This is a genomic window from Clostridium paraputrificum AGR2156, from assembly GCF_000424025.1.
GTDB classification, from domain to species: domain Bacteria; phylum Bacillota; class Clostridia; order Clostridiales; family Clostridiaceae; genus Clostridium; species Clostridium paraputrificum.
Genome location: NZ_KE384122.1, coordinates 195,017 through 252,687, shown reverse-complemented (window position 1 = coordinate 252,687; position 57,671 = coordinate 195,017). Strand labels below are relative to the sequence as shown.

Below are 57,671 nucleotides of genomic sequence, written 5' to 3'. Positions count from 1 at the left end.
TTCATCTACTTCTCCTGCCTTATTATTAAACTAAAGAGGTGCTACAAGATTATCAATAATTTTGTAACACCCCTTTATTATTCTTGACCCTTATCTAAAACTTTCTTTAACTTTTCTAAACCAAGTATTAGTGCTCCTCCTAATAAAAAGAATAAAATACTAAACTCCCCAAATCCCATTGGAGCTTCAGGAATTTCTAAGGTAGTTGGTCCCATAACAACTGCATATAATGACCCAATCATTAACCCAATAATTGTATATATTACCTTCGATCTATGGTTTGCTAATAAATATCTAAGAAGCCTTATAATACTTACTATACCTGTAATTACTCCTAGCCCAAAAACTATAACTATTGGTAAATAGCTAAAATCAAATTTAATAACACTTTTTACAGCTGTCATAATTGGAGCATATATTCCAAATATTAATAATAGTGTTGAACCTGATATACCAGGTAATATCATAGCACAAATTGCTATAGCTCCAACTACAAATACATACGCTATTAACCCAATATTTAAATTGTCTAATGAAAGATTTGTACCAGTTCCACCACTTGTTGCTGGATTAAAATATGTTATCGCAGCAACTACTAAAATACCTATTACTGCAAAAATTATATTCTTGTACTTACCTACTATTTCTGACTTTTCCTCTCTAAATATTAATGGTAGAGAGAAAATTATAAACCCTAAAAATAAAGAACTTATTTTATAAATATGTGTTGTAAACACTGATGATATAAATAGCACTGCTAGTACCATACCTACAGCCCATCCGATACCTATCTTTATTAAGAACTTTAATGACTCTAATTTTTCTTCCTTATTACTTTTTGTTGAAACTAAAGAATTTAATGAATTAATAAACTTATCATAAAATCCTAATATAAATGCTATAGTACCACCTGAAACCCCTGGAACACTATCAGCTAGTGCCATACAAAAGCCTCTTATAAAATTAATAATGAACACCTTTTAATTCCTCCGTTACTACTATTTTTACATATTTTAAAATTTGTCACTAGCTTTAATTATATTGTCAAAATTTAAAAATTACAATTCATATTTGAAATCTTAAAAAAGTTTTAATATAACAAAGCTCACATTTATAATCTGCAAGCTGTGTTATTAGTTTTTATTTTATAAGTTTTTATAGTATTTTATTAACTCTTCTTTAGTTTTTATCCCCTTGGCTTGTGGTATCATTAACTCACCTTTATCTCTTCCATTAAGACGTCCATTAACTAAATATTCTTTTCCTACTAACTTTTGTCCCCATTCAATTACCTTATCAACAGTTGGAGTTTTAACATCACACAGTTCAGCAAAGGCTTTAATTATGCAAAGGCCAAACTGAATATCTTCAACAAAATATCTAGAATTTTTGTCTGGAATAAACCCTCCTTCTACCTTTACCATTGGTGAATCTATTCCTTGAAATCCTGGAGCTGTATTTATTTTTTTAGACAATTCTTCAGCTATAGATATTCCATATCTCTTCTTTATTTTTTCCATATCTTCTTCATAAAACTCATTATTATAATTTAATGAATTAAAAATTTCTGTTAATTCATCATCTAAATCTAATAATGTTTGAGAAGCTAAAGTCCCCCACTCTTCATAAAAATATGGATTTCTTGGATATACCTTTTCTCCTTCAACATAATCATTAAATAATTCATATAATCTTGATGGATGCATTGTTGGATTTGATGGTGATAATGTTATAGCTAAGTAATTATTTAAAGGTAAACATGGAATATCAATAAAGCTTGTCATAATCTCACATACCTTTTCAGAATACTTGCTTGGTATAACTCTTAACTTCATAAATTCATTTTTTTGCTTTAATAGAACACACTCACCGTACTTTTCTAATCTAATAATTGAAGGTACTCTTTGACTTCCAAAGAAAATACAATCTTTCTCTAGTAATTCATCTATTAAATATTCCTTACCTCCAAATCCTGGTATAACTCCAACTACAGTTCCTTCCTTTAAATATGGAATTATTTTTTTCAGTGTTTCTTCTATCATAAAAGATGGATATGTTATTAATACATAATCTGCATTTTTAACTGCCTCTTCATAACTTGATGTTATGGAATGTACCTTAACATTATGTCTTAAATTTTTTTCCTCTTCTACTAAAGTTATTTCTTCCTTAAAAACTTCTGGCTTAGATGTATGAAGCCATACCTTATTTCCTTCTTTCATTGATATATAAGTAGCTAAATATGTACCTATATTTCCCGATCCAACAATACAAATATTCATAAAATCATCCTTCCTAATATTGTGAATATATCTTAATAACAAATAATAATAAAAAAGGAACTCTATAAGAGCCCCTTTTTATATCATTAAAATTTTCTAATTAAAACTCCTCTAACATATCTAACAATTCATTAAATCTATGAATTGTAGCTTCAAGGGGCTCTGATGTTGTCATATCAACTCCTGCATCCTTTAAAATATCTATTGGATACTTGCTTCCACCAGCTTTTAAAAATCCTTTATATTTTTCTACTGCATTTTCTTTGCCTTCTAAAATAGCATTTGCAAATGCTGATGCTGCTGCATATCCAGTAGCATATTGATATACATAGAAGTCTGAATAGAAATGAGGTATTCTTGCCCATTCCATATCTATATCTTCATCAACTACCATATCTGGTCCAAAGTAATTAGCATTTAACTCATGCCATTTTGCTGAATAATCTGCAGCTGTTAAAGCTTCCCCTGCATTTAATGCATTATGTGTATATAGTTCAAATTCTGCAAACATTAATTGTCTAAATACAGTAGTTCTAATTTGTTCTAATTCTTGGTTTATTAAATAAAGCTTCTTTTTCTTGTCTTGTTCTTTTTCAATTAAATAATGAATTAGAAGTGCTTCATTTGTTGTTGATGCAACTTCTGCACAGAATAAAGTATACCCGGCATAGTAATATGGTTGAGTTTTTCTTGAATAATATGAATGTAATGAGTGTCCCATTTCATGTACAAGAGTTGAAACATCATTTAATTCGTTATGGTAATTTAGTAGTACATATGGCATGGTGTCATATCCACCCCAAGAATAAGCTCCACCTCTTTTACCCTTATTTTCATATTTATCAATCCAACCACTATTAATACCTTCATTAAATAGATTTAAATATTCTTCTCCAAGTGGTTTAAGACCTTCATTAGCAAGCTTAACACCTTCATCAAATGATATCTTCTCTTTCTCTACTTCAATTATTGGTACATATAAATCATACATATGCATTTGTTCTAAACCTAAAAGTTTTTTCTTTATCTTTACATATCTATGAAGAGAACTTAAATTATCATTAATAGTCTTAATTGCATTCTCATAAACTGACACTGGAATATCATTAGGAGAAAGTGATGCTTCAATTGGTGATTCATACTTTCTTACCCTTGCACTAAAGTTAAAACTCTTAACTGATGAAGTTAATGTAGTAGCTAACGTGTTATCAAACTTCTTATATTCACCAAACAATCTTTTAAATGCAGCTTCTCTAACACTTCTATCCTTACTCTTTATAAAACTTGAGTAATTTCCTTCTGTAAGCTCTACTTCATCTCCATCTTCATCCTTTATGTTTCCAAAAGTCATATCTGCATTAGTAAGCATATTATGTATGCTTGATGGTGCATCTAAACAATCAGATGCTAATGCAAGTAATTCTTCCATTTCCTTAGTTAATATATGTGGCTTTTCCTTTAAAATATCCATTAACATAAACTCATAAAGCTTGAATCTTTCATCATTCTTTATAAGATCTTTAATAAATTCATCTGGTAATGCAAGTATCTCTGGCACAAAGAAAGCTCCATAACTTGCAAACTCAGCCATAAAAGCATCAATTTTATTCATATATGATTGATACTTTTGGTTTGAAGTATCTTCATCTGATTTCATATGGGCATAAACATATAATGTTTCTCCAAGTCTTGATACTTTTTCATTTAGCTCTAGATATTTAAGAATTTCTTCTTTATCATTTAATTTTCCAGCAAACTCTCTTAGCTTTGGACTTTCCTTCTTTAAGATATTAAAATCCTTTTCCCAAGCATCCTCATTTGCATAAATTTTTTCTAATTTCCACTTATCTTCTAAGTTTATCTCTTCTCTTTTCTTTACAACTTTATTATCTTCCATATTTTCGCCTTAAATTAAAGGCTCCCTCCCTTCATATATTACCTTTTATATGTATTCTTCTTCCTTGCCTTCTATGGCTAAAAATACTTTTTCCATTTCTTCATTGATTAATTCTACAACTTTATCTAATACATCTTTCATTTCTAAATGTTCTTCCTTATAAGGGAACTTAAGAATAAACGTTGGATTATATTCATCTAATTCCTCTTCTATTCTAAAACCTTCTTCTTCAAATCTTTTTATATTAAAAAGATCATATATTGCTGAGTATTCCCATTCCTCAACATCTTTATTTGTATCAAAATATAAATTCACCTCATTATCTAGAACAAATAGCTTTTTAACATATAAAGCACCTTCATTAACTTCAAAGCTTCCAAGCTCTTTAGTTATAAATCCTGTTTTCTTGTCTTTCTCCATTAAAACTAAACTTGAAAAATCCATATAATTTCTTCCTTTCAATTTTGCTTACATTATATTATCTTCCTTTATTATAGAGTTTATTAGTCAAATTAGGCAATAGTACCAATAAAAATATGATAAAAATCCAACTTTTTTAAAAGATACTCAAAATAATTGTTAAATATTGAAAAACATTTCTTATTTCATCATTTGTAAAAATATGGTAATATTTTCTTATCCAACAATTAGGAGGGTTATTTATGGAAAGACAACAAAAAGCAAGAAAAAATAATATATCAAGAGTAGCTAGATTAAAAAAACAAAGAAGAAAAAGAAGAATATCCTTATTAATATGTGGTGTATTAGTTATTGGAGTTGGATTCTTTATAGGTTATAAACTTTACATAAAAAATAAATGTAAAGACCTTGGATATGCCGTTGAACACTATCTTACTTCAAAGAAAGCAGATGACGGACTGCTGAGAGTACAAAATATGACTTTGGTTTTCTCTGATGATACTACAGCAATAGTCAAAGCTTATGGTCTTTCAAAAGAAGAACCACATGAAAAAAGTGCTGTTGAAGGTATGTTTAGGAAGGACTCTCTAGATTCTTGGGATTTAGAGAGCACAACCCCATTAAATACTCTTAGTTAGTATTTGCAAATAGTTCGCAAATAGGTGTATAATAGGGTTAGTTAATCCAATTTATGCGTATTTATAGACCAATAATGCATAATATATAGCATATTGGTCTATTATTTTGTTAAGAAAGGATATTATGGGAGCTGATAACTTGATAAAAATTAATAATTTGAGTTTTGCTTACAACAAGAATACTCCTCCGTTATTAAAGAATGTAAACCTAGATATTCCTAAAGGTGTATATCTTTCTATAGTAGGAGAAAACGGGAGCTGCAAAACTACACTAATAAAACTAATACTAGGACTACTAACCCCTATATCTGGGTCAATAACTGTAGATACAGATAATATTGCATATGTACCTCAAAGATTAGATGGATTTAATTCACAATTTCCCATTTCAATTTATGAAATATTAAAAATACACGCAAAATCATTAAAACTAGATCCTAAATCATCTTCTATTGATGTTTTAGAAAAGGTTAATATGCTAAAGTTTAAGGAAAACTTAATTGGTAACCTATCAGGTGGACAACAGCAAAGAGTTTTTATAGCAAGAGCTCTTATAGGTAATCCAGATTTAATAATCTTAGATGAGCCTTCTACAGGTGTTGATGTTAAAAATCAACAAGAAATCTACTCTCTTTTAAGTAAAATAAATAAAGAACAAGGGACAACTATAATTTCAATTGAACATAATATGGACATAGCTTTAAAATATTCTACACATATATTAACAATAAACAATGGAAAGTTAACACTTCAATCTAATAAAGATTTTAGGGAAAACTATACACTTCCGGGGGCTTAATTATGTTTGAATTTAATTTCATGAGAAATGCCTTTATGGCGGGAGTAGTTGTTTCAGTTTTATGTCCAATCATAGGTTTATTTATAGTACTTAGACGTAATTCAATGATAGGTGACACCCTATCACATTCATCCTTTGCTGGAGTTGCTATTGGGCTAGTTTTTGGCGTAAATCCAATTATATCAGCATTTTTATTCACTACTATTTGTGCAGTTATAATTGAATTCCTAAGAGGATATTATAAAAAATATGCTGAACTAGTTATGTCAATAGTCTTAACCTTAAGTTTAGGTATAGCAATAATTTTAATTAGCACAGGAAAAGCAAATGCTAATGTTAATTCATATTTATTTGGTAGTATACTAACTGTTTCAAAAAGTGATTTACTTATTATAGCTACAGCCGGTATTATTTGTCTATTAATACTTAGAGTGATTTATAATAAACTTATTTACATTACCTTTGATGAAGAAGGTGCAAAAACTGCTGGTATTAACGTTAAGTTTATTAATTACTTATTTACTATTCTAGTAGGTGCAACAATTTCTCTTTCTATAAGAATAATGGGTATACTAGTTATTTCATCAATTATTGTTGTGCCAGTTGCTACATCTATGCAACTAAAAAAGAATTTTAATAAAACTTTAACTCTATCAGTATTATTTGGATTAGTTGATATACTGCTTGGATTAGTTTTCTCCTATTATTTCAACAGTGCACCTGGAGGTACTATTGCATTAACATCAGTAATAGTTTTAGTAATTACCTTAATATTAAAAAGAAATGATAATTAAAAAAATAAGGCTACTTTGAAGTAGTCTTTTTCTATTCCAATTTATGTAAAAATATGTTATATTCTTATTGAGGTGAATATATATGAATGACTACTTTAACGAAGACTTTTTAACAGATCAAGAAGTAAAAAAATCCAAGAAAAAAATTCTTATTGGTACACTAGTATCTTTATGTATATTAATATCACTTATCATATTTGCATTATATGAATTAATATCAACTACCTCTAAAATGTTTCCTCAAAATGAAGAGTTATTATCAGAATCCTTTTCCCCTGATAATAAATATAAAGTTGAGGCCTATTTAGTTGATAATGGAGCTACAACAGATTTTAGTGTAAAGTGTATTTTATTTGTAGATAATAAAAAATCTAAAACTATATATAGTGATTATCATATTAGAGATGCTAATATAGAATGGATTGATAATGATATAGTTTCTATAAACTCTCATATAATCGACTTACCTGACGGAAAATATGATTGGACCATTGATAAAACAGGAACTAATTAACAGTTTCTGTTTTTTTAATTCGCTATATTTTTTTAACATGAAATTGTATTAATACCTTTTATTTCTATTAATTAGAATTTTATATTTTGCTATACAGCAAAAGAAACCGCCTTTGCGGTTTCATACTTACTTATGCCTTTTACATTCCTCGCATACACCTTTCATAATTAAGTTATGCTCTGTTAATGTAAATCCTGTTTCGCTTTGAACTAACTCTTCTATTTGTTTCATAGGACATGGAACTTCAATCTCTTTATGACAAACACTACATTGAAGTAAATGCTTATGTTCATCTCCTTTAATTCTATATGAAAATCTTCCATCATTTAATGAAAACTTGTCTATAATTCCCTTTTCCTCAAAGGCTTCTACCCCTCTATAAACAGTACTTAAGTTAATATCTACACCAAATTTCTTACATTCTTCTAATATATTTTCTACACTTAAGCTTCTATCTGCCTCATATAAAACTTTTAAAATTGCTATTCTACCTTTAGTAACCTTTAGTTCCTTACTCTTTAAAAAGCCATCAAAATTCATCATCTCACCTACGATTCAAGAATAATTAGTATATTTATTATATTATATCATATGAATATATTTTTTTATTTAAAAAAATATCATCTTTATAGCAAATAATATTAATGCTATACCACCTAAGAAGTTTGCATACTTTGAAATAAAGCTTATTTTTCTTAAATATCTACATGAGAAAAATGCAATTGTACAAAAAAATAATGTTATTAATCCAATAAGAACAGAGTCTATAAGTAGTACAAGCAAGCTTCCTAACTGATGGAATGTAGTAAAACCAATTATCAAAGCGTCAATACTTACCGAGATACCAAGTATCACTACCATACTATTTTTTACCAAAAGAGAATTTTCCTTTTCTTTAACTCCATCCATTATCATTAGTATACCAATAGCACCTACAATAATTCCTCCAAGTACAGAAGGAATAGGCAATATATATGTATCAAAATAATATCCCATTCCTCCTCCTATCAAAGTGAATAAAAATTGAAAAAAACCAAAAGACAATATATATCCTATTTTCTTTTTCCTAGTTATTATTGAGTTAACTCCTATTCCTATACTAATACCAAAGGCATCCATAGCTAAAGCTATTCCTATTACAAAAACTCCAAAAACACTCATTTCTTCAACTCCATAATTTTATCTATACATTCTATAAATAGTTTCACACATAACTTATTATGCAAAAAATTTTAAAAAGTCTTTATTATTACTACTTTTTATTGTATAGTATTAAATAGAGTAGATGTTTTATCAAATAGTATATCACATTTAAAGGTATTAGTATAAATTTATAGATATAAGGAGAGTTAATATGCCAAATTGTATTATAGCCCAATCAGGTGGACCTACCTCTGTAATTAATTCTAGTGTTGTTGGATTAATTAGAGCTAACGAAGAATTCAAGATATTCGATAAAGTTTATGGTGGATTAAACGGAATTGAAGGAATTTTAAATAAAAACATTATTGATTTATCCCAAATATCTTCTGAAGATATAGATACATTTAGACTTACTCCATCTTCTGGATTAGGTTCTTGTAGATATAAGATGAAAAACATAGAGGAATCTACTGAGGAATACGACAGACTTTTAGATATTTTAAAGAGTTTAGATATAAAAGCCTTTTTTTATGTTGGCGGAAATGATTCTATGGATACTACAGCTAAACTTGGAAAATACGCTAAAGAAAATGGACTAGATATAAACTTTATAGGTATTCCTAAAACAATAGATAATGATTTAATGTATACCGACCATACTCCTGGATTTGGTAGTGCAGCAAACTTTATTTCTACAGCTGTTTTAGAAACATATTTAGATTCTTCTGTATACATAAATAATGGTATATTTATAGTTGAAACTATGGGTAGAGATACTGGATGGCTAGCAGCTTCTGCTTGTACAGCTAGATATAACGGTAAACCTGTAGCAGATTTTATTTATCTTCCAGAAAAAGCTTTTAATGTTGAAGACTTCTTATGTGATGTAAGAGCGAAGTTTAAGGAACAAAATCAAGTATTTATAGTTGCTTCTGAAGGTCTAAAAACAGAGGATGGAAGATTTTTATCAGAAATGAACGTAATTTCTCAAGATAATTTTGGTCACTCTCAACTTGGTGGAGTTGGACAACACTTAAGACAATTAATACTTGATGCTGGAATAACAACAAGAGTTAAAGCTTTAGAATTAGGAGTTCTACAAAGATGTGCAATGCACTGTGCATCTCAAATAGATATTGATGAAGCATTTAATGCTGGATATGAAGCTTTAAAATATGCTGCTGATGGACATAATGGGTACATGGTAGCAATAAAGAGAGAAAGCAATTCTCCTTACTCAACTTCTTTCTTTTTAGTAGAAGCAAATAAAATAGCTAACAATGTTAAATACTTCCCTAAAGAATGGATAAATGAAAAAGGTAATGGAGTAACAGAAGAAGCTTATGAGTACTTTATGCCTTTATTAAATGGTGTTCCTACTTTATACAGAACTAACAATGTTCCACAGTATAAAGTTTTTACTAAATAAATACCACATATAATTTGAAGAGGATTTATCAATCCTCTTCTTCTTTTTCTTTATAAATATATAAAAACACCGGCAAGTAATATGCCGAAATTATAGCCCATATAATTTGAATACATAATTTAATTATACTTTTTAAGGGGAGTATCCAAAAGATTACAGAAATCATCAAAAAAAAGCTTAGAGTTACAAATTTACTTAAATCTGTAGCCACTAGTTTCCTACCACAGTTAGGACATATGATCTCATTAACTTTTTCTTGTTCTAATATCTGGGTGATACTAATATCATACGAACACCTCTCACATTTCCTTGTCATAACCCTCCCCCAAAAAAGTTTTAGTTTCTATTTTTTCATAGAAATATCTTCTACTGCATTTAAAAAATAATCAACTTCACTAATATCATTATATATTCCAAAACTTGCTCTTATCATTCCTGGCATTCCTTTATTATTCATTAACATCAAAGTATCTTTTTCACTTATATTCATTAGTCTTCTACAATAAGGATGCGCACAGAACCAACCTTGTCTTACTGATATACCATAATGTTTTGCTAGTTTCTCTGCAACCTTTTGATGATATATGGAATCTATATTAAATACCCCAATACCCAGTCGATCTTCCCTATTTACTATATCCCCATAGGTCTTAACTCTTGGTATAGAGCACAATCCACATATCAACTTATCTCTTAGCTGAATTTCATGGTTCTTTATATTATCAAAACCAATCTTATCAAGTTCTTCTAACGCTTTTGTAATTGCTACTACTCCAAAATAATTTGGAGACCCTGCTTCATCTTTTTCTGGGGGAGATAAATATTCTATAGAATTATCTAATACTATATTTACAGTCCCTCCGCCTTCATTATCTGGAACTTTTTCTTCAAACTCATCCTTCAATCCAACAATTACACCAGAACCAAATGGTGCATATAATTTATGACCTGAAAAAACTAAAAAATCGATACTTTCATCTTTCTCTTTTCCACTCATATCCACCCTAATATGAGGAACTAATTGTGCTCCATCAACTATTATTTTTGCTTTATATTTATGGACAATTTGTGCAATTTTATGAATATCATTTATATATCCTGTTACGTTTGAAGCTCCAGTTACTGTAACATACTTTACTCTACCCTTATATTTTATAAGCTTTTCTTCTAACTCATTAATTTTCAACCTACCACGTTCATCTACTTCAATGTAGTCTACCTTACACTGTCTTCTCCATGGTAAATCGTTAGAGTGATGCTCCATTCTTGTAGATATAACAACATCATTTTTATCTTTAATTAAAACTCTTGCCAAAGTATTAATACCATCTGTTGCATTACTTACATATATTACCGTATACCTTTCTTTATCTTTTATATTAAAAAAATCCAATAGGTATTCTCTAGTTTTGCTATATATCCTAGTTGTAACCTCAGCTTTTTGTCCTGCACCTCTGCCTATGGACCCATAATACTCACTTAAATTAATAATAGAATCTAAAACACATTTAAATGGCGGAGTTGTCGCTGCATTATCAAAATTTACCGCCCTAATCTTAACCCCTCCTAAGATTTCCACCTTAGCGTCTACTCCCATTAATATATCATGAAAGTTAACCACTTTTTCATTCATATGCATCTCCTCCACTATATCTTATTCAAAAATCTATATTTAGGTTCTCTGTTCTATGAAAGGTTACAAACTCATAATATTTAAGGTAACAAGTGACTTTTTAAGTCATATAATTATATTAAACATTCTTTTGGAGGTAAGAAATGAAACCTGATGAAAAATATATGCCATCCAGTTATAGAAAATCAGACGATGACCTAAACTTTATACCTTTTACTTCACCTTCCCCACTAATTGGATGGACTCCTCAGAATTTGTTTGATGGCTCATCAGTTAATAATATTCCTAATAGTATGATTATGACACCTCAAATGAATTCTCAGTTAAATCTTCCTAAATTGGGAGTTAATCCAAATATGAACCAGCAAACACAGCAACCTAATTTATATCCTAATCAGAATAATATGGGATATAATACTCCTATTAACACATGGCAATTACCTAGTCAAGCAATAGATACCAATCCTAGCAGCATGGGCTATGGTGAACCACTATCTGCTAACTTCAATGCTAATAATACTTACAATCCAAATATTCCTAGTAATCAAGGAATTAATACTAATCCAAGTAGCATGGGCTATGGTGAACCACTATCTGCTAATTACAACAATAATCAATCTAAAAACAATACCAATACTCCTAGTAACCAAGGAATTAATACTAACCCAAGTGGCATGGGCTATAATAATCCACCATATAATAGCACTGACAACAGTACTATGAATAATACAAACACATCAAATCAAGGTACTAGTACTAATAGCTATGCTGGTGGATTACCTTCTTCAAACTATAATGCTAATAATATGAACACCATGAATTCACAAAGTCAAGGTACTGGTACTAACCCAAGTTATACTAATAATTCAGGCTATACACCAAATCTTATTAATAGCCCTAACTCTCCTCAAAACAAGGATTTAAGTATTCAGTATCCTGGTGATACTAGTTCAGATACTTTGTATTCTTACAATAACGCAAACCTAAATACTACTAATACATCAAATACTACACCTAATACATCTACTAATAATATTAATAACAATACCACCACTAACGCTAACGTTAAAAATCCAGCTGAGTTACTAAGAAGCTTGAATTTAGACGTTGATGAAGATATTGATTTAATTAGATGTTGTAAAGATGATGATATTAATAAGCTATATAAAGAAATTGAAAATGACTGTCCAGGAATATTATCTTTACTTGAAGCCTATAATATTCCCTCACCAATAGCTAAATTAATAGTAAGACGTATTATAAAAATAACAATGCGTTATTGTAAAAAGTAGGTGAAAGGTTATGATTATGTTTAATGAATTTCTTCCTAGAATAACCTCTACAATTAGATTGTTGCACGCTGCACCTGGTGCAAATAATATTGATATTTATAGCAATGGTAACCCAATTGCTATGAATATAGGTTTCAGCAATATAACTCAATATTACAATATTAATCCTGGAAATAACGAAATTCAAATATATAAAGCAGGTACCTATGACAATCCTATATATACTGAAACCATAGATATAGAGCCTAATTCAACATCAACACTTTGCGTTGTATTACTCGAAAGTACATTGCAATTATTAAAACTAAAAGATGGTACTCCAACAAGTTCGGCTAATGAATCTTATTTAAGGTTCATTAATTTATCACCTGATTCACCTCTACTAACATTATCTTTACCAAATGGTGATACTCTATTCAATGGTGTTGAATATTTAGAGACAACAGGATATTATCTACTATCTCCTGGCATATATAATCTTAAAGTTGAAGCTACTGATGCTACAGTATTAAGTAAATTTATAAGTGAAATCACATTAACAGGTGGTTTCTTTCATACCTTATTTATAATAGGATTATTTGATGGTACTCCAAGAATTGGTTCTTTATTTAAACAGGATGGTACTAAAAAATAGCAAAAAAAGAAGTTCGCTTTGCGAACTTCTTTTTTACTAATCCTCCCCAAATATTAAGCTCTTAAGCCATGCAAAAAAGCCCTTCTTTTCTTCCTTAACTTCCTTTTTTTCTTCTTTTGCTTTATCTTCTATCTTTACTTCATCTGTCTTCATAATGAACTTAACACTTCCATCCATCTCTTCTCCCTTACCTGTAAATGAAGAAAATTCTTTTGAAGCTTTAACCAATTCATCCTTTGCTGCAATTACATCATCTATTGAAGATATAGTATTATTACCTTCTGTATATAACTTATTTATTCCATCATCATGGAAAGTCTTCATTCCATCACTTAATTCTTTACTTCCTGTAGATAATTCACTTATTCCTTTTTCTAGTGATGGTAGTGCAGAAATTAAATTTCTTGCTTGAAATACATTACCACTCCTTAATGCATCATTAGTAATTCTTAATATATCCTCACTATTTTTTAAATCATTTTGCATAGACATTAATTGTGAAGATAAGCTTCTAATTTTTTCAACATCGCTAGGCTTTGTATCTTTTAATAGTCCCTCTAATTCTGAAATCAATTCACTAGAGCTTTCTATATCAGCTTTAAACTTAACCAGATTATTTTTTAATTCAGTATTATTACTTAATCCACTTACTAATGCAGTTATATTTTCAATATTAGACTTATTGGTTTCCAAATCCTTTGCTAAATTATTTATATTATTTAATGTTTCTCCTATTGCAGACAAATCTTCATCCGATAAGCTCATTATTCCCTCCCCGAAGGACTTAATTAGTCCTTGAGTTGTTGGGTCATTAATATCATTAAAGAATTTACCTAGAGCATTAACATTCTCTTGATTTGAAAGTACATTACTTGCAGTATCTATTAATGGTTTCATATTCTCCATAGACTTTACTCCCTGAACAAGAGACGGTAGTGTTGAATTATATTCATTAATTTTTGCCCCATCTTGTGCTAAAGCATTAGAACTTACAGAAGATATATTTAAACTATCAATATAGTTAATTAATGATTTTGCAGCTTCTGTACTACTTTGAGAATATACAGCATTAATCATATACTTTAATTCCTCTTTCTTTTGGGCAAATCCTGTTTCTCCACCTTGTGATGCAGCGGCTGCTAGCTGAGCTTTTAGGATCATATAAGATGATGCATATGCTGTCATATCTCCTTGCAAGCTTTCTAATTTGCTAGAACTATCTATAAGTGATGATGCTGTTTTTAAATTCTTATTTAACCCATAAAGGTAATTTGATGTTCCACCTGCGCTCTTTATCTCTCTACTTATCTCTTCTATAATAGGAGATGTAGCTGTTTTAGCAACATTAACATCTACTAGTAATCCTTGTACAGCCTTTATATTTGTAGGATTTACTTGAGATAAAAGTTGTTGTAACTTTATCTTTGTAGTTTTGTCAATGCTATCATATCCATCTTTTGTCTTAATTATATCTGACATTAATCTAGTAAAATTATTATCCTTTTCTAAATCTTCTATCATATTTAAAGTGGATGATAATAGTTCCTTATTTTCTTTAGTTGCAAGCCTTTGATAGTCTTCCATTAAGGTCATAGCTTTATTAACATTTTCAGCATCTAACATAGAAATCAACACATTTGCTTGATGAAAATCTATATCTTTAGCAAAATATGCATCCTTTATTAATTTTCTAGCTCTTTCAGTCTTATCTTCATTAGTTATTAAAGACATCTTCTCTTGTAAGCTTTGAGTTTTCAACAAATTACTAGCTGAAATAAGTTTTGTCTTTGCTAGGTCTATTCCATCTTTTAACTTTCCAGTTCCATCTAATAACTTATCACTACCATCCTTTAATTGATTCAAGGAATCTTTTAACTCATCAATAGAGTTAGCCTTGTCTAGTGCGCTTAAATCTGGTAGTTCAGGTGTTGCAGTTATCATTATTGGACCCATTTCAAAATTATCTACATCTGCTTCTACAACTAATTTATCCTTTAAATCTACTCCAATATCTAGATTATCTATTCCTAGACTTTCTTGTAAACCTGGAAATGCAACAAAGCCAATTATATTATTATTTCCTTCAGAAATTGTTACACCACCATCACTTTTAACATTCTTAAACTTATCTACTGGCAATATAATAGAAGATGCTGTTGTAAAAGGTGTATATATCTTTCTAGTTTTACCATTTATGCTTGTCTCTTTATAAATCTTATTCTTTATTTCTAGTTCAATTTTAACCCTACCTGTTTTTCCTGCTAAATCTTCTGCTTTAATTTCTTCTCCATCTAATGAATACTTTATACTTACATCTAAGGGTAACTCTTTGTCAGTTTTTCCTTGATAATATATATCACTGCCCTCTACCTTCCAAGTTAAATTTTCACCATCTTTAACTGGTTCATCATCAGTCTTTACATTTTTTATATCACTTAAAGAAGATTTATCTTTAACTTCTAAATTTGACTCGCTTGAATGTATCCAATTAGATACTGTACTCTTTTCTAATTTTCCATCTGAACTTAAATTTACAAATACAGACTCATCCTTTTTTATTTCTACTGCTGGTACTACTGTTGTACTCATTATTGTTGCTGCCACTACTAATGCAACAACCTTCTTAGACATTGCTTTTCTCATATTTAATTCCTCCCTACATAGCAACTTTCTTTGGCTCTATAGAGTCAAGTTTATTAATTTTCCAACCTTTTGTTGTCTTATTAATAATGCCTTCACTTACTAATAACAGTGCAGGTAAAACAAATATTATAACCATCATACTAATAATTGCTCCCCTAGCCATTAAGAAGCATAAGCTCTTAATTAATGCCATATCAGATACTAATGCTACACCACCTGTAGCTCCAAAAAATGTTAATCCACTTGTTACTATAGACTTCGCTGACTCTTGGACTGCTATTCTCATTGCTTCTTTCTTTTCATATCCATTTCTGATTTCTTCCCTAAATCTAGAAGTTAATAAAATAGCATAGTCAACTGTAGCCCCTAATTGAATAGTTCCTATTACTATACTGGCTACAAATGGAATAACTGTTCCTGTGTAGTATGGAATACCCATATTTATAAATATTGCAAATTCTATTGCAGAAACTAGTAAAACTGGTATTGACACTGATTTAAATACAATTAAAATAATTACAAATATAGCTGCTATAGATGCAACTGATACATTCTTAAAATCTTGATCTGCAATTGTAGTTAAATCTTTAGTTAATGCACCTTCTCCTGTTACCATTGCATCTTTATCATAGCTCTTAACTATATCTGTCATCTCTATAATTTGATTGTTAAGTTCGTCTGATGCAGATTTATACTCTGAATTAACTAACAAAAGATTATATCCACCTTGTTTAAATATTTCTTTTATATCTCTTGGAATAAAATCTTCTGGAACATTAGGTCCAATAAATTTATCATAGGATAATACTGTAGTTACACCTTCTAAATTTTCTATTCTATCTGTCATCTCTTTCATCTTATAACTCTTAATATCATCTTTAACTATTATAAAATGTGTAGATGTCATATTAAAATTATCCTTCATCTTGTTAAGAGCAACTATTGAAGACATATCAGGTTTTAATGTTTCATCTAGGTTATAATATACCTTTGCATTTGCTTGTCCAAAAAATGCTGGAAGCATTATTACAAGAAATGCTACTATAAATGCTTTATAATGCTTTGTTACTAAGGTTGATACCTTTTTAAACTCTGGAATTATTGTTTTATGCTTGAATTTATGAATTGCTTTATCGAAAACCAAAACAAATGCAGGTAATATTGTAATTGCACATATTACACCAATTACAACCCCTTTTGCCATAACAAGACCTATATCTTTACCCAATGCTAAGTCCATTGTACAAAGAGCTAAGAATCCAGCTATTGTTGTAAGGGAACTTCCTGATATAGAAGTCATTGTTGCTTTTATAGCTTGAGTCATGGCCTCCTCTTTAGTACTCCACTTACCTCTTTCTTCATCATATCTATGCATCAAGAATATAGAGTAATCCATAGTTACCCCTAATTGAAGTACTGCTGCTAGTGCTTTAGTTATATAAGATATTTCACCTAGAAATAAGTTAGTGCCTAAATTATATACAATACCTATCCCTATTGAAACTAAGAATATAATTGGTACAACTGTAGATTCCATTGAAATTAATAAAACTACAATTGATAATGCCACTGCAATTAAAACGTAAAATGGAGCTTCATGTTCGGCAAGCTCTTTTGTATCCTCCATAATTGCAGACATTCCACTAAGAAAACATTGCTTATTTAATATTTTCTTTACTTTAGAAATACCATTTATAGTTGAATCGGATCCTGGTGCCCCATCAAATTTTATAACAAACATTGTTGAATCTTCATTATAAAGTTGATTTTTTATCTCATCAGGTAAAATATCCTTAGGGATACTTTCATCTAACACATCTGTTAAGCCTAACGTTGTAGTAACACCATCCACCTCTTCAATTTTATCTTTTAAAATGTTAATATCTTTATTCTCCATTCCTTCTACTATTACAATACCTATTGACGCATCGGAATAAGTTTTGTCCAAGATGTCCTCTCCCTTTGTTGAATCTAAGTTCTGAGGTAAATAACTTAATAAGTCATAATTTACTCTTGTATTTATGAAACCTATCACTGATGGGATTAATAAAAGTAATGAAACTACTATGACTGATTTAGCATGATCTGCAATAAACTTACTAATTCTATTCACCCTTAACATCCCCTTTGTTTTTAGTAACTTATCATAGCTAAAACTTTCTTAAAGAGAATTGGCTTAATTTCATCTATAGTTGTAGGTTCTTCTAAAATTATAGAGCTATAACAAACACTACCTACTAACTCAAATATCATGAACAATGTCAATTCCGCTTCATCTAAATTCATATTTTTTTCAACTAGATTTCCTATAAAGATTTCTACTATCCCCTCCATTTCCTTATATTGCTCTGGATTTCTTAATGCTCTTCTGAATAGTCCCCAGGAGAAATTTTTATTAATTAGCTTTAGCATAAGTTTATTTTCTTTAAAGTAATTAATAACATAGTCAATAAAAAATAATGTTCTGTCTTCAAACCTATCTAATTTTTGTTCTTCAGTTTTTTCTACTGCTTCTTTTATAACTTGAGAACTTTTTTGAAGTATAAGCCTATTGATTATGTCATACTTATCTTTAAAGTATAGATAAAATGTTCCTTTTGCTACCCCAGCTCTCTTAACTATGTCATCTATTGCTGTATTCTGTGTGCCTTTTGTAGTAAACAGTTCATATGCAGCAGAAAATAGTTCTGTTTCTTTTTTTCTTTTCTTTTCCCCTACTTTACTGCTTCCACTTTTATCCCTCGTCATTTCTTCCTCCTTTATGACTATCAGTCATTTTATATTTCTATTATATTCCTTTCTGACTAATAGTCAATTTATATTTTACTATATTTTCTTTTTGTTTAAAAAGTTTGCTTTTTGTTTAAAATTGCTATGATTTAAGTTCAATAGTATAATTAATTAGGATGTTAAGGTTAATTAATTTACTTATGTAAACTTTATTATTCTATACTAGTTTACCCAATATAATTCCGGAGGAAAAGGTTATGATTGTTTTAAGTTGTAAAAATATTAGCAAAAGCTATGGAATAGATGAAATATTAAAGGATGTTACTCTATCAATTAATGAAGGGGATAGGGTTGGTATCATTGGTGCAAATGGAGAGGGTAAATCTACTCTATTTAAAATTCTTTCTAAACAACTATCATTTGATGATGGTGAAATATTTATAGATAAGAATAAAACTTTAGGTTACTTAGCTCAACACCTAGATTTAGATACAAAAAAGACAATATATAATGAAATGCTTTTAGTTTTCTCTGACTTAATAAGATTAGAAGAAAAACTTCTAGATTTAGAAAACAAAATGAATGAGCCCTATGATGAAAGCAAAGCAGATTATCATAACAAGATAATTAATGACTATAATACTTCACAAGAACTATACTCACATAGGGGTGGCTATACTTACAAAGGAGAAATAAATAAGGTATTAAAAGGTTTAGGTTTCTCTGAAGAAGACTTTGATAAAGAAATTTCAAAGTTAAGTGGCGGTCAAAAAACCAGAGTTGCATTATGTAAATTATTATTACTTTCACCAGATATATTACTTTTAGATGAGCCTACTAACCACTTAGATTTAGAAGCAATTGAATGGCTTGAAGAGTATTTAAAATCTTATAAAGGTACTATTTTAGTTATTTCCCATGATAGATTTTTCCTTGATTCTGTAACTAATAGAACTTTCCAAGTAATTAATGGTCATGTTAACTGCTACAATACTTCTTATACAAAGTTTTTAGAACTTAGAGAAAAAGATTATGAATCACAGCTAAAGGCATATAATCTTCAACAAGCTGAAATAAAAAGACAAGAAGCAATAATTGAGAAGTTTAGATCTTTTAATAGAGAAAAGAGTATTAGAGCTGCTGAAAGTAGAGAAAAAGCCCTCGATAGAATGGAGAAAATAGATGCTCCAGATGAAGAAAAGGGACCAGCAAAAATTAAATTTGAAACCTCAGTTAAAAGTGGATATGATGTTTTACATGCTGAAAATTTAAGTAAGAGTTTTGGTGATAAACATTTATTCTCTAATCTTTCTTTAGATTTAAAGAGAGGAGAAAAAATCGCCTTAATTGGTGAAAATGGTAGAGGTAAGACTACTTTCTTCAACATTCTTATGGATAAAATAAAACCAGATAGCGGTGTTAAAGTATTAGGCACTAACGTAAACATAGGATATTATGATCAAGAACAATCTAACTTATGTGAAGATAAAACTATAATTGATGAAGTATGGGATGACTTCCCTGAATTAACAACATCACAAGTTAGAGGGGCATTAGCAACCTTCCTATTTACTGGTGAGGATGTATTTAAAACTATTAATAAACTTAGCGGTGGTGAGAAATGTAGAATCAACTTGCTTAAGTTAATGCTTTCAAGATCCAACTTATTATTACTAGATGAACCTACTAACCATCTAGATATTTTATCTAGAGAGGCTTTAGAAGAAGCTATATTAAGCTATGATGGTACATTAATAGTAATTTCCCATGATAGATATTTCTTAAATAAAGTTATAAACAGAATTGTGGAACTTCAAGAAGAAGGAACTACTGAATATTTAGGAAACTATAGTTACTATGTTGAAAAGAAGCTTAATCCATTAAGATTTGAAGCTTATGAAGAACTAGCAAATGGTAAAACTAAAACTCAACTAAAAGAAGAAAAAAGGAAAAAACGCGAAATAGAAAAAGAAGAAAAGGCAAAGAAACTACAAATTAAAAAGTTAGAAGATGAAATAAGTAAAAATGAAGAATTACTTCTAGCCCTTCAAGAAGATTTATGTAAAGAAGAAATATACTCTAATCCTTCAGAAAGTGAAAGAGTAAATAAAGAAATAAAAATCCTTGAAGAAAAAATAGAAGACCTTTATATTAAATGGGAAGAAGTTAATTAATAAAAAAGATAATATAGATAATAAAGATTAAAAGAGAAATTGCCTACTGCAATTTCTCTTTTAATATAAAAAACTCTGCAAATGCAGAGTTTTGTCCTCAAACTTATTATCTATCTTATCCTATTTATCTTTATTATAATTACTTAGATCCTGTACTTCCAAATCCACCACGATCAGAATTTCCAAAGGACTCTACTTCATCAAACTCTATCTCAGGCATTACTTCCATTATTCTAAACTGTGCTATTTTATCCCCTTTTCTTATCCAAGTACCCTTTACTTCTACTCCATCTATAAGCTCTATATTTTTTCCTTCTAAACAATAAACAGGCATGTGCCATTGATCATTATCACCTATATATGTATCATCAACTACCCCTACTGAATTAGTTTGAATTATTCCCCAAGTTTTAAATGTTGAACTTCTTGGAGCAAGATGCGCTTCCCACCCTCTTGGTAATTCTAATGCAAACCCTAATGGAATCATAGCTCTTTCATTAACTTTTACGAATATATCCTTATTAGCGTACACATCAATCCAGTTACCTTTTGCTATTTTTTTTAACTTAGTTGCCTCTTCAAAATACTTTATTCTTATTTTCATAATTTCTCTTTCATTCCTTACTCTTTAGACTATTTTACTACCATTATAACAATAATAGACATATATTTCTACAAAATAAAAAAGGCCTATTCTCTAAAGCCTTTTTTATACGAGGAAAGTATAAAATTTTAATTAGATATAAATCAAAGATATTATTATATTTTCAAATTATAAAATATAAAATCAAGGATAATAATTTTATAATTTCCTTACCTTTAGTACCAGTGAGGTGGATATTTATTTTGATGTGACTTGAAGCGCAGCGATGGAACAAGGAAAATAAATATACTCCATATCTTTTTCATTTATGAATTAATTATCTTCTACATTGTCTTTTATTCTTAATCTTATTAATTACATAAATACAACTTTCTGTTGTACATTCATCAATAGTAACCTCATTCCAATTTATATATTGAGGTTTTTCAAAGTATCTCTTATCAATTAATTCTATAACCCTATATGCTCCCTCAGGAACATTGCAAAATACAACTTTACCATCACAATCAGTAACATTTGAATCTACTAATTTGGGGCATACTCCATTAAGTTTATAAAGATTAACTTTTACGCCCTTTATTTTTGTTCCTTCTTTACTATGCAAAGCTGAAATTACTGTTATAACGCCCTTTACTTCTTTTCTGCATTTATCTTTCTTATCCTTTACTGCACATCCACAATTATTATTTTCATTCCACTCGTCTTCGCAGTTTAGCCATTTTTGCCTTTCATAATGTTCATAATAATCACTGGTATTTACGTCATACGGCTCTTCACTTACATATTCTTCCTCCTTGCATTCATTGCAAATATGATTATCTTCTGCATTATCAAATTCCTTTTCTGTAACATTTATGTCTGCATCACTATAATAACATTTCATCTCTTCTGCTTCTATCTTGCTATTAATACAACTATCATCATTTTCTCCAAAAATATAGCTTTCTGACCCACAAGTATGTGTTTCACATCTGCCATCTGGATATGATATATCAAAATTTACTACTATATCTTCAGTTTTCCCTTCTTGTTTTGCTTCGGCCTTTTCCTGTAAATACTCCTTCATAAACCTCTCTATAATAGGATCATCATCTTTCATGTTAGTACAATAAACTCTTTTCACCTTTTCTTCGCTCACAAAAAAAACCTCCTTAGTTTTCTTATATTAATAAAATATGAGAAACTAAAGAGATATGTGATTATTTTACCTGTCAAATACTAGTGTCTTATCCTCTGTAAAGCTTTTAACTATTTTGTCAAATCCTAAAGGCTTACTAAAATAATATCCTTGAATTATATCACAACCAATTTTTTCTAAATAATGAAGTTGATTTTTAATTTCTACACCCTCTGCAACAACTTCTAGATTAAGCATATGTGCTAATTCAATAACTTTTTCAATAATAAATTCACTTTTTAAGTCGATTCCTATATCTGATACAAAGCTTTTATCTATTTTTACTTTATCTATAGGTAACCTTTTTAAATAATTTAAAGATGAATATCCTGTACCAAAGTCATCCAAAGCTATAGTTACGCCTAAATCTTTTATCTTTCTTAACATTTCTATATTGCGCTCTGCTGATTTCATTATAACACTTTCAGTAACTTCAAATTCAATGTTTGCAGGGTCTATATCATACTCATCAATCTTTTCCTTTATATATTCTAAAAGTTCAACATCTCGTATTTGTACTTGTGAAAGATTTATTGCCACTTTAAATTTATCATCTATAATACTAGTTAAATATTTACATTTTTTAAATGCATTATCTATAAGATATTTACCTATATTAATTATAGCTCCTGAACTTTCTGATGCACGTATAAACTCATCTGGATACACATAACCTAGTTCACTACTTTTCCATCGTGCTAAACATTCAAATCCTTCTATCTTCTTAGATTTGCACCAATACTTAGGTTGTAAATCAAAATATATTTCACCATTATCTAAGGCACTTCTTAAACAACGTTTTACAGCTAATTCCCTGTTAATTTCATCTGAAACTTCCTTATTAAATACGCAAAATCTATTTTTTCCATTAGCTTTTGCTTTATACATTGCAATATCAGCTTTCTTTAATAATGCTTGTACAGTTTCCCCATCAGTTCTGTAAAAACTAACTCCTATACTTACTGTACAATATATTTCTTTACCTGACACTTTAAGTGGTCTATTAAATGTATCTAATATATCTTTTAGTAATTTTACTACTTCTTCTTTTGCTTCTACATCCCCTATTGCTATTATAAATTCATCTCCACCAAATCTTGCTAATAAACATTTTTCATTAATAACACTATTTAATGTATTACAAAAGCTATTTAAAAGCTTATCTCCTGCATCATGCCCAAAAGTATCATTAACATATTTAAAATTATCTAAATCTAAAAAAACTATTGCAAAATCCTTTTCCTCTCTCTTAACCTGAGTTAGCATTTTTTTAGATTTCTCTATAAAATATCTTCTATTTGGTATTCCAGTAACTTCATCATAGTTACTCATATAATATATCTTCATTTCTTTTTCTTTTCTATCAGTTATATTACTAATAGAACCATATATGTATAATCCATCATCCTCTAATATTCTCTTCCCTTTTTGTTTTATCCATAGAGTTTCGCCTTTTTTACCTTCAACCCTAAACTCTACTGAAAAATATTCTTTCTCTTCTCTCAAAAATTCTTCATACTTTTGTATATAAATCCATCTATCCTTGGGTAAAATAAAATTTACCCAACTCTCATTTGAGATTTTACATTGATCTTCATTATTATTAAACAATATACCTTCTCTATCATTTATAATATATTCTCCTGTATCAACCTTTAAATAAAACATTATATCTTGACTACCTTCTAAGGCCCTTCTATAATTTCTCTCACTCATCCTTAGTAATTCATCTTGCTTTTTCTTTTCTGTTATATCAATAAAAATACCATTTAACTCATATTTATTATCTTTTATTTTTCCTTTTCCTGAACATTCTATATATAGTTGTTGCCCCTCTATATCTACAGTCTTAAATTCTAATATGAATTCATCCTCAATTTTTTTATCTATTATTTCTGTAAAAAAGCTTTTTATATATTCTTTATAACTATTATCTATAAACTCATATAACCTATCAAATGAATCAATATTATTTTCAGTTTTAAATACCTTTTTGTATCTACTAGATATAAAAAGTAAATTATAGTCATCAAACCATTCCCATACTGCTCCATTTAAGGCACCTAATGCTTTTTCATATTTTCCATGTTCTATAGATAACTTAAGAAAATAAATTTTTCTATAAATCACAAACTGATAACACAATATTCCTAAAAATATAAGATTAAAAATTGTATTTCCTTTATATAAAGCTATAACAGCTACTATAATAGTTGTTACTGCAAGCATATTAAAAGTTTTGTCTAAGTCCCTCATAAAGCCCTCCGTAATACTACACTTTTAATTCCATAATTAAATTTTACCACATAACCTTTATATTTTATATACAGTTATGTTATATACAGGTAGAATAAATAGTAATTTGTCAAAAATAAAAGTCTTGAAATTATTAACTAATCTCAAGACTTTATTATCATAACTATTATCTATTTTTACCTATCGAATTGCTTATCCATGTTAAAACTAAATTTAATATTACACCAACTAATGCTGCAAAGCTTAACCCTGTAATAGCTACTTGTTCAGTAATTTTAATTCCTAAAATTATATTATATTTAGTTTCTACATATGAAGCTCCTAATCCTAAGAATAATATAACAACCATAACTATTATGTTATTCCATGAAAATTTAACTTTTTCACTCTTTATAGTCTTAGGTCCTACTATTGCAATCATTGTAAATAACATTAAACTTATTCCACCCATAACAGCTTGTGGTACAGTTCTTATTGCAGCTCCAAACTTAGCTATAAAAGCTAATCCTATTGCAAATACTGCTGTTATTCTAAGAATAGATGGATCATAGTTCTTAGTTACTGCTAAAACCCCTGTATTTTCACCATAAGTTGTATTAGCTGGTCCACCAAAAAGTGAAGCTGCTATAGTTGCTAATCCATCTCCAAGTAATGTTCTATTTAAACCTGGATCTTCTATAAAGTTTTTACCTACAACTTGTCCATTAGTAGTAATATCACCTATATGTTCCATAAATACTGCAAGTACTACTGGTGCTATAATCATTATTGCTCCAATATCAAACTTTGGTAAAGTAAATGATGGTACGGATAGTACTGCTGCGCTTGCTATTTCAGCTGTTTGAACTTCTCCCATTATTAAAGCTACTATATATCCAACTGCTACACCACATAATATTGCAATCTGTTTTGTAAATCCTCTTCCAAAGAATTTTATTATTAAAGTAACACCTAATGTTATAATTGCTAATGTCCAGTTATTTGATGCCATATCTATAGCTGTTGGTATAAGATTTAATCCAATTACCATAATCATTGGCCCAACAACTTGTGCTGGTAATATTGCTTTTATTTTTCCAACTCCAACCTTTTTTATTATTAAAGATACTATTATATATATAAGTCCTGCTACAAACATACCACCTTGTGCATAACTTAAATCACCATATGCATCTCTAACTGCTATAATTACTGGTATAAATGCAAAAGATGATCCTAAGAATACTGGAACCTTTCCTTTAGTACACAAATGAAATATTAATGTTCCACATCCTGCTGTAAATAGAGCTACTGATGGGTCTAATCCAGTTAAGATTGGTACTAATACAGTTGCTCCAAACATTGCAACCAAATGTTGTAATGCCAAAATGCATCTCATTACCTTTTCCTTTAAAGTTCTACTTTTTGATTTTTCAATTGCTGAAAGTATCATTTCTGACATCTTTTTACCTCCTTAATATTTATAAGGAGAAATTACTTTCTCCCTTTTTCAGTCTCTCTGGACTTGAATTAAAAGGTTTTAATAAAATAAAAAAACTTCTTACATGGCAGTAAGAAGCTATAATTTGTCTATATAACCGTAAATCTTTCTTCTTACTAGCCTCTCTGGACCACTTTAAAGAATTTTAATTTTTTATTTAAACTTCTATAAGTATAGCATAGCAATCTAAGTAATTCAATAACAAAATATTACACTTTTCTTTAAGGGATATTTTTTTTATACAGGAACATACTAAGTAATAAATATTTATAGAGGGTGATACATATGAAAAAAAACAAATATTCTTTTCTAGCTTTTATATGTGTTTTTATTTTTACATTAAGCTTTTTTTCAGTTTATACAATGGCTGAAGAAGAAAAGGTAATTTATATTACTTTTGATGATGGGCCTGGTGGCAAAGTAACCACTGAGGTACTAGACATATTAAAAAGAGAAGAAGTTCCTGCTACCTTCTTTCTAATTGGTGATCAAATAAAAGGACAAGAAAAACTCATTAAACGTATGGTTGATGAAGGACATTCAATTGGACTACATAGTATGTCCCATAATAAATCAAAACTATATTCTTCAGATAAAGAGTTTTTAAAAGAAATGCTAGAGTGTCAAAAAACCATAAATGATGCATGTGGTATTAGTCCTTCTATATTAAGATTTCCTTTTGGTTGCAATAACAATTCTTATCATTTAAAGAAAACACTTGTTGACTCATTACATGAAAACAACTTGAAGATTTATGACTGGAATGTAGATAGTACTGATGGTGCCAACCACAACGCTAGCCCAAGTACTTATATAAAACATGCAAAAAGTGATAAAAATAATATAATTTTACTTATGCATTGTGGCTACATGAATAAAAACTCCGCAAAAGCTTTACCTGAGGTAATCAAATACTATAAAGATAAGGGATATACATTTAAAGCAATATCAAGCGATACTGATGAAATGTTTCATTTTATGAAACATTAATAGAAAAAACCTAGAATAACTTCTAGGTTTTTTCCAATTAACATGAAACGTTAGAATTATCTATATATTATATTTAGTAATTCTCATAGCTTGTTCGACTATCTTATATATAATCATTCCTGCAATAACATTTACCACCGCTGTAGGAACTACTACTGCAAATATAGTTGTTAATATAGCTCCTTCCACCCCCGATATAAGTGCTAAAGAGGTTAAAAATACAGTCCCACTTAATAATGTTCCAAAAACAAATAATATTATCCCTTGAATATTATTGCTTACTTTTTCCCTTAATGGAAGCATTAATAAATACATTACATTACAAGTTATAACCTTATCTATAATATTAGGTAATTGCCCACCTGGTGATTTAGTTGTTAATGCAGTAAATATACCTATTATTATACCTGCAAATATAGTTGTTTTATAATCTCTATTAATTAACATTATTATAAAAAGCATTGCTAGTGCAAAATCCGGTTGAGCTGGTAACCCAAAGGATGGACTTATTGCATGTAATATTACTCCTATTGCAATTAAAATTGCGTTTAATACCATTTTCTTTGTATCCATTTTAAATTCCCCCTAATTTTAAATATTTCTTATCCTGGTTTCCACTCTTCATTTCATAACATATTAATCACGCCCCAAACTTATTAAATAAAATAAAAAAACCGTCCTAAATTAATAGGACGGATATGTTCCGCGGTACCACCTAAATTGTGTATAACACCTCTCTACTTTCAAGTACTAATATACTCTATTTGCTGTAACGTGCAACCCACGGCTTAACTACTCTCTCCAAAGATTTCATCTTGCTCCTCAAAGGCCCATTCACCATTAGCTACAGTACCGATATTCCACCATCATCAGCTCTCTTTAACCTTGCACCTGGTTACTATCCCTCTTCAAAGGATTTATCTTAATATTATAATATGCATCTTTTCTATTTTTGTCAATATATTACACTTAAATTTTACTATTTTTTTACTTCCTGTAATATTAGAACTTATAATATAACCTTTTATTTTTTCTGTAACCTAATTATTGTTTTCTCCTTGTGCTTTAGTTTTTTTATCATTGACTAATGACGCTATTAAAGCTGCTGATGCTCCTAAAAGTACTAAAACCTTCCCTGTTTTTTTCATATTCATACGACGACCCTCCAAACATAAATTTTACCTATATTAGTATTATAACCCATAGACTTGCCTATATACTATAGTTTGAAATTTTTAAATATTTTTATCTAAATTGATTTATTTCTCTTATATAAGTACATCCAATAGCATTTAATTTTTCGCAAATTTCTTTTTCTGAAACATCCATATCTTCACATAATCCTTCTAATGAAGAAAAAGTATCTCTAAGCTTCATATTTATAACACTTAATAAAATATTAGGGTCCATAGCCATTATTGATTCTCTATCCATTCTTTCACCTTCTTAGTTTTATCTATATAATTTATATTTTACATATACAAAAAATCATTTCAACTTCTATTTTTGTAGATATATAGATTTATCTCTTTTTATAATAATAATTGTATATATCAAAGTGATACTTTCAACTATTGGTACAGTTAACCACGCCCCTGTTAATCCCATAATATATGACATAATTACTATTACTATAGAAATTAATATAAACCCTCTAATTAAAGATATTATAGTGGATACCTTTGATCTTTCTATAGATTGCATAAAACCTATAGATACTATATTTACACCCATTACAATAAAAGATAAAAAGTATATTCTTATTCCACTACAAGTAATATCTAGAATTCCTTCTATATTACTTGAAAATATTCTCGCTATAAATTCAGGATTAGATACCCCAATTATAAAAAACACTACTCCAGAAACAAATGAAATTTTTCTAGCTAGCTTAAAAGCAGATATAACTCTATCTATCTTTTTTGCTCCATAATTCATGCTTATAATAGGCTGAATTCCTTGAGATATTCCATTAAATATTGCAGTACAAATTAAAGCTACATTTGAAATTATACTATAGGCAGAAACTGCTTCTACTCCACCTATCTTCACTAGAACTATATTAAATATAAAAATAACAACTCCTGCAGACATTTCATTAACCAAACTAGGTATACCATTTAAGATAATTCTTTTTGCATATCTTAGTGATTTTTTATATTGCGATATATATAAATGTATAGAATTCTTTTTAAATATAAAATGTAATAATAATATACTTACCCCTACTAATTGAGCTATGGATGTAGCTAAAGCAGCCCCCCTCATCCCTTTATTTAATGGAAAAATTAATACATAATCTAAAATAATATTAGTTAAATTAGTACAAATAACAGCCCACATTACCAATTTGGGGTTGTTATCATTTCTAACAAATACAGAAAGAGTTTGTATAACAATAAAAGCTATTCCAAATGATAATATAGCTGATAAGTATTCTTTCACTAATGGTAAAGTCTCTTGTGATGCACCTAAAAATAATGAAAATTGCTCTAAAAAGACTATTCCAAATACAGATAATATCGCGCCTGATATAAATGATGATATTACTGAAAAAGTAAAAATACTGTTTGCTGAATCCAACCTTCCTTTTCCTATTGAAATTGAAAGTGCAGTAGCACCTCCAACACCAAATATTAACCCTATACTATTAAATATACTGTACATAGGAATCCCCACATTTAGGGCTGCTAAACCTAGATTTCCTATTCCTCTTCCTATAAACATAGTATCAAAAAATATACACATAGATAACCCAAGCATTCCTAAAACACTTGGAATCATATATCTTACAGCTAAAGATCCTATACTGTCTTCTAATAAATTAACTTTCTTCATTTGTACCTTCCTTACTATCTTTTGTAATCAATTTTTCTAAACTCTATATTAAACCTTTCATCATCAATATCAATTACTGCAAAGCTTATCTTTTCATCGTATGATAACCCTAATGATCCAGGATTAATCATAATCTTCCCTTCATAAAAAGATAAATAACATTGATAATGAGTATGGCCAAACAATACATAATCCCATTCGCCATTATAATCATTTAAAAATTCTTCTAATATCCCTCCATTATATAAGTAAGGTATATCAGTATTACTATTTATTCTGCTATGTACCATTAAAAACCTTTTTCCTGCTACTTCTTCTACCCTTTTTAAAGGTATATTTTTTATCCAACTTAACTCTTCTTTTGAAAGTTCTTCATCTATATAATATAGATTACTCTCATGATTACCGCATACATTTATGAACCTTTTATCATTCATTATTATCTTCAAGGTCTCTCTAGGATTAATCCCACCCATTATATCCCCTAAATTAAGAACAACTTCTATATTGTTCTCATCTATATAGTTTATGAAATATTTTAATGCTTCTACATTTCCATGTACATCAGATATTACAGCAACCTTCATAATAAACTTCCCTTCTTAAATACTATTATCCTTATATTATAATTTTTCCATACTTATTTTTCCATATTTAATTTGAAGTTTAATTAGATACATTTTTTTGTAAAACCTAATACACTCCATATACTTTTTTATCCAAAAATAGTACAATATAAATGTAATATTTTTTGTAGGGGGACTTTTTTAATGAAACTAATTGCAACAGATTTAGACGGCACGTTACTTCAACCAGACTCAACAATATCAAAATATGACTTAGAATGGATTAATAAAGCCGAAGAGTCCGGTATTAAAGTCATTGTGGCTACAGGAAGACAATACACTGCAGCTCTTGAACTTTTATCTAAATCTAACTTCAAACCTGATTACATAATCACAGATAATGGGTCATGTGCTTATTCAGTTAAAGATAATAAAAAAATTTGTTCATATCCAATAAAAGAAGACACCGTAAAGGAAATACTAGATTTTCTAGAATCTAATAATTATCCTTATGGCCTTTCTTCTGATAAACATAGAATACATTTTAGAGATATTTCAAAACGTCTTACAGATGAATTTAATAGAAATCAATCAGTTATTCCTGACTTAGATAGAAACCATTTAGATTCTCTAGTAAGTTTTATCGAAAGTGATAGTGCACTATATGTAGATTCATATAAGGATATACTAAACTTAAATACTGATTTATTTAATATATCTGCTCTTTCATTTGACCCTAATAGAATAAAAGATGGAATTGCTGAAGCCTCTAAAATTAAAGGAGTAAATGTTGTTTCTTCAGCATATAACAACTTTGAATTTCAAAGCTATGAAACTTCTAAGGGAAAATCATTAGCATTTATTGCAGATTACCTTCATATATCTTTAGATGATACAATGGCAATTGGCGATAACTATAATGATGTATCAATGTTTGAACATGCATACCATAGTGTTGCAATGGGAAATTCTAATGATGATATAAAAAACTTATGCAGATACACAACACTAACAAATCTAGAAAATGGTGTTGGACATGCAATTAAAACTTTTGCTCTAAATAAATAAAAAAGTATAGAGTGGATATTTATTTTGTTTATTCTGGCACTACGCTCCAAATTACATCAAAAAAAGAAGTCATATATATGGCTTCTTTTTTTAAATATAATTATTCTTCAAAACGCTCTAAAAACGAATGCTTTTCTCCATCTATTTCCCATCCTAAAATAGAATCCATAGCTACATTTTCAGCAGCTTTGAATATAGACTTATCTACATCATTAAAGTTTTCCTTTAGATTTGCGATAAGCTCTTTTATTTCATATCTCTTACCACCAATTTTTTTGGCTGCTACCATACAAGCACAATTCAGTGGCCATATTCCACTATAATTTATAAATCTTTTTATAGCTTCTTCCTCTATCAGATATAAAGGTCTTATTAACTCTATGCCTTCAAAGTTTTGAGATTTAAGCTTTGGTAACATTGTTTTAAAGTTACCTGCATAAAGAATATTTAACATAGTTGTTTCAATTACATCATTGTAATGATGTCCTAAAGCTAATTTATTACACCCAAGTTCCTTAGCCTTTTCATAAAGTGATCCTCTTCTCATTCTAGCACACAAATAGCATGGGTAATCTTGAGCTTTTTTATCTATAACTTCAAATATTTTAGAATCATAGATATGAGCTGGTATTCCTAAATAATCTAAGTTTTCTTTATGTAAAGCCTTTATTTGTGGATGATATCCTGGGTCCATAGCTATAAATTCTAAATCAAACTTAACATCACTATATCTTTGAAGCTGTTGGAAACATTTAGCCATAAGCAAGCTATCCTTCCCACCTGAAATTGCTACAGCAACTTTATCTCCATCTTGTATTAAATCATATTGCTTTATAGCTTTTATAAACTTTGACCAAATTGGCTTTCTATATCTTTTTATAATGCTCTTTTCTATTTCTTCTAAAGGTTTCTTTTCCTCTGTTGGAATTATTCTTTCACAACCTGTTCCTGCTATTCCACTCATCTATATCACCTCGTACACATGATATTATATCATCACATAATATTTTTTCAATTGAAATAATATTCTATTTGTCATCAAGTCGCTTTTGTACTATATATTTTTATATTTATATATTGTTATATTTATATGTTTATATATTGTAGCACAATTTTAAAAGAGAAATTGCTAAACAATTTCTCTTTAGGCTCTGCTATTCATGTCTTTCAATTTTCTTTTTAGCCACTAATGCTACTCCAAGAAATCCAGATAAAGCCACAACTGTCGTCAACTTACCAAATATAGGTCCTTTAGTTACTACTATTGGTCCATCATCATTTGCCCAATCTACAAATTCATTAGACGCATGTATATCAGATGCAACATTAAATTCAACTTCATCTAAATCCCCATTCAATCCTATTATACTTAAAGGCAATCTTATTTCAATTTTGGATCCATCTGAATTAGTAAATAATCGATCTTCTCCTACACTGTTTCCATCTAACTTTATCCTTATATTAAATTTTTTCACCATACTTCCTGATTCAGAATCCCATAATTCTACAAAGCCACAAGTTATCTTAAAAGTCGATACCTTTTGAGGATGCCACACTTCTCCTTCTTTAGTATCCCAAGGGAAAAAACAATTATGACTTCCATTTCCATTTCCATTTATTATTGGAATCCACATATCCCACAATCCTGAATCCGGATATTCACCACTATGTGAAGGAAATCTTTCTATATACAAATACAGATAATCCTTGTTGACATAATACTTTATTTCTTTTAAATCCTCACTTTTTTTATCTGAATCTGATTCTTTATCTATACAATTTGGAATACCATCCCAATCACTATATATCCCATCAATTATTATAGGCGTATTTTCTTCTGTAGTAGCTGATGCATATGTAACTTGTCCACTTATTGTGCAAAAAATAACACTCGCTAATAATATTTTTCTGACCCTCTTCATACTACCACCTCTATTTATTAAATTTATAATTACTTGTAACAATTAACCCAAGATTTTATTCTATAAAACCAAGAATAATCATTTTTCATCCTTTCATTTATCATTTCTTTTTCTTGATTAAATGTTTTAGTATTCCAGTGACTTTTTTCCTTTGTTGAGTTTAAAATTCCAGCAACTCTCATAAAAAATATTACTATTCTATAGATGGGCAAAAGAAATACAATCATAAAATTTTTATTCATGAATCTTCTTAAATCTTTTTGTTCTTTTAAATAAAGCTTACTTACAATAAAATTAACTACTGATAATAAAACATAAGAAAGATACATTATTAAATTTGCACCTACAATAAGTTTCATTGGGTAATCTATAAATATTAAAAAGATAAGCGCAAAAATCCAGATTAATCTTGGAAATACTAAAGTATGATCTTTAATTATGTTTATTTTAAGTATATTAACTAAACCTTTTTTTATATTTTTACCTGAAAATAAAGTTGAAACTTCTATTTGACCTCTTTGCCACCTTTGACGTTGTATATATAATTTATCTAAGTTTTCAACAGGATCTACAAAGAAAAAGGAATCTTCACATAACTCTACTCGTCCATCTAAAAAAGCTCTAATTTGAGAGGTCATATGAGTATCCTCTCCAAGAGTCTCTCCATTATATAATTGAGTTCTCAAAACACTATCTCTTCTAAATGCTGAAAAAGCACCAGCTAAAGTAAACATAGTATTGGTTTTTGATTGAAATCCCCTCCCTATCAAAAAAGCTTCACTATATTCAAACAACTCACACTTTTGAAATACTTTTTTAATACCTATATTGGTTTTCTCAATATCTTTATAATTTGTTAATACCACACCAGTCATAGCTATTACATCATCTTTTTTTTCAAACTTATATACCATATTGAAAATAGCATCCTTTTCCAAAACTCCATCAGAATCAATATTTATTATATATTTCCCATCTGCCATATATAATCCCTTATTTAAGGCTTTTGCTTTACCTTTAGACGAATCAAGCCACCACAATCTTAATTTAGGATATTGTTGTTGAAGCTCACAATAAACTCTATAAGATTCATCTTTAGAGCCATTATCAATTAATAATACTTGTAAATTACTAATTGGATAACTTTGATTAACTATAGATTTTACACATTGACATAATGTTTTTTCAGAATTATAAACTGGTATAAGTATAGTTACATATGGATAGAAACTCAACTTTCTATCATCAGTTTTAGTGAAATAATCAAAAGATACTATTATTGCTGCTACAATCCCAATAACAAAATCAATAATTAATGGTATAACTAGCCATATACCCCAAAAGACAAACTCTTTAATTATTTCATCCATTATTTTATTTCACCAACCTTTTGTCCTTTAAGCTGATTCTTAGTAAAAACTATATAATATAATAAAACAGTAAATACAAAGAAAAAAATTCTTCCAAGCACCATATGTATAAAATCATAACTTTCTAGTCCAAATTGTCTTGTTAATACAATAATCATAAGTATCCTTAATATATTTATAAAGATCAAATATATATTACCTACTAATACAACTAAAACTTTCTTAAAGCTTTTAACAAATGGAAAAAATATTACTAAAGAAGTAAATATTAAGGATTCAATCACACCTGAGCATTGATAATTAATTGACATAGATAAAATACTACCATCTACATAAAAATTTACTATTGAGTAATTCTTCATAACTTCAAACATGTCACTTTTATCAGATATAAAAGCTAATATACTATTTATCAAGTAAAGAAAACCATTTTCTATGGGATCTCTAAAGAAAATCATTCCTATGGCAAATATCCCCAAACTCCCTACTAAAAACTTAAAAAATTCCATTTTTAAATTTCTAAATAATAATATTGCCGTTATCCATAATGCTAAAATAAAAATCAGCCAAAACCCTTCATTCATTTGCTCAACTCCTCATTATTTGTCAAGTAGCTTTTTATTCGTCCATTCACCATGGATTTAGAAATAATTAAAATTAACAATACTGATATTAATGATATTGTTATCCCTGCACTTAATTTAGGGTATGTAACTTCAATGACTAGTTCTTTACTTTTTAAATTAACTAAATTATTAAATACTTGATAACTTCCTTCAATTGTTTCGAATGAACTAAGTGCAGCTATAGGAACTATTACATCATTATTTTCTGAATTTACCATTATCCTATTAGATTCAAAATCAATTTGTATATTTACACATTTTCTATCTGGTAAAATATACGATTCCATATTAGTAGCTTCTTCTAATATTTCTAAAGCAACATCATCCTTAGTTATCATCTCAAAGTAAGGAATATTCAATCCTAAAAACACTAGATTTTCATTATAGTATTTCATATATTCAAGCATTCTTGTATCTACATTAATATAATTGTTATTATCATCTTTGCCACCTAACAAATAACTACATCTAAATATTTTCTCATCTTCAGGAAAATCCCCAATTTTAACACGTTCTCCTTTAAAATAAAATTCCCCATAATTATCTTCTAAATCTATCTTTTTTGATGAAATTCCTAAAAACTCTTCATCACCAAGCTCATTACTATCTACAACTACCCTAATGCCTTTTTCAGAAATCTCCTTTAACATATCTTCTGCTTTTTTCTTATCCCTATATTTAAATCCAGATAGAAATATTGCTTTAAATTCAGACAACTCTGAAACTGTATAGTCATCTATATAGTCCTTGTCCCCTTTAGTGAAATTAGGAAAGCTGTAACATATATTTTCTGCATATTTTCCTATTGCAATTCCATCAAACTTTACTGTCGTTCCAAAAGTACCTTCTATTGGATACTTATAAATAATGTCGTTTGTATCTTCATAAACTTTAATATAGCCATTTTGGTTTGCACATTCATCTAAGTAATTAAAATCATTTATTAAATCTTTCTTTATTAGTAAAGTGTCTGCTCCCAATTGAATACATCTATCAAACATAACTAAATAATAATTATTTTCCAATGCTGTATTAATCATTACTATGTTCTCTGAAGTGTTAGCACTTTTCCATTGCCATCCAAATACCTGGTTACTACTCTTTCCTTTTACTCCATACTTTAAATAATAACTTGGTAATGCACCATACTGTGATAAATCTAATATTCCTATTCTTTGAGTGGCTATTTCGCTAGCATAATCTAATGAGTATACTAATCCTTCTGGAAATTCTCTATTATGCCCAATTAAGTCAAATGTCAACATAGAGTCTGATAATAATATGAAGCATATTATTACTATCAATACCTTTCTAAGATTCCTCCACAATAAAATTGATACTAATATCAAAGCTATTGCTATACTAGTCACTTTGGAAAATATAAGAAATTCACTAAAAGGAATATTCTTAAGCACTTTAATAAAAACATTACTAGTTCCTATAAAAATAAGTATTCCATAAAAACTTAAATTCTTGATATCTCTTCTACCATTCATAAATAAAACAGAAAAAATTCCTACTAAAAAGAAGCTTAGACCAAAATAATAAACTTCTACATTATAGAACCTTAAAACTGGTGAAATTGAGTCTAATAAACTATAGGAATTTTGAGTTAACTTTTGTATCACTTCACTTTTATTACTATTAAGCAAACCTTCACCTAAAGCAGGAACAAGCCAAAAGGCTGATAATAAAATACCTAATAATGATAATAAAACAATAAAAAATTTCTTTCCAAAATAGGTTTTTCTTATTGTATCAAAAACTGCCAATAAAAATAATGCTAGTAAAATCATTATAACAATGTGCATAGAATTTAAAGAAATTATACAAATAATGACTGATAAAAATACGTAATTTTTAAATTTATTTTCCCTAGTAGCTTTATAATAAATTAACAATAAGTATGGTATTAATGCATTTATTATAACTAATTGAAGATTTCCTTCTGAAAAAAGTACTCTTAAGTTATTGGGAATAAAAAACCATAGTATTCCAAAAAACAAACCTAATTTAAATCTATTACAATAATAGCCCCATAATAAAAATCCAGTTCCACCTACAATGAAAACTAAAGTAATAAAAACACTAAAAGTAACGTAAATATCATTAGTTAATAAATTGATAAGCGCTAATAAATAATATGGTATTGGTTCACTACCTTTTAAAAGTTGAGTTCCATTATACCAGTTAATATCATAACTAATGAATGATTCTCCATTTATAAAAGAATCATACAAAATATTACCTTTATATAAATATCCAAAAGTTTCTGATCCCCATGGATAGTTTCCTATTTTATTAATAGTGAGTATTGTAATGATAGCAAACATACATAATATTACAAAATAAAGTATTAATGTTAATACTTTATTTTTATATTGTTGTTTTTTATCTTTCAACATATCTTTTCTACTAGCATTGCCCCGAGTAAAATAGTTTACGTCTTTATCAATATTCATATCTATTTCTTTATTATGTACGTCCTAGTAGGATTTTCACTTATCTCAATAGAATTAAGAATTAAATTATTACTCTCAAGGACATTACTTATATCAACAAATATTTTTCTTCCTATATTCTCCATTGTAGGTATTGACTCTTTAAAACATTTTAAATCATTTAAATATTTTCCTTCATATTGATGAAAATAAGCCTCTAACATCTTTTCCATTTTAGTAAAGTTTATATAATTTTGTGATTTTACTGCAATGTATATAACAGTCTCCCATGTATGTGGATGAATATCTGATTGATTGCCACCCAAATTTACTGAGTGTCTAGCATTAATATAGAACTTAAATTTATAAGAACACTCCATACTGCAACTCTCCTATCTAATCTTATCTTCTTGTACTAATTCCTCATATTTATCACTTATTTTTATAAAACCATATCCAAATAGCAATAAAAAATATGGAAGATGATTTATTAAATATCTTGACCTAGCTTCAAAAAATGCTAAAAATAATATTATACCTACTATATTTAATCTAATTACAAATATTTCTCTATTGTTATAATCTTTATCTCTAACAAAAACAGGATATGCTATAAGGATAATAATTACAGACCAAAAACCTTGAAGAATATTGGCTAACTTAAAATAATCTTTATTCTCATGATTATAATAGTTCTGCATTTTTATACTTATATCATCTACAGCATATGGTCCTTGTCTAATAAAATTTCCTTCGCCACCATAATAAAAAGTCCCATCAGATAAAAACCAATTTACTTTTTTAGCTAAAAATTCAATATACCCTTTAATTCCAAAGTTTTTCAATCTTTTTTTTATCTCTTCAATATTTGCTTCTATTTTTTCTTCTTTTGAGTGCTTACTATTAGTCAACCTAACATCATCTTCATCATATGCACCGTATATAGTCCCTCTATTTTCAACAGTTACACTCTGCATACCCATCATAATAAAATGTGTAAAGGGAACCTCTAAATGATCCCTATTATCTAAATTAACACTATTAACCACAATATTACTTGTAAATTTATTAACAATAAAACTAGTAGTTATTCCCCCTAAAGATAAAATAAATATAAGAAAAAATACTTCTAAAAAATTCTTCTTTTTTCTAGTTATAAATAGTAATTCACTAATCACTATAGCTATGATACTTATTATTACAGTTGGCTTAATACTTAATCCAACTACACTTAAAACTGCCATTAGAAGTATATAAAAACTTTTCATAGCCTTACTTATTATTTGCTTTTCACATATATATAAATAAAATATCAATATTGGAAATAACATACTTAATGTATCTGAATACGGTATAACTAACCAAGGAGAGAATGCAAATAAAGATGTAAAAACTAAAAGTATTATTACAGCAACTTTTTTCCCATATATCTTTTTTGCTGTAATAAATGTTACAAAAATAGTTAAATCTACAAAAATCACATTAATTATAACTAGAATAAATGTAAAATCTATATACCTACAGAGTTTAGTTATACTATAAATTTTACTAAATATAAGCATAAGAAATAAATTATTAGGATACATCATGAAGTAGCTGCTATTAAACTTTTCTGGGTTATCAACAATATTAATTGAATGATCTATTAAGCCTCCTACATCCCATCCAGGAAGAAAATATATACCTTTTACTAATATGATTTGTAATAATAAAAGTACTATGAAAAAAATTAGGATTGTAATCCTAAAATGCTTTTTTACCAAAGTTACTTTCATAATATCTCTTTTAACTAAACTATATATTAATATTAGGATTCCTAGAAAAGCTCCTCCTAATATTAATGATGGTATCATTCTAAAGTGAACAAGATCATTTTGATTAAAAAATATCAAACTAAATGCCACAGCTAAAAAACATAACAAAAAAAACCATGTAAATATGAAAATCAAAATATTATATGTTTTTTTCTCTTTCTTCTTAAATCGTCTTCCCTTTTTCATTATTCTCCTCTTTTTTCATATCTCTACACAATTCTTTCTACTTATTATCGTATATTTTTTAAATAATCAAGTCAAGGACTATAGTCCCACCAAGTTACATATACTACAAATATTATTATTTTTTTACTTTTATTAAACTTTTTTATAAATTTTATGATTTATTTTTCATTCACAATTCTTTCTTTTTCTGCATAAATTGATTTTAGATAAACATTTACGAGGGGATAAACAATTATGTACTATGAAAGACATTGCATTGATTGTAAGGATTGTATAAAAGATCCTGCAGATCCTAAATGCAGCACTGCTTGTGCAGATAAGAAGAAAAACTGTTATGAAAACTATAAAACCTTTGCTCCAAAAATTTATGGAAAAGCTTATATAGTATGCCAACCTTACGAAACACTATTTGACCTAGATGATGCTATTCATGCTGGAACAATCTTCAAGAATATGTACGATCCATACTGCAACATTAAATATACTAAGGGAGGTAAAGCTTGTGAATAGGAAAGAATGTTTAGAACAATTTATGAAACTACAATTTTTTGCTGTTGACTTAAACCTTTATTTAGATAACTTCCCTTGTTGTTCAAAAGCTCAAGAAGACTACAAATTTATTTCCAAACAACTAGATAAGGTAAAATGCGAATACGAAGAAAACTTTGGCCCACTAACTAACTTCGGTTCAGCTTATGTAGAAAATCCTGAAAAATGGATAGATACACCTTGGCCATGGGAAAGAATGTAAGGAGGAAATAAATAATGTGGTATTATGTTAAAACTTTACAACATCCAGTTAACTTAAAGTCCAAAGACCTTAGAATGGCCCAACTTTTAATATCTCAATATGGTGGACCAGACGGAGAGTTAAGTGCTGCTCTTAGATATCTTAACCAAAGATATTCAATGCCAACTAATAAATCTAAAGGATTATTAACTGACATTGGAACAGAGGAAATGGCTCATGTAGAGATGATAGCTACTATGGCTAATCAACTAATGGAAAATGCTTCTATAGATGAAATTAAAGCTGCAGGCTTAGATGGGCACTATGTTGACCATGGAAAAGCTTTATTCTATACAGATGCTACAGGCAACCCTTGGACTGCAACTTATATACAAGCTAAAGGTGATGTAATCGCTGACTTACATGAAGATATGGGTGCTGAACAAAAAGCAAGAGCAACTTATGAATGGCTAATAAACCTAACAGATGATCCTGATATAAAAGAAATTTTAGGATTTTTAAGAGAAAGAGAAGTTGTTCACTATCAAAGATTTGGTGAAGCTTTAATGGATGTACAAGATAATGTTAAACCTATGAACCTATACTGTAAATAATATAGAAGGTGCGAAGAAAATCAAATCCTCGCACCTTTTTTTATTTCATTATAGCTATTGCCTCTATTTCAACTAATGCATCTTTTGGTAATCTTGCTACCTCTACACAACTTCTTGCAGGGGCATTTTCTTTGAAATATTCACCATATACTTCATTAACATCTCCAAAATCATTCATATTCTTAATATATACTACTGTTTTTACCACATTTTCTAATGAAGTTCCAGCAGCCTCTAAAATAGCTTTTATATTCTCTAAAGATTGTTTTGTTGCAGCTTTTATTTCAGTAACTAGCTCTCCTGTAGAAGGATTTAATGGAATTTGACCTGATGTAAATAATAAATCTCCTACCTTCTGTGCTTGTGAATATGGACCTATTGCCTTAGGCGCTTTTTCTGTAAAAATAACTTCTTTATTCATTTTATTATCCTCCTAGTTTCTATTCGTATATCATTGTAGGCTTAATTGATTTTGGATTATATCCATTATCCTTTAATGCTTTAATTATCTTTTCTTTATGTTCATGTCCAAATGTTTCCATAGTTATTATTAATTCCACTGCACTACTTCTGTTTATACTTACAAATTGATTATGTTCAAGTTTAACTATATTTCCTTGTGCATCAGCTATAACCTTTGAAACATTAGTTAATTCCCCTGGCTTATCTGGTAATAATACAGATACTGTACATATGCGCCCTCTTTCAATTAATCCATGTTGCACTAATGATGAAAATGTAATAACATCCATATTTCCACCACTTATTATTGGAACAACTTTTTTCCCTTTGCACTTTAAATGCTTTAATGCTGCAACTGTTAAAAGCCCTGAATTTTCTGCTAGCATCTTATGGTTTTCAAGCATATCTAAAAATGCACCTATAAGTTCATTATCATCAATTGTTATTATCTCATCTATATTTTCTTTTATATATGGAAATATCTTGCTTCCTGGCGTTTTCACTGCTGTCCCATCTGCAATAGTTTCAACTTTAGGTAATGTAACAACATGTCCCTCTTTCAATGAAACCTCCATACAATTAGCACCAGCTGGCTCTACTCCTATAACTTTTATATTAGGATTTAGCAATTTAACTAGAGTAGATACACCTGAAGCTAATCCACCTCCACCTATTGGAACTAAAATAATATCAACAGTAGGTAGTTCTTTTATTATTTCCATAGCAATGGATCCTTGTCCAGTTGCTACATCTAAATCATCAAATGGGTGAATAAATGTATATCCATTCTCTTCTGCTAGCCTTAGAGCATAACTACATGCTTCATCATATACATCCCCATAAAGAATTACTTCTGCACCATAAGCTTTTGTTCTATTAACTTTAACTAAAGGTGTAGTTGTTGGCATAACAATTACTGCCTTTACACCATAGGACTTTGCTGCATATGCAACTCCTTGAGCATGATTTCCAGCTGATGCAGTTATTAATCCTTTATTTCTCTCTTCATCTGTAAGAGTACTTATCTTATAATAAGCTCCTCTTATTTTATATGCCCCTGTTTTTTGCATGTTTTCAGGCTTAATATATACCTTATTGCCTGTTAAATCCGAATAAAAATCACTATAAACTAGCTTTGTTTGCAAAATTACTTTTTGTACAACTTCATAAGCTTCTTCAAACTTTTCCAATGTCATCATATTCCAAATTCCCCTTTTATTGCTTTGCTAAAATATACTAATATAATATCATTTGTAATATTTATGTCAATAAAAAAATGGAGTGGATATTTTTACAGATTTTTCTCTCATACTAAAGATAAAAAAGGAAGCTGATATTACACTCAGCTTCCTTTATTACTTTTTAATAGAAATTCCTTGTGGAAATCCAAAAATATTTTGTGGATCATATTTCTTCTTGATTTCTCTTAATTTATTAGTATTTTTACCAAAATATTCTCTTTCATAATCCCCTAACTCTGCATAAGGAAAATTAATAAAAGAACCTTCTGTCATTGCCATTATATTCTTAAATTTATCTACAACCCATGCCCTGTTAGCCGGTGCGTGTTTAGGATCTTCCCATACAGATTGAAAGCCAATTATAAAGTTAGAATTTCTAAACGCAAAAGCCGTATCTTCACTACTTTTATCTCTTACAGCTCCACCTAATCCATAAAATGATACTGCTGCATAATATGCACCTTCAGCTCTATCATCTATTAATTCTATTATTTCCTTAATCTCTTTTTCTGAATAATCTCTAGACACAAATCTTCCTGATGATTTATACTTTTCATAATCTGGATGACTATCTTGAATCTTTCTATTAGCATCTAAAACAGTTGTATAATCTAAAGAAAACTCTCCAAAGCTTGGAATTTTTTTAAATGGTTCAACTATCTTTTTAGCCTCTTCCTTATCCCCATAAAATAATCCAGTAAGCTTTATTCCTTTTCCTTTTGTTTCTGAATTATATATTCCTAGCTTGAAATTAGCTCTTCTATCCAAATTTTTATATTCATTTTGCCACATCTTTATGAATTCTATCTTTTCTTCTAAATCAATATTAGGAAAATCCATATTTATTAATGTAACCATATCAATCTTTTTAGGAATATTAAAAGTCATTGATACTACAACACCAAAATTTCCTCCTCCTGCACCTCTGCAAGCCCAAAATAAGTCACTATTTTCTCTCTCATTGGCTATTATTAAGTTACCCATATAATCAATTAATTCAAGTTCTACTAAACTATCACAAGACAATCCTAATAATCTAGTAGAATATCCCCAGCCCCCTCCAAGTACTAGTCCTGGAACTCCTACTGTAGGACATCCTCCTCCAGGGAATGGATACCCTTTAGATCCTGTTGCTTCATAAAGTTCTCTATTTCTAACTCCACCTTCAATCTTTACTTTTCCTTTATTTTCATCTATGTAAATATTATTCATTTTACTAACATCAATAACTACCACATCATTTCCTGTGGAATACCCTTCATAGTTATGACATCCTGATCTAATTCTTATTGGAAGCTCATTTTTTCTTGCCCAAAGAACTGAATTTCTAACATCGTTTTTTTCTTTGCAATAAATAATTACAAGAGGATATTTCTCTATAGCCCTATTCCAACTCATTCTGCTCTCTTCATATCTAAAGTCATCCCTTGTAACAACATCTCCTGTTAATTCTTTAAAATTATATTTAATCATTAGTAACACCTCTATTTAATAATACAATATTTGCATAATCATTATTGAAATCATTATGGTACACCTTCATATTCCTAATTATATCAGGTATTCCATTTTTAAATTCTAAAAGACAAATACCTTTATGATATTTATTTATACATTTATAAGGAAGTAAAAACCACTCATGTATTATAGCTTTTATTTCTACATCTACCTCTATCTCTTCACTTTTATCTAAATTTCTTAAAGTATTAAATCTACTTCCCACATAAATATCTTCCTCTAGTATATTAGAAAAGATAAATATAAAATTCTCATTATATTGTATCTCTTTAAAGTCATTAATACACCTTTCAAACTCTTTATAATACTCCCCCTTCCCTTTTTCTTTCATAACCCTTTCAGGAAAAATTTCATTCTTATATCTATTATAATATCCCTCATCACCTTTAAAAGTTAATCCCATAATTTTAGGTCTTAAGTCTTCTTGATTTAATTCTTCTAAAAACTTAGTCTTCATTTTTATACTCCCATCCATATTCTCTATATATTTATTAATACAAATAAATTCCTCTAAGTCCAGTAGTTGAGTCAACAAAAAGTGGAATATTAGGTGGATTAAATGTAAAGTAAGTAAATAGAACTACACCAAGTAAACAAATAAACAACAAAGAATAAAATACTACTTTATTATATTTATAATTCTCATAATACTTTAATCCAATTAATTGTCCTATAAAAACCCCCAGTATAAGCGAAAATATATCAAGTACTAAGTTTTGTATGCCAAAGGCACCTGTATAAGTATAAAAAAAAGTTATTATTATAATAGGACTTATAATTATGGATATTGCCATAGATACAATCCACTTTCTTATATCTATATACATTTTTCCGCGGTATATAAAATATCCAATCCCCCACCATAATACCGTAGGATAAAAAGCTAATTTTAGATGTTCCCATATACTTTCATTTATTGGTGTAAAAATTCCTACAATCTTTATATTGCCACTAAAACCATATAAAAAGTGACTTAATGATGAAATAAGAACTATAGCAATAACGCCATACAACATATATTTTTTTATTAAGCATGATTTATTAAACATATACTCTCCTTAAAGTTAATTTTTTAATATTATATGAAAATCTATATCTAAAAGTATATCTATTTATAAATTCTTTATAAGTAAATGATATAATATAATTAATCTGAAATTATGGAGTGATTATATGTTAGAACTATTAAAAAGTAGAAGAAGCATAAGAAAATATAAAGATACACCTATTGAAAAAGACAAAATAGATAAAATAATAAAATCGGCACTTCTTGCACCATCTTCTATGAACAAAAAGCCGGTAGAATTAATAGTAGTAAATGAAAAGTCTACTTTAGAAAAACTTGAAAAGTGTAAAAACAGGGGCACACTTGCTTTGAAAACTTCACCTGTTGCTATAGTTGTAATTGGTGACTCTTTAACAAGTGATGTTTGGATAGAAGATGCTTCTATTGCTTCAACCTTAATTCAACTTGAAGCTGAAAGTCTAGGCCTAGGATCTTGTTGGATACAAATGAGAAGTCGACAAGGTGAAAATGATGATTCTGAAAAAGAAGTAAGAAATGTATTAAACATACCAGATAATTATGGTGTACTAAGCATAATTGCTTTAGGGTATAAGGATGAAGAAAAAATACCTTATGATGAAAACTCATTTAACTTTAATAAAATTCATTACAACAAATTCTAATTCAAAAGGTGATGCAGCTTACTGCTGTATCACCTTTACTCCATTATTTTCATATTCTATTGTGCATTTACCACCATTTTTTAATTTTCCAAAAAGAATTTCATCTACAAGTAGAGATTTAATTTCTTTATCTATAACTCTTATTATCTCTCTTGCACCATATTCTTCACTAATTCCTTTATTCTCAAGAAAATCTATACAAGAATCTCCCCAGCTTAAATCTATCTTCTTTTCCTTTAACTTATCTTTTAATAAATTAAGTTGCTTTACTACAATGTTTCTACTCATTTCTTTATTTATAGGATTAAATACTACCACCTTACTTAATCTATTTCTAAACTCTGGAGTAAAAATTTTCTTAACCTCTTCAGTTATTCCTTCCCTAGTGACCTCTCTATCTCCAAACCCAATTAAACTTTTACCAACCTTACTTGCTCCTGCATTTGAAGTCATTATAAGAATTACATTTCTAAAGTCCGTTTTTCTCCCCTGGTTATCTGTTAATGTAGCATAATCCATAACTTGAAGAAGAATATTAAATATATCACTATGGGCTTTTTCTATTTCATCTAGTAATAGCACACAATGAGGATTCTTTTTTACACTATCTGTTAATAGTCCTCCCTCTTCATATCCTACATACCCAGCAGGTGCTCCTATTAACTTAGCAACAGTATGTTTTTCTACATACTCACTCATATCAAATCTTATAAGTTCTATGTTTAAAATATTAGCTATAGTTTTTGCAATTTCAGTTTTACCAACACCTGTTGGTCCTACAAATAATAAGCTAGCAACAGGTTTATTGTCATCATTAAGTCCTGCCCTTGATAGCTTTATTGCCTTAACTACTTCTTTTATTCCTTCTTCTTGACCAAATACCTGGGACTCTAGTTCATCTTCTAGCTTTCCTAACTTTTCAACTTCATCTATTTCTACTGTTTGTTTTGGTATATTACAAATCTTAGATAAAACCTCTTCTATTAGATTATTATCAACAGTTTGAACCTTCTTTTTTAATGGATGCATTACTCTATAAGCACCTGCTTCATCAATTAAGTCAATTGCTTTATCAGGTAAATATCTTTCATTTATATATTTATGGCTTAATTCTACCGCATGTTCTAAGGTTCCTTTAGAATATTTTACTCCGTGATAATCTTCATAATAACCTTTTAACCCGCTTAATATCTTTATAGTTTCTTCCACTGAAGGCTCCTTTATATCTATATTTTGAAACCTTCTAAGTAAACTTTTATTCTTAGAAAAATGCTTATTAAATTCATCATAAGTTGTTGCCCCAATTACTCTTATCTTACCTTCTGTTAAGTATGGCTTCAACATATTAGATACATCAAAAGTTCCTCCGTTAATTGCTCCTGCTCCAACAATATTATGAATTTCATCTATATAAATAATTGGATTAGAATAATCTGATACTCCATCCATAACCATTTTAAAACGCTTCTCAAAATCTCCTCTATATTGAGTTCCAGCTAAAAGCCCACCTAAATCTATTGAAAATATTTTAGAATTACTTAACTTCTCTGGAACCTTTCCTTCATTAATAAGTCTTGCAAGCCCAAAGGTAATAGCAGTCTTCCCTACCCCTGCCTCACCTATGTGTATAGGATTATTCTTATATTTTCTACATAAGATTTGCATAGTTCTTTCAAGTTCTAACTCTCTACCTATAAGGGGAGAATAACCATCTACTATATCATTTAAACAGGTTACATAAGCTTTCCATCCTTCATCCTTTATTTCTTTTCTATTGCCCTCTTCAGCCATAATCTCTTTATTTACTCTTTCTTCCCCCTGCAAATCACACAACTCATATAATAGATCAGTCCATTCAACTTGAGATAATAGATAATAAGCAGCGTAGCTCTCTTCTAAATTTATAATACCATCTAAAATATGAGACAACTCTACCACATTTCTATCACTAGCTTGAGCTCTTGATGATGAATATAAAATCACCTCATCAAAAGAATGACTTCCTTGAGGTTCATAATCCTCAATAACACTTACATTTTCATTTATATACCCTTGTAAGTCTTCTCGTAACTTTATAATATCTCCACCAGCATTTTTGAAAGCCTTACCAAAATCCTCATTAAATGTTGTTATATATAATAAATGTTCTGGAGTTATATATTCATGATTATTTTCTTTAGAATAATTTATAGCTTTAATAACTATTTCTTCTACTACTTCAGATAACTTCATTTTTTATCCTCCTATACGACTTCTATTGTAACTTTAAATGGGAATCCTTCTTGTCTTGCTAATGCTGTAGTTTTTTCCATCTTACTTTTAGCTATATCATAAGAATATGTACCAACTATAGCACTTCCACCCTTATGTACTTTCATCATTAAATCATTAGCTTCCATTTCATTTTTATTGAATATATTCATTAAAACAAATATAACAAACTCCATTGAAGTAAAATCATCATTATGCATAATAACCTTATATCTTTTAGGTTCTTTAACCTTAACTCTTGTCTTCTCAGTTATTGATGTACTAGTTGCCATAGTTATCCTCCTACATCTAATCTATATTTTATTATAATAGTAAAGTTACTATAAAAGTAATTTATTTTCAATTATATTTATGCATTCCATGGTAACATAATCTAAAAAAGACTTGGCCACATGCCAAGTCTTCTTGATTTACTTTATCTTTATAGTACCTATAGAATTACTCTCTCTACTTTTCAGCTAGTATTCCAGCGCCAACTAATCCTGCATCATCACCCATATTAGCTAATTTAATATTCACTTCTATTCCTTCAAAAACTCTTTTCTTTACTTCAACTTTAATATCTTCTATAAAATCAGGGTTATTAATAATAACTGATCCACCTAATACTATAACTTCAGGATCTACTGTAACTATTATATTTGCTATAGCCTTTGACACATTAATTACCCAATCTCTTATAATATCACTTAAGACACTATTATCTTCTTTTGCTCCCTCAAATACTTCTTTGGCAGTTAATTTATTTCCTAATTTAGAACTAGCAATTCTTGCAATATTGCTTCCACTGCATTGCCCTTCAAGACCGCCAAGATTCATATTTGAATGTTTATAATTATCTTCATTTATAATCATATTTCCTATTTCTGCTGCGATACTATTAAATCCAGATACAATCTCTCCTTTATATATAAAGCCTCCACCAACTCCTGTTGATAAAGTTACATAATATACACTTTCACAGCCTTTTCCTGCACCAATTATAGCTTCACTAAGTGCTGCTACATTAGCATCATTATTAACTTTAACTGGTAAATTTAATTCTTTTTCAAAGTATTCTTTTACCTTAAAACATTCCCAAGTTCTTAAATTGGGTGCTACTAAAATCTTTCCTTTTTTTATATCTAAAGGCCCTGGACAACCTACCCCTACAGCAACTATACTCTTATAATTCCATACCTCTTTAATTCTAGTTACTATTTTATTTAAATTATACTCTGGCCCTTTTGGCACCTCATTTCCAACTTTAAATTTATCTATCAACGTAAAGTCTTCATCAAATAAAGCTGCTCTTAGGTTTGTTCCACCTATATCTATTCCAATATAATATTTCATCTCTTTATTACCTCTATACATAGCTCTTTAACAAAGTTAACTCTCCTTGTATTGTGTACTTTCCTAATTTAGCAGGTATTAGAATACTATCTCCCTTTAGTATATCCATCTTTGTCCCATCTTCTGAAATAATAGTTCCCTTCCCATCAACACAAGTAAATATAAAGAATTTATTTATATCACTATTTTCTGATACTTCACTACTAACAACATATTTTTCTATAGTAAAATATTCACTAGCGCATAATATTCCTTTCTCATAACCACAAAAACTAACAAGCTTTTTTCCACTAGCATTTATAGGCTTTAAATTAAAATCAATTACATCCATTGACTTTTCCACATGAATTTCTCTTGGTCTTCCATAATCATAAATCCTATATGTTATATCACTACTTTGTTGTATCTCCGCTATAATAACACCTTCGCAAATAGCATGTACTAATCCACTATTTATAAGAAAACAATCCCCTTTTTTCACTTCAATTTTATTTAAATATTCTTCTGTCTTACCTTCTCTTATAGCCTTTTCAAAAATCGCCTTATCACAATTCTTTGTTCCAACTATTAAAGAAGCTCCTGGCTTTGCATCTACCACATACCATGCTTCAGTTTTTCCTAAAGAATTTTCTACCCTCTTTGCATATTCATCACTTGGATGAACCTGTACAGATAATTTTTCTTTTGAATTAATTAACTTTACCAATAAAGGAAACTCTTTATTTTCAAAACTTTCTCCTAACAATTCTGTTCCATACTCTTTAATTAATTCTTCAAAAGTCTTTCCTTTTAAATATCCATTAGAAACTATACTCATTCCGTTATGATGACATGCTATATCCCAGCTTTCACCTATATCTCCATGTGGTAAATTTTCTCTAAAACTTTCAAAATCTCTTCCTCCCCAAATCTTTTCATAATATAAATTTTCAAATTTTATCGGATACATAACTATATATTCCTACCTTTCATTTAACAAGTTATATAATGCGCCTATCATATTAGCATCATTTCCATGTATACACTTCTTAACAATAGGCTTTATTTTACCATCAGTATTATTACACATAATTTCATCTAACTTTTCATTAATACTTTCAATATACCCTTCTCTTTCACTTATAGCTCCACCTAAAACTATAACCTCAGGATCATAAGTATATTGAATATTGTATATTCCAATAGCCATATATCTAAAATACTTATTAACCTCTTCAACAGCTATGATATCTCCTTCATCATATAATTGAAATGCTTTAAGCCCATCAATATCTTTTTCTTCTAAACCTTTTCTTTGAGAAATAGCTCTAGCTAAAGCAGATGTTGATCCAACTCTACTCCATGTTAAGTATTTTTCTTCACCATCTTTATCATAATCTACAATACAATAACCAAACTCTCCGCCATGCTTATGTATTCCAGTATGAACTTTTTTATCTTTTACTATTGCCCCTCCAATTCCAGAGCCACAAACAACAAAAGCACAATCATTTTCTTCTTTAGCTGCTCCAAGCCAACACTCACCTAATGCTGCACAATTAGCATCATTTTCTATGGCAACATCTAATCCTGTTTTTTCTTTTAATATTTCTTTAAAGTTTGGTCCATGAATATAAGGAATTGCACTTGCACCACCTACAATTCCAGTTATAGAATCAACAGCACCTGGTGAACTTATAGCTATTCCTTTTAAATTAAAATTGTCTTTATTAATATTAACTATTTTAGATAGTTCTTCAAAAAATTGATCTACACTGTCAACAACCTTTATCTTATCCTTCGTTAATATATCTCCCATTTTACTCATTATGGACCACTTTACTGATGAACCTCCAATGTCAAAAACAATATAATTACTCATATATTTCCCTCCAAAAATTAATCGTTATATAACTGTAATATTCTAGGTTTTATTATATCTGTTATTTTTTCATATCCTTTTTCTGTCAGATGTAATCCATCTGTAGTATAAATCTCTTTGATATTCCCACTAATTTTATCTAATAATGTACTATATATATCTATAAACTCAACATTCTCATATCTATTACAAATATTTTGAATTTCTTTATTTACTATACTTATATTGAAATTAGTTCTTAAACATTTTCCCGCCTTAGGGCCTTGTTTGTTTTCATCACATGGTGTAGTAGAAGCAATCATTATCTTTACTTCTTTAAGATTTCCTCTAACTAATCTAATTAACTTTTCAATATTTAACGCTATTTCTCTAGGACTTCTCATATTAGTATTTCCTAAATCATTTGTTCCAACTGAAATATATACTAAGGATGGTTTGTATTTTATAACCGCCTCATCACAAATCCATAGCAATGTTTCTGATGTAAATCCCCCTATACCACAGTTATATTTATCATTTATTTCAGGAATGTATTTATTAATATCATATCCTTGAACAATAGAATCTCCATAAAAAACAACTCCATTTTCTTTGGAAATTCTATTATTAACTATAACCTCTTTCATCCTATCAACTTGAAATTCTCTTAACTGATACTGGTCATCATTAAAAATCATATTTTCCTTCATAAAGCTCTCCTTTCAACAATAGGGTGGCATAATTGCCACCCTTATTATTAAAATCCATTATTTTGTGATACTTCTTTTATCCATCTTCCAGATTTTTTAATAGTCTTTATCTGTGTAGGTAAATCTACAGCTATATATCCATATCTATTTTTATAAGCATTAGACCATGACCAACAATCAATTGGAGTCCATGAATGGAATCCAAAGCAGTTTGATCCTTCTACTATTCCCTTATGAAGATATTGTAGATGTTCCTCGAAGAATTCTATTCTATAATCATCCTCAATAATTCCTTCATTATTAATATATCTTTCTTCTCCTTCTACTCCCATACCATTTTCTGATATATACCAAGGAATATTGTTATAATTATCTCTTATATTTATAGCAATATCGTACATACATTGAGGATATATTTCCCACCCTCTATATGGATTCATTCTTCTTCCTGGCATCTCATAATTTTCGAAGTACTTACCTGGCATCCAACCATTTCTATTATCAAATTCTACTTCCCTAGCTTTAACTCTTCTTGGTTGATAATAATTAACTCCTAAGAAATCTATTGTATTATTCTTTATAATACTCATTTCTTCTTCAGTTGAATTCCATAATACATTATCTTTTTCTAATGTAGAAACTAATCCTTTAGGAAATTCTCCTTTAATAGCAGGATCTAAGAATGAATTATTAAAGAAATCATCTGCAAATTTTGCAGCTTCTAAATCTTTACTATCATTGCTTCTTGGATATGAAGGTGTTAAGTTAAGAATAATACCTATTTTGCCATCTTGCCCTTGTTTTCTATAGGCTTCAATTACCTTAGCTGATGCAAGATTAAGATTATATAATACTTGTACAGCTTTTTTACCATCAACTAACTTTGGATAATGGAATTGATATAAATATTCACCTTCTACTACAACTATAGGTTCATTAAATGTTGTCCAGTACTTAACTCTATCCCCGAATAATTTAAATGCTGTTTCTGCAAACCTAACAAATAAGTCTACAACATGTTTCGATTCCCATCCCCCATACTTATCATACAAATCTACCGGTATATCAAAGTGGTGTAGATTCATGACTGGAATCATATCATTTTTTATACACTCATCTATAACATCATTATAGAACCTTATAGCATCCTCATCTGCTTCTCCAGTCTCAAAATCCTTTATTAATCTTGTCCATTGAATTGACGTTCTAAAAGAGTTTAAACCTATTTCTTTTAGCATAGCTAAATCATCTTTATAACTATTATAAAAATTTGATGCTATGTTTGGTCCTACTCTATCAAAGAAAGCTTCTGGCTCTATATCATACCAATAATCAAATACACTATCATGTTTTTTGTTAAATCTCCCTTCTGATTGAGGGCCAGATGTTGCAGAGCCCCACCAGAAGTTTTCTGGGAATACATATTTTTTATTCATACTACTACTCACTTTCTTTAAAGTTAATTATTTAATTTATTTCTTCAGCTTTTAATTTTTCTTCATTTTTGATTGTAAATCTATCTAATGATTTTATAAATGGCATCCATGTAACAAATACCATGGCAAAGTTAACTATTTGCAATAATCCCCCTCTTAATGAGTTTGTTGCTAAAATTCCACTAAAGAACATTGGAACTGTCCAAGGTACAGCAACACCTGTTGTTTTTGGAACTAATCCTGTCTTCATTGCAAAATAAGACACCGCTACAACTAACATTGGTGCTATAACCCAAGGAATTAAAATTGTTGGATTCATTACTATTGGCAAACCAAATATTATTGGTTCATTAACATTAAAAACTCCTGATGGTGCAGCAAGTTTTGCCACTTCTCTCATTTGTCTACTCTTACAGAATATAAATATTCCAACTATTACTGCTAGGGTCATACCTGTACCACCCATTCCAACAGTAAATGTTTCAATAAATTGTTTTGTAATTACATTAGGAATATCTGTTCCAGCTACAAACGCCTCATAGTTTTCTAATGACAAAGTATTCCAAATTGGATCTAATACTGAATTTACAATTATTTGACCGTGTAATCCAAAGAACCATAATATTTGAATTGCAAATATTGCAACTAAAGTTGCTAGAAGTCCACTACCTAATGATATTAATGGCATTTGAATTATTTCATATATACAATCATGTATATTTCCCCATGGTGTATAAGTGAAAATAGTTCTTATAACTAAGAATAAACCGATTACAATACATCCAGGAATTAATGCAGCAAATGATTTTGCAACTGTTGGTGGCACTCCATCTGGCATCTTAATTGTCCAATTTCTTTTAATTGCCCAAACATAAACTCTTGTCGATATAAAGGATCCTATAATACCTACAAACATTCCTTTTGCCCCTAATCTAGCAATTGGAATTACATCATTAATTACTGTTCCATTATCCGCAGTAACAGTAAGTGGAGTTAATACTAAGAATGCTGCAACCGCTACACCTGCTGCAAATATTGCATCTACATCATAGCTTTTAGCTAAATAATATCCTATACCTATTACCACAAACAATGTAGCTATACTCATAGTAGCCGAAGGTAATATACCAAAAATATTATTAATTGCTGCAACGCCATCTGCTCCTATAAGCTTGTCCAAATAAGGCAAATTCATAACTACTACTGCAAGTGAACCAACGATAGTTAATGGAAAACTTAGCATAAATGCATCACGTAATACAGACAATATTCTACTAGAAGCTAATTTTCCTGCAATGGGTAATAACTTTTCTTCAATTAAAGACGTAAATTTATTCATAATTATCATCTCTCCCAAAATATTTAGATAGTGATATCACCTTTTATGGAATCCATTACATTAAATATACAATACATCATATCCTTTGTCAATAAAAAGATATATCTTTTAATTAATAAGGTAATGTTATTTGCTAAAATAATAAAAAGAGACTTATCCAAAGTCTCTTTTTATCTTACTTTATACTAATGCTTTTAAATTCAAATTTATCACTTCTATGCCTAGATTTTGAATATTCAAATGCTTGACCAGTATCCAAATAGGCTGTCTGTTCTACTTCTAGAATAGGAAAGTTTTCATTTATCTCTAAATACTCTTGTTCTATTGCTGTTGGTAAAGATGCTCTTATTGTCCTATGAGCACTTTTTATCTTTAGATTTAATTTATTCTCTATATATTCATATATAGAGCCTTTAAGCGTATCAAATTTTACACCAGGTATAAGATCTATTGGCATATATGTATATTCCATTACATATGGGACTTTATCTGCATACCTTGCTCTTACTATATAATATACAAACTCATCTTCTGAAATTTTTAATTTTTCTGCTATTTCTCCCTCAGCATTAATCACTTTAAATTCTACAATTTTAGATATAATTGTCTTATCGCTAAAAGTCTTTGAAAATCCTTCAAACTGATATGATGTACTAATATGAGAAACCTCTTTATCATCAATGTCCTTTACGAAAGTTCCAGCTCCTCTTCTCTTCACTACTAATCCCCTCATCACCAATTTGTCCATAGCTTTTTTAATAGTAATCCTACTTACTCCATATTTCTCACACATTTCTTTTTCTAATGGTAATTGGTCATTAGGGCGATACTCTCCAGATTCTATCCTATTTTTTATATCCTCTGCTATTTCTTCATATTTTAGCATCTAAGTGCACCCCACTTTTTATGATTATAACTTTATTATATCAATTTATATTAATTTGTCATATCTTTTATTAATATAAAAAATAACCAATATAAGCTTTTCTAGGAGTACTCTATATTTCTATTCTTTTAGAAATAACTAATGAAATGATAACTCACTCTTCTCTTACACTAAAATTCTATTCTTAAATCAGCTTTTTTATCAATCACCTTATAAATTATAAACCCAATCATTCCACCAAGAGTATTCAAAATAATATCATCTATATCACAAGATCTAAAATTTCCAAAATACATAGATATATACTGAACCACCTCTATAGATAATGATACCAATGCACAAGTAATTACTGTTGATTTAAAACTTCTTAGTCTTTTAAAAAACATTGGTATGAATATTCCTAGAGGCAATAATAAAAGAATATTCCCAAGTATATTTTTAATCCAAAATCTAACCATATAACTCTCCATTTCTATTGGTACTTCATATATATCTTTTATAGTATTAAAAACCGGTACTATATTCATAGATGGTTTTCCTATATAACCACCTATCACTAAAGGAAAAAATGTTACTATAATAACCATAAGTATATAAAATTTAAACATTAAACTCATAACTTCTCTAAAGTTCAAAAACTTCTCTTCTTTATTCCTTTTTATAAATTTAATCATTTCTATAATAAGAATTATTATACTTCCTACTATAAATGCAAATTTCATTCCTAGCATATTAATACTCTCCCCTTAAGCTTTTTCCCATGTATATATTCATTATAATTCCAATCCCAAGAAAGCTTATTATTATATTGGAACCTCCATAACTTATAAAAGGTATTGAAACAGAATAAAAGTTCAAAATTCCAAAATTATATAAAAATCCTAATATATACTGACATGCAAATATACTTGATATTATAATAATTAATCTTTTTCCATAGATATCGCATATCTTTCCACTAATTTTAAACATATATATAATTAAAAATAAAACTAAACATAATACTAACACTCCAAATGCCCATCCAAAGCTGTATATTAATGATGATATAATACAATCTGAGATATTATTAGGAATTATCTCTAGATTAACTCTCGTTCCTTTCCCTATAAACACCGATGAATCTAATAATTCTTTTATAATATTATGTAAATAGTTATCATAACTGTTCTGACTATAGATTAAAATTAAAGCTATTATAAACATAAACATTAACCAAAAAGTAAGTTTTTTATTTTTA

56 protein-coding genes and 1 other annotated feature (2 of these 57 running past the window's edge) are annotated in these 57,671 nt (G+C 28.8%); of the genes, 14 read left to right on the top strand and 42 right to left on the bottom strand.

Annotated features, from left to right (window positions below; all coding sequences use genetic code 11):
* The 5 genes from G594_RS0115970 to G594_RS0115950 all read right to left on the bottom strand — a co-directional run.
* A protein-coding gene (locus G594_RS0115970) for a hypothetical protein (RefSeq protein ID WP_027099455.1) crosses the window boundary here: on the bottom strand, window positions 1-5 show its 5' end (the start). Its footprint begins 337 nt before the window's first position; only the first 5 of its 342 coding nucleotides appear in the window; the start codon lies at window positions 3-5; the stop codon falls past the left edge of the window.
* 72 nt (window positions 6-77) lie between these two features.
* Window positions 78-977, bottom strand: a complete 900-nt coding sequence (locus G594_RS0115965) for a DUF368 domain-containing protein (RefSeq protein WP_027099454.1) — start codon at window positions 975-977, stop codon at window positions 78-80.
* 168 nt (window positions 978-1,145) lie between these two features.
* Window positions 1,146-2,282, bottom strand: coding sequence for an NAD/NADP octopine/nopaline dehydrogenase family protein (locus G594_RS0115960; protein ID WP_027099453.1), 1,137 nt, complete (start codon window positions 2,280-2,282; stop codon window positions 1,146-1,148).
* Between the two features lie 100 nt (window positions 2,283-2,382).
* Window positions 2,383-4,179 (bottom strand): oligoendopeptidase F, encoded by a 1,797-nt coding sequence (pepF, locus tag G594_RS0115955; protein WP_027099452.1) that lies wholly within the window; start codon window positions 4,177-4,179, stop codon window positions 2,383-2,385.
* Window positions 4,180-4,224: 45 nt separating this feature from the next.
* A complete protein-coding gene (locus G594_RS0115950) occupies window positions 4,225-4,623 on the bottom strand; it encodes a DUF6762 family protein (protein ID WP_027099451.1) in 399 nt (132 codons plus the stop codon).
* 218 nt (window positions 4,624-4,841) lie between these two features.
* On the opposite strand from G594_RS0115950, the gene G594_RS0115945 reads away from it, so the two are divergent.
* The 4 genes from G594_RS0115945 to G594_RS19790 all read left to right on the top strand — a co-directional run bounded on the left by G594_RS0115945 (window position 4,842) and on the right by G594_RS19790 (window position 7,344).
* Window positions 4,842-5,237, top strand: coding sequence for a hypothetical protein (locus G594_RS0115945; RefSeq protein WP_034866987.1), 396 nt, complete (start codon window positions 4,842-4,844; stop codon window positions 5,235-5,237).
* Between the two features lie 139 nt (window positions 5,238-5,376).
* Window positions 5,377-6,036: a metal ABC transporter ATP-binding protein gene (locus G594_RS0115940; protein WP_027099449.1), complete on the top strand. Its 660-nt coding sequence runs from the start codon at window positions 5,377-5,379 to the stop codon at window positions 6,034-6,036.
* Between the two features lie 2 nt (window positions 6,037-6,038).
* Entirely contained in the window at window positions 6,039-6,830 is a 792-nt protein-coding gene (locus G594_RS0115935; RefSeq protein WP_027099448.1) for a metal ABC transporter permease, read from the top strand.
* A gap of 82 nt (window positions 6,831-6,912) precedes the next feature.
* Window positions 6,913-7,344, top strand: coding sequence for a DUF5412 family protein (locus G594_RS19790; RefSeq protein WP_051196063.1), 432 nt, complete (start codon window positions 6,913-6,915; stop codon window positions 7,342-7,344).
* Between the two features lie 126 nt (window positions 7,345-7,470).
* Here the strand turns inward: G594_RS19790 and G594_RS0115925 are convergent, their stop codons facing one another.
* On the bottom strand, window positions 7,471-7,884 hold the full coding sequence (locus G594_RS0115925; protein ID WP_027099447.1) for a Fur family transcriptional regulator: 414 nt from the start codon (window positions 7,882-7,884) through the stop codon (window positions 7,471-7,473).
* 69 nt (window positions 7,885-7,953) lie between these two features.
* Complete coding sequence (locus G594_RS0115920; protein WP_027099446.1) at window positions 7,954-8,505, bottom strand: manganese efflux pump MntP; 552 nt, start codon at window positions 8,503-8,505, stop codon at window positions 7,954-7,956.
* A gap of 193 nt (window positions 8,506-8,698) precedes the next feature.
* Here G594_RS0115920 and G594_RS0115915 point away from each other — a divergent pair, with 193 nt between their 5' ends.
* Window positions 8,699-9,916 carry a 6-phosphofructokinase gene (locus G594_RS0115915; protein ID WP_027099445.1) on the top strand — a complete coding sequence of 406 codons (1,218 nt, stop codon included), beginning with the start codon at window positions 8,699-8,701 and terminating at the stop codon, window positions 9,914-9,916.
* Between the two features lie 343 nt (window positions 9,917-10,259).
* Here the strand turns inward: G594_RS0115915 and G594_RS0115905 are convergent, their stop codons facing one another.
* The gene (locus G594_RS0115905; RefSeq protein ID WP_027099443.1) at window positions 10,260-11,555 is read right to left on the bottom strand and encodes an aminotransferase class V-fold PLP-dependent enzyme; all 1,296 of its coding nucleotides are present in this window, start codon (window positions 11,553-11,555) and stop codon (window positions 10,260-10,262) included.
* 137 nt (window positions 11,556-11,692) lie between these two features.
* Between G594_RS0115905 and G594_RS19785 the strand changes: the two genes are divergently transcribed.
* Both G594_RS19785 and G594_RS0115895 read left to right on the top strand, forming a co-directional pair.
* A complete protein-coding gene (locus G594_RS19785; protein ID WP_051196062.1) occupies window positions 11,693-12,841 on the top strand; it encodes a hypothetical protein in 1,149 nt (382 codons plus the stop codon).
* A gap of 10 nt (window positions 12,842-12,851) precedes the next feature.
* The gene (locus G594_RS0115895; protein WP_027099442.1) at window positions 12,852-13,475 is read left to right on the top strand and encodes a DUF4397 domain-containing protein; all 624 of its coding nucleotides are present in this window, start codon (window positions 12,852-12,854) and stop codon (window positions 13,473-13,475) included.
* A 36-nt stretch (window positions 13,476-13,511) separates the two neighbouring features.
* On the opposite strand, the gene G594_RS0115890 is transcribed toward G594_RS0115895, so the two are convergent.
* Genes G594_RS0115890 through G594_RS0115880 form a run of 3 tightly spaced genes read right to left on the bottom strand, consistent with a single transcriptional unit; the run spans window position 13,512 to window position 18,866 of the window.
* Window positions 13,512-16,118, bottom strand: a complete 2,607-nt coding sequence (locus tag G594_RS0115890) for a hypothetical protein (protein WP_027099441.1) — start codon at window positions 16,116-16,118, stop codon at window positions 13,512-13,514.
* A 13-nt stretch (window positions 16,119-16,131) separates the two neighbouring features.
* A complete protein-coding gene (locus tag G594_RS0115885; RefSeq protein WP_027099440.1) occupies window positions 16,132-18,231 on the bottom strand; it encodes an efflux RND transporter permease subunit in 2,100 nt (699 codons plus the stop codon).
* Between the two features lie 20 nt (window positions 18,232-18,251).
* Window positions 18,252-18,866 (bottom strand): TetR/AcrR family transcriptional regulator, encoded by a 615-nt coding sequence (locus G594_RS0115880; RefSeq protein ID WP_027099439.1) that lies wholly within the window; start codon window positions 18,864-18,866, stop codon window positions 18,252-18,254.
* 239 nt (window positions 18,867-19,105) lie between these two features.
* Between G594_RS0115880 and G594_RS0115875 the strand changes: the two genes are divergently transcribed.
* The gene (locus tag G594_RS0115875; RefSeq protein WP_027099438.1) at window positions 19,106-21,022 is read left to right on the top strand and encodes an ABC-F family ATP-binding cassette domain-containing protein; all 1,917 of its coding nucleotides are present in this window, start codon (window positions 19,106-19,108) and stop codon (window positions 21,020-21,022) included.
* A 139-nt stretch (window positions 21,023-21,161) separates the two neighbouring features.
* Here G594_RS0115875 and G594_RS0115870 read toward each other — a convergent pair whose 3' ends face one another.
* The 4 genes from G594_RS0115870 to G594_RS0115855 all read right to left on the bottom strand — a co-directional run bounded on the left by G594_RS0115870 (window position 21,162) and on the right by G594_RS0115855 (window position 26,500).
* Window positions 21,162-21,626: a dUTP diphosphatase gene (locus G594_RS0115870; RefSeq protein WP_027099437.1), complete on the bottom strand. Its 465-nt coding sequence runs from the start codon at window positions 21,624-21,626 to the stop codon at window positions 21,162-21,164.
* A 316-nt stretch (window positions 21,627-21,942) separates the two neighbouring features.
* Window positions 21,943-22,764, bottom strand: a complete 822-nt coding sequence (locus G594_RS20595; RefSeq protein WP_051196061.1) for a SpaA isopeptide-forming pilin-related protein — start codon at window positions 22,762-22,764, stop codon at window positions 21,943-21,945.
* A gap of 66 nt (window positions 22,765-22,830) precedes the next feature.
* Entirely contained in the window at window positions 22,831-25,059 is a 2,229-nt protein-coding gene (locus tag G594_RS19240) for a bifunctional diguanylate cyclase/phosphodiesterase (RefSeq protein WP_051196060.1), read from the bottom strand.
* A gap of 166 nt (window positions 25,060-25,225) precedes the next feature.
* Window positions 25,226-26,500, bottom strand: a complete 1,275-nt coding sequence (locus tag G594_RS0115855) for a uracil-xanthine permease family protein (protein ID WP_027099436.1) — start codon at window positions 26,498-26,500, stop codon at window positions 25,226-25,228.
* A gap of 324 nt (window positions 26,501-26,824) precedes the next feature.
* Between G594_RS0115855 and G594_RS0115850 the strand changes: the two genes are divergently transcribed.
* Entirely contained in the window at window positions 26,825-27,529 is a 705-nt protein-coding gene (locus G594_RS0115850) for a polysaccharide deacetylase family protein (RefSeq protein WP_027099435.1), read from the top strand.
* A 60-nt stretch (window positions 27,530-27,589) separates the two neighbouring features.
* On the opposite strand, the gene G594_RS0115845 is transcribed toward G594_RS0115850, so the two are convergent.
* The 4 genes from G594_RS0115845 to G594_RS19235 all read right to left on the bottom strand — a co-directional run bounded on the left by G594_RS0115845 (window position 27,590) and on the right by G594_RS19235 (window position 30,954).
* On the bottom strand, window positions 27,590-28,102 hold the full coding sequence (locus G594_RS0115845) for a tryptophan transporter (protein WP_027099434.1): 513 nt from the start codon (window positions 28,100-28,102) through the stop codon (window positions 27,590-27,592).
* Between the two features lie 112 nt (window positions 28,103-28,214).
* Window positions 28,215-28,450: a binding site (T-box leader), on the bottom strand.
* A gap of 324 nt (window positions 28,451-28,774) precedes the next feature.
* A complete protein-coding gene (locus G594_RS0115835) occupies window positions 28,775-28,963 on the bottom strand; it encodes a DUF4250 domain-containing protein (protein WP_027099433.1) in 189 nt (62 codons plus the stop codon).
* A 66-nt stretch (window positions 28,964-29,029) separates the two neighbouring features.
* A complete protein-coding gene (locus tag G594_RS0115830) occupies window positions 29,030-30,367 on the bottom strand; it encodes an MATE family efflux transporter (protein WP_027099432.1) in 1,338 nt (445 codons plus the stop codon).
* Window positions 30,368-30,381: 14 nt separating this feature from the next.
* Entirely contained in the window at window positions 30,382-30,954 is a 573-nt protein-coding gene (locus G594_RS19235; RefSeq protein WP_051196059.1) for a metallophosphoesterase family protein, read from the bottom strand.
* A 183-nt stretch (window positions 30,955-31,137) separates the two neighbouring features.
* On the opposite strand from G594_RS19235, the gene G594_RS19230 reads away from it, so the two are divergent.
* Complete coding sequence (locus G594_RS19230; RefSeq protein WP_051196058.1) at window positions 31,138-32,001, top strand: Cof-type HAD-IIB family hydrolase; 864 nt, start codon at window positions 31,138-31,140, stop codon at window positions 31,999-32,001.
* A 100-nt stretch (window positions 32,002-32,101) separates the two neighbouring features.
* On the opposite strand, the gene G594_RS0115815 is transcribed toward G594_RS19230, so the two are convergent.
* The 7 genes from G594_RS0115815 to G594_RS0115785 all read right to left on the bottom strand — a co-directional run bounded on the left by G594_RS0115815 (window position 32,102) and on the right by G594_RS0115785 (window position 40,360).
* Window positions 32,102-32,965 carry a tRNA 2-thiocytidine biosynthesis TtcA family protein gene (locus G594_RS0115815; RefSeq protein ID WP_027099431.1) on the bottom strand — a complete coding sequence of 288 codons (864 nt, stop codon included), beginning with the start codon at window positions 32,963-32,965 and terminating at the stop codon, window positions 32,102-32,104.
* A gap of 190 nt (window positions 32,966-33,155) precedes the next feature.
* Complete coding sequence (locus G594_RS0115810) at window positions 33,156-33,923, bottom strand: hypothetical protein (RefSeq protein WP_027099430.1); 768 nt, start codon at window positions 33,921-33,923, stop codon at window positions 33,156-33,158.
* A gap of 29 nt (window positions 33,924-33,952) precedes the next feature.
* Window positions 33,953-35,293, bottom strand: a complete 1,341-nt coding sequence (locus tag G594_RS0115805) for a TIGR03111 family XrtG-associated glycosyltransferase (RefSeq protein WP_034866980.1) — start codon at window positions 35,291-35,293, stop codon at window positions 33,953-33,955.
* Window positions 35,293-35,877 carry an exosortase family protein XrtG gene (gene xrtG, locus G594_RS0115800; protein WP_027099428.1) on the bottom strand — a complete coding sequence of 195 codons (585 nt, stop codon included), beginning with the start codon at window positions 35,875-35,877 and terminating at the stop codon, window positions 35,293-35,295. Before xrtG ends, G594_RS0115805 begins: the two co-directional genes overlap by 1 nt.
* Window positions 35,874-38,381 carry a 6-pyruvoyl-tetrahydropterin synthase-related protein gene (locus tag G594_RS19225; RefSeq protein ID WP_051196057.1) on the bottom strand — a complete coding sequence of 836 codons (2,508 nt, stop codon included), beginning with the start codon at window positions 38,379-38,381 and terminating at the stop codon, window positions 35,874-35,876. Before G594_RS19225 ends, xrtG begins: the two co-directional genes overlap by 4 nt.
* A 2-nt stretch (window positions 38,382-38,383) precedes the next feature.
* Window positions 38,384-38,740 carry a 6-carboxytetrahydropterin synthase gene (locus G594_RS0115790; RefSeq protein WP_027099427.1) on the bottom strand — a complete coding sequence of 119 codons (357 nt, stop codon included), beginning with the start codon at window positions 38,738-38,740 and terminating at the stop codon, window positions 38,384-38,386.
* 12 nt (window positions 38,741-38,752) lie between these two features.
* Window positions 38,753-40,360 (bottom strand): glycosyltransferase family protein, encoded by a 1,608-nt coding sequence (locus tag G594_RS0115785; RefSeq protein WP_027099426.1) that lies wholly within the window; start codon window positions 40,358-40,360, stop codon window positions 38,753-38,755.
* Between the two features lie 234 nt (window positions 40,361-40,594).
* On the opposite strand from G594_RS0115785, the gene G594_RS0115780 reads away from it, so the two are divergent.
* Genes G594_RS0115780 through G594_RS0115770 form a run of 3 tightly spaced genes read left to right on the top strand, consistent with a single transcriptional unit; the run spans window position 40,595 to window position 41,704 of the window.
* Window positions 40,595-40,870 carry a spore coat associated protein CotJA gene (locus G594_RS0115780; RefSeq protein WP_027099425.1) on the top strand — a complete coding sequence of 92 codons (276 nt, stop codon included), beginning with the start codon at window positions 40,595-40,597 and terminating at the stop codon, window positions 40,868-40,870.
* Window positions 40,863-41,111 (top strand): spore coat protein CotJB, encoded by a 249-nt coding sequence (locus tag G594_RS0115775; RefSeq protein WP_027099424.1) that lies wholly within the window; start codon window positions 40,863-40,865, stop codon window positions 41,109-41,111. Before G594_RS0115780 ends, G594_RS0115775 begins: the two co-directional genes overlap by 8 nt.
* A 14-nt stretch (window positions 41,112-41,125) precedes the next feature.
* Window positions 41,126-41,704 carry a manganese catalase family protein gene (locus G594_RS0115770; protein WP_027099423.1) on the top strand — a complete coding sequence of 193 codons (579 nt, stop codon included), beginning with the start codon at window positions 41,126-41,128 and terminating at the stop codon, window positions 41,702-41,704.
* Window positions 41,705-41,744: 40 nt separating this feature from the next.
* On the opposite strand, the gene G594_RS0115765 is transcribed toward G594_RS0115770, so the two are convergent.
* The 5 genes from G594_RS0115765 to G594_RS0115745 all read right to left on the bottom strand — a co-directional run bounded on the left by G594_RS0115765 (window position 41,745) and on the right by G594_RS0115745 (window position 45,974).
* A complete protein-coding gene (locus tag G594_RS0115765; RefSeq protein ID WP_027099422.1) occupies window positions 41,745-42,125 on the bottom strand; it encodes a RidA family protein in 381 nt (126 codons plus the stop codon).
* 19 nt (window positions 42,126-42,144) lie between these two features.
* Window positions 42,145-43,365, bottom strand: a complete 1,221-nt coding sequence (gene ilvA / locus G594_RS0115760) for a threonine ammonia-lyase (protein ID WP_027099421.1) — start codon at window positions 43,363-43,365, stop codon at window positions 42,145-42,147.
* 156 nt (window positions 43,366-43,521) lie between these two features.
* A complete protein-coding gene (locus tag G594_RS0115755) occupies window positions 43,522-44,880 on the bottom strand; it encodes an FAD-binding oxidoreductase (protein ID WP_027099420.1) in 1,359 nt (452 codons plus the stop codon).
* Window positions 44,873-45,382 (bottom strand): hypothetical protein, encoded by a 510-nt coding sequence (locus tag G594_RS0115750; protein ID WP_027099419.1) that lies wholly within the window; start codon window positions 45,380-45,382, stop codon window positions 44,873-44,875. Before G594_RS0115750 ends, G594_RS0115755 begins: the two co-directional genes overlap by 8 nt.
* Before the next feature lie 34 nt (window positions 45,383-45,416).
* Window positions 45,417-45,974 carry a DUF6512 family protein gene (locus G594_RS0115745; protein WP_027099418.1) on the bottom strand — a complete coding sequence of 186 codons (558 nt, stop codon included), beginning with the start codon at window positions 45,972-45,974 and terminating at the stop codon, window positions 45,417-45,419.
* A gap of 124 nt (window positions 45,975-46,098) precedes the next feature.
* Here G594_RS0115745 and G594_RS0115740 point away from each other — a divergent pair, with 124 nt between their 5' ends.
* Entirely contained in the window at window positions 46,099-46,614 is a 516-nt protein-coding gene (locus G594_RS0115740) for a nitroreductase family protein (protein ID WP_027099417.1), read from the top strand.
* Between the two features lie 18 nt (window positions 46,615-46,632).
* Here G594_RS0115740 and G594_RS0115735 read toward each other — a convergent pair whose 3' ends face one another.
* The 11 genes from G594_RS0115735 to G594_RS0115685 all read right to left on the bottom strand — a co-directional run.
* Window positions 46,633-48,846 (bottom strand): AAA family ATPase, encoded by a 2,214-nt coding sequence (locus G594_RS0115735; protein WP_027099416.1) that lies wholly within the window; start codon window positions 48,844-48,846, stop codon window positions 46,633-46,635.
* 11 nt (window positions 48,847-48,857) lie between these two features.
* Window positions 48,858-49,157 carry an ATP-dependent Clp protease adaptor ClpS gene (locus G594_RS0115730; RefSeq protein WP_027099415.1) on the bottom strand — a complete coding sequence of 100 codons (300 nt, stop codon included), beginning with the start codon at window positions 49,155-49,157 and terminating at the stop codon, window positions 48,858-48,860.
* Between the two features lie 175 nt (window positions 49,158-49,332).
* The gene (locus tag G594_RS0115725) at window positions 49,333-50,220 is read right to left on the bottom strand and encodes an ROK family protein (protein ID WP_027099414.1); all 888 of its coding nucleotides are present in this window, start codon (window positions 50,218-50,220) and stop codon (window positions 49,333-49,335) included.
* Between the two features lie 13 nt (window positions 50,221-50,233).
* Complete coding sequence (locus G594_RS0115720; RefSeq protein WP_027099413.1) at window positions 50,234-51,169, bottom strand: type I phosphomannose isomerase catalytic subunit; 936 nt, start codon at window positions 51,167-51,169, stop codon at window positions 50,234-50,236.
* A gap of 12 nt (window positions 51,170-51,181) precedes the next feature.
* Window positions 51,182-52,081: an ROK family protein gene (locus G594_RS0115715; RefSeq protein WP_027099412.1), complete on the bottom strand. Its 900-nt coding sequence runs from the start codon at window positions 52,079-52,081 to the stop codon at window positions 51,182-51,184.
* 17 nt (window positions 52,082-52,098) lie between these two features.
* On the bottom strand, window positions 52,099-52,770 hold the full coding sequence (locus G594_RS0115710) for an SGNH/GDSL hydrolase family protein (RefSeq protein ID WP_027099411.1): 672 nt from the start codon (window positions 52,768-52,770) through the stop codon (window positions 52,099-52,101).
* 47 nt (window positions 52,771-52,817) lie between these two features.
* The gene (locus G594_RS0115705; protein ID WP_027099410.1) at window positions 52,818-54,206 is read right to left on the bottom strand and encodes a glycoside hydrolase family 1 protein; all 1,389 of its coding nucleotides are present in this window, start codon (window positions 54,204-54,206) and stop codon (window positions 52,818-52,820) included.
* A gap of 31 nt (window positions 54,207-54,237) precedes the next feature.
* Complete coding sequence (celB, locus tag G594_RS0115700) at window positions 54,238-55,545, bottom strand: PTS cellobiose transporter subunit IIC (RefSeq protein WP_027099409.1); 1,308 nt, start codon at window positions 55,543-55,545, stop codon at window positions 54,238-54,240.
* 175 nt (window positions 55,546-55,720) lie between these two features.
* Window positions 55,721-56,431, bottom strand: coding sequence for a GntR family transcriptional regulator (locus G594_RS0115695; RefSeq protein ID WP_027099408.1), 711 nt, complete (start codon window positions 56,429-56,431; stop codon window positions 55,721-55,723).
* Window positions 56,432-56,601: 170 nt separating this feature from the next.
* Window positions 56,602-57,162 (bottom strand): VanZ family protein, encoded by a 561-nt coding sequence (locus tag G594_RS0115690; RefSeq protein WP_051196056.1) that lies wholly within the window; start codon window positions 57,160-57,162, stop codon window positions 56,602-56,604.
* 1 nt (window position 57,163) lies between these two features.
* A protein-coding gene (locus G594_RS0115685) for an FtsW/RodA/SpoVE family cell cycle protein (protein WP_027099406.1) crosses the window boundary here: on the bottom strand, window positions 57,164-57,671 show its 3' portion. It continues 746 nt past the right edge of the window; 508 of the gene's 1,254 nt are visible here — the last part of the coding sequence; its start codon lies off the right edge, out of view — the gene reads right to left on this strand; its stop codon occupies window positions 57,164-57,166.

What these genes read in the sequence shown, in the direction of transcription:
- G594_RS0115960 (WP_027099453.1), bottom strand. Translation starts at nt 2,282, where the DNA reads ATGAATATTTGTATTGTTGGATCGGGAAATATAGGTACATATTTAGCT.
- pepF (WP_027099452.1), bottom strand. Translation starts at nt 4,179, where the DNA reads ATGGAAGATAATAAAGTTGTAAAGAAAAGAGAAGAGATAAACTTAGAA.
- G594_RS0115950 (WP_027099451.1), bottom strand. Translation starts at nt 4,623, where the DNA reads ATGGATTTTTCAAGTTTAGTTTTAATGGAGAAAGACAAGAAAACAGGA.
- G594_RS0115945 (WP_034866987.1), top strand. Translation starts at nt 4,842, where the DNA reads ATGGAAAGACAACAAAAAGCAAGAAAAAATAATATATCAAGAGTAGCT.
- G594_RS0115935 (WP_027099448.1), top strand. Translation starts at nt 6,039, where the DNA reads ATGTTTGAATTTAATTTCATGAGAAATGCCTTTATGGCGGGAGTAGTT.
- G594_RS19790 (WP_051196063.1), top strand. Translation starts at nt 6,913, where the DNA reads ATGAATGACTACTTTAACGAAGACTTTTTAACAGATCAAGAAGTAAAA.
- G594_RS0115925 (WP_027099447.1), bottom strand. Translation starts at nt 7,884, where the DNA reads ATGAATTTTGATGGCTTTTTAAAGAGTAAGGAACTAAAGGTTACTAAA.
- G594_RS0115920 (WP_027099446.1), bottom strand. Translation starts at nt 8,505, where the DNA reads ATGAGTGTTTTTGGAGTTTTTGTAATAGGAATAGCTTTAGCTATGGAT.
- G594_RS0115915 (WP_027099445.1), top strand. Translation starts at nt 8,699, where the DNA reads ATGCCAAATTGTATTATAGCCCAATCAGGTGGACCTACCTCTGTAATT.
- G594_RS0115905 (WP_027099443.1), bottom strand. Translation starts at nt 11,555, where the DNA reads ATGCATATGAATGAAAAAGTGGTTAACTTTCATGATATATTAATGGGA.
- G594_RS19785 (WP_051196062.1), top strand. Translation starts at nt 11,693, where the DNA reads ATGAAACCTGATGAAAAATATATGCCATCCAGTTATAGAAAATCAGAC.
- G594_RS0115895 (WP_027099442.1), top strand. Translation starts at nt 12,852, where the DNA reads ATGATTATGTTTAATGAATTTCTTCCTAGAATAACCTCTACAATTAGA.
- G594_RS0115890 (WP_027099441.1), bottom strand. Translation starts at nt 16,118, where the DNA reads ATGAGAAAAGCAATGTCTAAGAAGGTTGTTGCATTAGTAGTGGCAGCA.
- G594_RS0115880 (WP_027099439.1), bottom strand. Translation starts at nt 18,866, where the DNA reads ATGACGAGGGATAAAAGTGGAAGCAGTAAAGTAGGGGAAAAGAAAAGA.
- G594_RS0115875 (WP_027099438.1), top strand. Translation starts at nt 19,106, where the DNA reads ATGATTGTTTTAAGTTGTAAAAATATTAGCAAAAGCTATGGAATAGAT.
- G594_RS0115870 (WP_027099437.1), bottom strand. Translation starts at nt 21,626, where the DNA reads ATGAAAATAAGAATAAAGTATTTTGAAGAGGCAACTAAGTTAAAAAAA.
- G594_RS19240 (WP_051196060.1), bottom strand. Translation starts at nt 25,059, where the DNA reads ATGAGGGACTTAGACAAAACTTTTAATATGCTTGCAGTAACAACTATT.
- G594_RS0115855 (WP_027099436.1), bottom strand. Translation starts at nt 26,500, where the DNA reads ATGTCAGAAATGATACTTTCAGCAATTGAAAAATCAAAAAGTAGAACT.
- G594_RS0115850 (WP_027099435.1), top strand. Translation starts at nt 26,825, where the DNA reads ATGAAAAAAAACAAATATTCTTTTCTAGCTTTTATATGTGTTTTTATT.
- G594_RS0115845 (WP_027099434.1), bottom strand. Translation starts at nt 28,102, where the DNA reads ATGGATACAAAGAAAATGGTATTAAACGCAATTTTAATTGCAATAGGA.
- G594_RS0115835 (WP_027099433.1), bottom strand. Translation starts at nt 28,963, where the DNA reads ATGGATAGAGAATCAATAATGGCTATGGACCCTAATATTTTATTAAGT.
- G594_RS0115830 (WP_027099432.1), bottom strand. Translation starts at nt 30,367, where the DNA reads ATGAAGAAAGTTAATTTATTAGAAGACAGTATAGGATCTTTAGCTGTA.
- G594_RS19235 (WP_051196059.1), bottom strand. Translation starts at nt 30,954, where the DNA reads ATGAAGGTTGCTGTAATATCTGATGTACATGGAAATGTAGAAGCATTA.
- G594_RS19230 (WP_051196058.1), top strand. Translation starts at nt 31,138, where the DNA reads ATGAAACTAATTGCAACAGATTTAGACGGCACGTTACTTCAACCAGAC.
- G594_RS0115815 (WP_027099431.1), bottom strand. Translation starts at nt 32,965, where the DNA reads ATGAGTGGAATAGCAGGAACAGGTTGTGAAAGAATAATTCCAACAGAG.
- G594_RS0115810 (WP_027099430.1), bottom strand. Translation starts at nt 33,923, where the DNA reads ATGAAGAGGGTCAGAAAAATATTATTAGCGAGTGTTATTTTTTGCACA.
- G594_RS0115805 (WP_034866980.1), bottom strand. Translation starts at nt 35,293, where the DNA reads ATGGATGAAATAATTAAAGAGTTTGTCTTTTGGGGTATATGGCTAGTT.
- xrtG (WP_027099428.1), bottom strand. Translation starts at nt 35,877, where the DNA reads ATGAATGAAGGGTTTTGGCTGATTTTTATTTTAGCATTATGGATAACG.
- G594_RS19225 (WP_051196057.1), bottom strand. Translation starts at nt 38,381, where the DNA reads ATGAATATTGATAAAGACGTAAACTATTTTACTCGGGGCAATGCTAGT.
- G594_RS0115790 (WP_027099427.1), bottom strand. Translation starts at nt 38,740, where the DNA reads ATGGAGTGTTCTTATAAATTTAAGTTCTATATTAATGCTAGACACTCA.
- G594_RS0115785 (WP_027099426.1), bottom strand. Translation starts at nt 40,360, where the DNA reads ATGAAAAAGGGAAGACGATTTAAGAAGAAAGAGAAAAAAACATATAAT.
- G594_RS0115780 (WP_027099425.1), top strand. Translation starts at nt 40,595, where the DNA reads ATGTACTATGAAAGACATTGCATTGATTGTAAGGATTGTATAAAAGAT.
- G594_RS0115770 (WP_027099423.1), top strand. Translation starts at nt 41,126, where the DNA reads ATGTGGTATTATGTTAAAACTTTACAACATCCAGTTAACTTAAAGTCC.
- G594_RS0115765 (WP_027099422.1), bottom strand. Translation starts at nt 42,125, where the DNA reads ATGAATAAAGAAGTTATTTTTACAGAAAAAGCGCCTAAGGCAATAGGT.
- ilvA (WP_027099421.1), bottom strand. Translation starts at nt 43,365, where the DNA reads ATGATGACATTGGAAAAGTTTGAAGAAGCTTATGAAGTTGTACAAAAA.
- G594_RS0115755 (WP_027099420.1), bottom strand. Translation starts at nt 44,880, where the DNA reads ATGATTAAATATAATTTTAAAGAATTAACAGGAGATGTTGTTACAAGG.
- G594_RS0115750 (WP_027099419.1), bottom strand. Translation starts at nt 45,382, where the DNA reads ATGAAGACTAAGTTTTTAGAAGAATTAAATCAAGAAGACTTAAGACCT.
- G594_RS0115745 (WP_027099418.1), bottom strand. Translation starts at nt 45,974, where the DNA reads ATGTTTAATAAATCATGCTTAATAAAAAAATATATGTTGTATGGCGTT.
- G594_RS0115740 (WP_027099417.1), top strand. Translation starts at nt 46,099, where the DNA reads ATGTTAGAACTATTAAAAAGTAGAAGAAGCATAAGAAAATATAAAGAT.
- G594_RS0115735 (WP_027099416.1), bottom strand. Translation starts at nt 48,846, where the DNA reads ATGAAGTTATCTGAAGTAGTAGAAGAAATAGTTATTAAAGCTATAAAT.
- G594_RS0115730 (WP_027099415.1), bottom strand. Translation starts at nt 49,157, where the DNA reads ATGGCAACTAGTACATCAATAACTGAGAAGACAAGAGTTAAGGTTAAA.
- G594_RS0115725 (WP_027099414.1), bottom strand. Translation starts at nt 50,220, where the DNA reads ATGAAATATTATATTGGAATAGATATAGGTGGAACAAACCTAAGAGCA.
- G594_RS0115720 (WP_027099413.1), bottom strand. Translation starts at nt 51,169, where the DNA reads ATGTATCCGATAAAATTTGAAAATTTATATTATGAAAAGATTTGGGGA.
- G594_RS0115715 (WP_027099412.1), bottom strand. Translation starts at nt 52,081, where the DNA reads ATGAGTAATTATATTGTTTTTGACATTGGAGGTTCATCAGTAAAGTGG.
- G594_RS0115710 (WP_027099411.1), bottom strand. Translation starts at nt 52,770, where the DNA reads ATGAAGGAAAATATGATTTTTAATGATGACCAGTATCAGTTAAGAGAA.
- G594_RS0115705 (WP_027099410.1), bottom strand. Translation starts at nt 54,206, where the DNA reads ATGAATAAAAAATATGTATTCCCAGAAAACTTCTGGTGGGGCTCTGCA.
- celB (WP_027099409.1), bottom strand. Translation starts at nt 55,545, where the DNA reads ATGAATAAATTTACGTCTTTAATTGAAGAAAAGTTATTACCCATTGCA.
- G594_RS0115695 (WP_027099408.1), bottom strand. Translation starts at nt 56,431, where the DNA reads ATGCTAAAATATGAAGAAATAGCAGAGGATATAAAAAATAGGATAGAA.
- G594_RS0115690 (WP_051196056.1), bottom strand. Translation starts at nt 57,162, where the DNA reads ATGCTAGGAATGAAATTTGCATTTATAGTAGGAAGTATAATAATTCTT.